Genomic DNA, 57,671 nt, shown 5'->3' with positions numbered 1-57,671 from the left:
TAGCAAATCCTTATTCTGTTTATTTTTTTCATTTCGATATTAATAATATGGAACGTGAAATTATTTGTGTTCGGTCAGATGGAAAATTAAAATGCCTTGAAAAATACAATGATTATAATTTCTTTTTTTAAGATTATACATACCATCAAAGAAAGAAGAGCCTTCAAAAATCACAAAAGTTACAGCAATGTTACAGTAGCACAAAAACAAAACCGCTACAATCATTTGATTAATAGCGGTTTACCTACTTTTAAAAGTACTCGGAGCGGGACTTGAACCCGCACAACCGTAATGGTCACAAGATTTTAAGTCTTGCGTGTCTACCATTCCACCATCCGAGCAGCCTATGAGCGAAAGACGGGATTCGAACCCGCGACCCCGACCTTGGCAAGGTCGTGCTCTACCAACTGAGCTACTTTCGCAAATCTTACTGCCAGAGAATCTATTACGGACAGCGCCCTGCCCCATTCCCTTTTAGCGAGTGCAAATGTAAAAAATGTTTTTACATCCTGCAAGGTTTAACAAGCAAAATTAGCGCGTTACATAAAAAACATCGGCTTCAGCTGTCGATACTACTCTATATCTTTGAAGATGGAGCTTAGAAGACCCATCCGTTATCCGACCATTAGACATCAAGTCATAAACTTTTCCACACTTTTCGCATGTAGCGGTGAAGTTGCCAGAACCTTTCACCCGAATGTGAGCCATCTTCTCATTAGGACAACTCAGGTCAAATGCAAATAGATCAGGCGTATTAGTGGCATATATACTATTTACAACGATTAATCCTGCATAACCCAGCGATTCACCTGCAAGTATCGGATAACTGCCTTTTACATATTCCTTATAGCTACCGGGTGTTCGCAAAACATTATCTACAACCAGATTTATCTTAAAATTAACAGGATAAACCGGAATAATATTCTCTTCCTCATCCTTTCCACAACCGCAGAAAAGCGAGACAATCAGCCCTGTCAATAATATATGTTTAAGTATTTTCATCTTATATAAAACGTAAAATCAGTATAAATATTATTCTCTATTCTGCTTCAATGCCTCTAGATTCCTTTTCAGACCACCGAATTTAGCCCTTTTTACAGCTGAGCCTTTAAATATTTGCCTGTACTCTTCTTCGGTCAGATTCTCCAGCTTATCGTAAGACAAATCGAGGAATGCCTGAGACGGATCAAATTCCTTTGTACTATGAGGGCGAGAATACCTGTTCCAAGGGCAAACCAGTTGGCAAATATCGCAGCCATAAAAGCGATTGCTCAGATAAGGAATTACTGATGCCGATAGCTCCCCTTTATTCTCTATCGTCTGATATGAAATACACTTATTCGCATCCACAACCTCCGCCTGCACAATAGCCTTCGTAGGACAGGCGTCCAAACAACGGGTACAGCGACCACACGACAAATTCAAAGGTGTATCGTACTCTAACTCCAGATTGACGATCAATTCTCCCAAAAAGAAGAATGATCCCATTTTAGGAATGATCAGCAAAGAGTTCTTCCCGATAAAACCCAACCCCGCCTTTGCCGCCCAATAACGCTCCAATACAGGGGCAGTATCTACAAACGAACGCCCTCCTGCCGATGGTTCAACCAAACGGATGTAGTCAAAGAGTTGTTGGAGTTTGACCTTTACCACATCGTGGTAGTCTTTTCCATAGGCGTAGTATGCAAACTGCGGATAACCTTCCGGCTGCTTTCTATCGGGATAGTAGTTAAGAGCTACACAAATGATTGAACGCCCCCCCTCAACCAACAGCGTAGGATCGAGCCGCTTATCGTCATTGCGAGCCATATAAACCATATCAGCCTGATAGGAAGAACCCAGCCAGTCCCGAAAACGCTGTTGATTATCCGTATCTACCGGCTCGGCTTTACAGATACCGCAGGCATCAAACCCCAGACTACGGGCATATTCTTTTATTTGCGTCGAAGTAATCAATGTATCAACAGAATCCTATTTCTGGCGTTTATCCACTCTGCTTACACCAAAATACTCGTAAGCTGTGGGGTCTGTATATATTTCTTCTTTGGTGTTCTTATTCCTGAAAACAACAAAGTCATGGTCTTTAAACCATCCGCTCTTTGCATTTTTATGCATATTATTACCAAACAGGTACAATTTTCCTTTCTTTGGCTTAGCCTCCCACTCTTTCTCCAGACCGAAACGTTTGATCAGATAATTACCTGTAGCCGCCATAAAAGCAGCATAACCTACACAATTGGCCCCACCATTTTCAAAAGCTTTCTGCGGGTCACTATCCGGATAGTCCGTTGAAAAATTAAGAGCCTTAGTTGTTATTAACTGTGATAAATCTACAATGCGGTCTATCGTTATAGTGGCATCTAAGGTCTCATCATTAGGTAGACTTTGATCGATATAAGTAGTCAGGCTACCCATCTTCAATTCATAGCTTTTCCTGCCTCCTGCATCTTCGTACTTTACGACACCTTTATAGATCGTTCCTTTCAGGAAAAAAAGCAGCACAAGGATACCTACAACGATTACTATAACTGCCGTCACATTTCCCTTCTTATCTTTCTTTGCCATAATAATCCTTTATTCGTTAAGTAAAATTTTAACTAAAATGTAACGAATGTAACGAATTTCATTGTTTTTACTTTTCATTACTTTTATTCTCCATGTCACTCTGACCATAGGGAAGAGTCTCTTCTCTCATAAGAGAAACATCTACTTTTCAGGGCTTTGCAGCTCCCTCTCCCGTTGGAGAGGGCTGGGGTGAAGTGGATTTTAACTAAAAAGTAACGAAAGTAACGGATTTGCACCATTTTTACTTTTCATTACTTTTTGTTATTAACTGAGTTTAAAGACCACTTATCATTACATGCACAACACTCCTGTGACCGTTGGTTGTTAACTGATGACTGTTAACTGAATGTATCTTATAGATAAATTTTTCTTACTTTCCTAACAAGCCCTTTGTCACATGCCATCGGAACTGGAGTAATTTCCATCCTTTTGCAGGTGATAGCATTAAAGTATAACCTACGAAAAGCACTAACGAACCCGCCCACTTCTTGCACTCCGACAAGATACGATTTTTGTATGACTTCTCCGAAACAGCTTTCGTGCGGATACGCTCACTTTTTCCTATCGAATAAGTTAACTCTATGAAGTGCGCTTCGGTCAGTTTCTTTTCGGGAATGTAGTGATGTATTCCCATCTGCGGCAGGTAATAAAATGCTTCATTACCTCGCGTAAGCCTGTCATACAGGTCTTTTTCCTCCGCACCTATCAGCCCCGTACCTTTACGCCCAAGTTCTACGTTGAATAGCCCGTATCGCTCGAATACTTCTTTCCTGAAAGCCGAATTACCCCCTCCGGGATATTTACCGTTTCGGAAAGGTTTAACTTTATCACCTTCATACAATGCTCCACCTATAAGCTGTTCGGTATAATGCGACAGCCATCGGGGTTTGTCCACTTCATATACGGGAACAATAGGTCCGCCACAAGCATTCACTTCAGGATGAGAATCGAAAAACGAAGCTATGGAAGACAAATAACGATCGAAGACCGTAGCATCATCGTCTACAAATACGAGTATATCTCCCCTACTCTCCTCTACCCCACGATTTCGGGCGTAAGACAATCCCTGATTCGTCTCCACAAAGTAGCGGAATACAACCTGCGGATAATCCGACTCAAATTGTCGGCATATACTTTCCGTACTGTCTGTACTATTATTGTTCACCAGAACTATTTCGTAGTCCTGACGGGAAAAATCCTGTTCTGCAATGCTTTTCATAGCATTATAGATGTATTTCTCTCTGTTGTAAGTACAAAATATAACGGAAAACTTCATTTACTATTTTTAGTTATGAGTTGCCACGACTTTTAAGTCGTGAATAATAGGTCGAATAGGCAAAGACTTTAGTCGAATCGTTTTGGCTAAAGCCTTTCGCTACATTTCCACTCTATCCTCCACTTAAAAGTGGAGGCAACTAATGAAACGACAACAAATCGCATATATCTACTATTCTTCTTTTTTCTTTACAAAAGGCATTATCAGCATACCTATCAGCAATAAGATGAGTATGCCCGACGATGCTGTAGCCACCATACGGCTTGTATCGTAAGCTTTCGGTTCAAACTTGAATACAATTTCGTGCTCTCCTGCCGGAACGCGCATTGCACGCAACGTCCAGTCAGCACGAAAATGCGGCGCTTCCTTTCCGTCTACATAGGCTTGCCAACCATCCGAGAAATACACTTCGGAGAGTACAGCCAATTGCTCACCCACCGCTTTCGACTTGTATTTAAGCATATTTGGCTTATATTCGGTCAGTTCTATCGTAGCTGTTGAATCGGTGGCGATTGTCAGACCGGACAACTGTCCTTCGAAACGTTTGTCTACAACTGCCGTTTGCAACGGATTCAATGTATTCAGAGCAGCCAGTTCCTCATCCGCATTATTCACCATCTTGTATTCCTGTACAAACCAGGCATTACCCATCGCAAACGGATTAGGCAATGGCGGTTGTTCAGGATGATATATTATATATTTTGTATTCAGCATGTTCAGGCCGGTAGTAGCCGCAAATGATGCCATAATAGTATCGGGATTTTGTGAAGAAAAAGTATTGATCACATGGTTGATTTCTTTATCGAGCCTGTTCTCAATCAGTTCCTGATAACGTTTCAGCTTGGCAGCATGGTATCCGCCGATCGACTTATGATAGTAAGACGTATTCGATTCCTGAAACGGATTGTTCAGATTCAGCACTCTGTACGATACATCCTTATCCTGCAAGATAGCTTTATCAGCTACCGTCTGAGGGAATGTTTCGGTCTGATAAGTACTCTTGCTCACAAAGTTGGAACTGTCCAGATAACGAGTATCTACCATCCAGAGGTCTGCTAATACAAGAACTATAACGCCGAGAACAGAGTACAAGCCTAGTTTCTTCATCTCCATAGACGAACGAAGCGAGAAGAACAGAACAGCTCCAGCCAACAGCACAAAGACTAGCGAACGCAAGGCATCAGACGACAACAGGTCTTTACGGTCGGCTATCAGCGCAGTGTAAAACCAGTCGGGCATCTGTCCGCGCCATGCGGCATCCGAATCGGCTGTAAAATTGAACATGAAGCCCGGTACAGCCCAGAAGAACAAGCATAAACCACCGGTAATTCCAAGCGAAATATATAGTGCTTTCGTCAGTTTATTTTTATCTACTTCACCCGAGAAAAACTCTTTAAGTCCCCATACGGCTACCATTACCATAGTAAGCGCAGGAATGACCAGAGCCGTAGATACGGCGCGGAATTTACTGTATAATGGGAAGTGATAGAAAAACAGGTCATTAAACCATTCCATGTTTTTACCCCACGACAGGAATATAAACAAAACAGTAACACCCAGAAGCCACCATTTCATATTGCTGCGAATAACGATCATTCCCAGCAGGAACAGGAAGCAGATGATAACCCCGAAATATACAGGGCCTGAGGTAAATGGCTGTGCACCCCAGTAAGTATATGCCTGTACGCCTTTAGGGCTGACCTGTGAGCCATAGCCTTGCTTTACCATTTCTTTGTACAGGTGTGAATCTTTATCCAGCATTCCACCCGAAGCCCCTCCATGAATATTCGGAATCATCAGCGAGAATGTCTCAGCCTTACCATAACTCCATGCAAAAGCATAATCCTTATCCAGTCCGGTCGACTGCTTGTCCGAAGCCGACTGTGTAGTCAGTTCCGATTTGCCGCGCGTACTTTCACGCGCCATTTCCAGATTGGCATATATATTCCCCATATTACAGGCGGCGGCAAGTATCAAAGCAACAACCATAACACCCGAAGCCTTCAACAGGGATTTTATATCTTTTTTCGAAATGCGCTCTACCGCATATCCGATAAACAGTATGGCACAGAATATGCCTGTATAATATGTTATCTGCAAGTGATTATTCTTTATTTGCAGAGCCAGTCCGAGCGCCATCAGCAGCCCGCCCAGCAATATCTTCTCCCTGAACAGCGCCATCACCCCCGCCACTATCAGCGGCATATAGGCCAGCGCCCATGCTTTGGTGACGTGTCCGGCCTCCAAAATGATAATATTATAAGACGACAACGAATAGGCTATTGCCCCCAATGCCGATACAACAGGGGAGAAACCCATAACGCAAAACAGGATATATGCCATCAGCATAGCGGCAAAAACAGGCCCTGCCGTATTATTCCCCAATGCTTTATATGGTTTTTCCAGATAATCGAGGAAATTAGGACTGCCTCCCCAGATACCTATCTGATAGGCAGGCATACCCGAAAACATAGATCCTGTCCATGCCGAAGATTCTCCTTCGTTTTCATAGTATTCGCGTAATTCCTGCGATGCTCCCTGAAATTGTTTCACATCGTGCTGTGATAATACTTTACCTTCGAACACCGGACTAAAGTATATCAGCGTTATCGCCAGAAAAGCAATGATTGCACACACATGCGGCAACAAGGATTTCAATAAGGATTCTTCTTTGTTGATCATTTTATTTTTGTTTTATTTCTTTTTTCTTCAGAATATATGTCAGTGAACTGCATCTCTCTTTATTACCGAGACTTTTCAGGAAGTAGATACCTCCTTTTATCAATCCGACAAGGCTTCCCAGAGTAGTTCCTTTATTTTGCTCGCTGAGCATGGATATATAGAAAGCATCGAAATACATAGGTTTGGTATCTACCACTTCAAACTGATGCCTGTTAGCCAGATGTTCGAAATCGGAGGGAGAGAAATGCCACAAATGGCGCGGCACATCGTACGCAGCCCAATATTCTTTGTAGTGGGCAGCGTCATACGAATCTTTATTCGGCAGTGCTATGATCAGTGTACCGTCATTCTTCAATATTCCCTGTATATGGTCGAGTACACTGTTCAGGTGTTCCAGATGTTCCAGTACATGCCACATGGTTATAACATCTTTCGTCTTGCATGGTATCTCGTACAAATATTCGGACGGTTGACAATCTATATCGAATTTCTGTTTTGTATATTGCCTTGCCGCATCCGATTTTTCTATACCGGTCACTATCCATTTTTGCTCCTTCATTTTGTTCAGGAAATACCCTGTACCCGAACCTATATCCAACAGCATACCTTTACGATTATCGGCATAGCTTGCCACCATTTTGGCTTTCGACTTCAATGCGACTTTACGAGCCCAATGATAAAGCGTATTAATGATTCCTTTATGGGTATCGGAATGAGACACATAAGCCGTAGCTTCGTAGTATTTTCCGATTTCTTTTTCAGACGGAAAATCCTGTGTAAATGCAAAGCCACAGACAGGACATTTACAGATATCGAAAACTTCCTGTGTGGTCAGATTATCTTTACAAGAAAGGAAAGGAGCTATTTCTTTACTTCCACAAACGGGACAAATACTTGTATGAATTTTATTGGGGGTATTCTCCATCGTTTCAGTACTTAAGTTGAGATTTGTCCACTTCGTTGAAGCTCTTTATTATCTGGCAATCAGACCAGTCAGTATAATCGTCATCATTAGAATCGACTACAATGATTTTACCGGCATCGGCATTTCGTGCAGCCTGCAATCCGGCAACTGCATCTTCAAATATAATTACCTCTTCCGGTTTTTTATTTATCACAGACATTGCTATCTGATATATCTGTGGATCGGGCTTACCCTTTATCTTGCCATTATTGTAAACTACCTTATCATATTCGAACCAGCGCGAAAGCGGTAAGTGATCAAAATAAAAATCAAGATTCTCCTTGCCCGATGCAGTAGCAATGGTAAATGGTATATGATGATCTTTCAGGTAATTGAGAAACTCCTCTGCACCGGGTGCCATCAGCATATCGGTTTGCAGGCATAGTTCCTGATATAATCCTTCTTTTTCGAGTATATATTTCTGTATCTGGGTATCGGTAAGCGATTCATCGAACAGGGAGAGAAATATATCCTTGTTATTTTTCCCGTGCATCTTGTTGAATTTATCCTCATCGGACAAGAACAGGTCATGGCGGGTCAGGAAGATGTCCCATGCCTTATTATGCAATTTTGTATCCCAGAATAATGTACCGTTAAAATCAAAAATAACACCTGAAAACAACATATAATATTTTAGTTTACTTTCTACCTAATCTGCCACAAATGTACGAAATACTTAGATATATAGATATTTGAAGACATAACTATTATTTTTTTTATACATATAATCAAAACTTTTCCACTTACTTTGTCGTTAACATATCAAACTAACAATAATTATTTAACATAAAAACTTAGCATTATGAAAAAAGATCTAAAACAGGCAATCGAGAAGCGCAGAACATATTACAGCATAAACGATAAAAGCCCTATCTCGGATAACGAAATAAAAGAAATTATTGATTTTGCAGTACTTCACGTACCGTCGGCATTCAATTCACAATCTACCAGAGTAGTTCTCCTGTTAGGGGATAATCATAAAAAACTGTGGAACATAGTGAAAGAAACATTGAGAAAGATGGTTCCGGCAGAAGCGTTTCCGGCTACTGAAGCTAAAATAGACAATGCTTTTGCAGCAGGATACGGCACAGTATTGTATTACGAAGACGAAAGTGTGGTAGAAGGTTTGCAAAACGCATTCCCTTCATACAGTGAAAATTTTCCTAAATGGTCGCAACAAACATCGGCTATGCATCAGTTCACCATATGGACACTTCTTGAAGAAGCCGGATTCGGAGCTTCGCTACAACACTACAACCCGATAATAGACGAGGAAGTGGCAAAAACATGGAACATTAGCCCGAAATGGAAACTGATCGCACAAATGCCATTCGGTACTCCTAATGGTGAAGCCGGACCAAAGGAATTCCAACCACTTGAGGACAGGGTATTAGTTTTTAAATAAACAGATAAACAGATATATATACAAACAAGAGCGAAAGATGGCAATCATCTTTCGCTCTCTTTTTTCACTTATCCAGACTGAAAGTAACTAACAGGGCTTTGTGGTCACTAGGCCAGATACCCTCCCCTACTTTGAACGGATCTTGCGTGTTATCCTTCACCCGCTGATGACGGCATACAGAGCCATCAAGTCCCCATACAACAGCATCTTGCAACTTTAGCCCTCTATGGGGTGCATAGTAAATAAAGTCGATACGTTCGCGTTCGTCAGCATCGGGTGTCCACGATAGTTTGGAGACAGCCATCAACGGATTATCTGACGGATATGTTATTCCCGGATGGGTAACCGCATTGGGGAACAATTCTCTGTATGTGTCCATGTACCCATAAGCGGCAAGCATTGTACTCACCGTCCAAGGGATGATCAAACCATTTCGATCGAACATGTGTACAGTTTCCTTTGTCCAGTCCTGAAATGAAGGCTCATTGAAGTCACCACCCAGAATAACGATACGCCCTTCACTCCTGTCCTTTTCGGCATAATCGAGAAAAGCCATTATGCCATTATCCCGCTTCGATTTCACATTATCCATCATAATAGAATCTATATCTGTCATCGGCGGACGTTTCTTCCATGTAGAGCCATCATAACCTTTCACATCATAATACGTGCAGTTACGGTAATCGAGATGGGCTGTATAGAGAGCAACCTTCTGCCCTTCCATATCGATGAGTGCACGGTAAACACTTCCGGCATCGTTCACACAGGGAAACACTGTAGTGGAATCTGTAATGGGATATCGTGACAGCAACCCTGTATCGTAGCTATAAAATGAATAGAATGTATGCCCTTTTTCTTTCAATGAACTGACAATACGGTCGCAGAAGCGTGTATTGTTATAGTTGCGAACTTCGCTCAATGTTACAAAATCAGCCTCCGAAGCGATGATCTGGTCTACAATAGCATCGTAACCACCGGGTACAATAGTACCTTCCTGCCAGACATTGAACTGAAGGACTTTAAATACCGGACTGTTTCCTTTATCAGCTTGTGCCGAAGCCAGCGCCACAGAGCACAACAAAACGATTGATAAAATACTGATTGCTTTCTTCATGGGATATTAGTATAGATTTATGACCGAACAAAGATAACCATTAGCAGCGGAAAATATAAAAGATAGCCTCCCTATTATCCACAGGACACCTTTCTTTATTTATTTTGTTATCGATTAACTAAAGAATAGGATCACACAACAGGCTATTAACGAAAAAGATAGAAATCAGAAACAATTTTCGCATAAATTAAAACTTTTGAATAGGCTTGTATGTTTTGTAATGTAGATTATCTTTGTATAAATTTTTAAAATTGATAAGAACATGAAAAATTTAGTAGAAAAATTAAATCAAAATTTTGCAGACTTTGCTAAAGATGCTGCTGCTCAGGTTGAAAACGGAAACAAAGCTGCGGGACAACGCGCAAGAAAAATTTCTCTTGAAATAGAAAAAGCTTTGAAAGATTTCCGCAAAAAATCTATCGACGCATCAAAATAAGCATGCATACAAAAGATAACGGGACTAAACTCAATGAGCTTAGTCCCGTCTTTTTTTAGCACACATATATATAATTTACACTACAACTCTTCAAATCTTCCCTGGAAGAAGCGTAAATACTTAGGCTCGTAGACCATCTTCAATCCTCTGGCTTTATCTCTGTTTTTATACATTTCTATTATACTCCATGCCGCTACATCGAAGTGTGACTGTGTATATACTCGGCGAGGAATAGTCAGACGCACTAATTCCAGTTCCGGATAGTAATGATCTCCGGTATCTTTATTACGACCTGCCGAAACAATTCCACGTTCCATACCACGTACACCGCACTCTACAAATATATCGGCTGCCAGTTTCTGAGCAGGGAACTGATCTTGCGGAATATGAGGATAGAATTTTTTAGCATCTATAAATACGCCATGCCCTCCGATAGGCAATACAATAGGAATACCGGCCTCATGCAACAGGTTACCGAAATACTCCACCTGACGCACACGCGATGCTATGGTCTCTTCCTGTACAGCTTCTATCAGCCCCTGTGCCATTGCTTCCATATCGCGTCCTGCCAGTCCGCCATAAGTAGGCATCCCTTCGTAGACAACAATAAGGCTGCGCAATTCGTCAAACAGGTCAGGATCGTTACACATTACCAATCCTCCTATATTTACATAAAGGTCTTTTTTGGCACTTACGGTCGCCGCATCGCTGTACATACAGAATTCGCGGTTTATATCTTCTACACTTCTGTGTTTATAGCCTTCTTCGCGCTGCTGTATGAAATATGCATTTTCTATATTACGTGTTGCATCCAGTACAACCTTTATACCATGTTTATGAGCTAATTCCGACAGGGCTTTCATATTAGCCATACTCACAGGCTGCCCTCCGGCCAGATTTACCGGTGCGCCAACTGTTATATAAGCTATATTCTTAGCACCCTTCTCATTTATTAATTTTTCAAACTTTTCCAGATCGATATTACCCTTGAATGGATGATCCGACTGGCTTTTATGAGCTTCGTCTATGATAACGTCTACAAAAGTACCTCCTGCAATCTCCTGATGCTGACGGGTAGTAGTGAAATACATATTTCCGGCTACATACTGCCCCGGAGTGATGGTACATTTGCTCAACAGATTTTCTGCCCCACGCCCCTGATGGGTAGGAAGAACATACTTATATCCATAGTATTTTTTACAGATTTCTTCCAGATAATAATAGCTGCGGCTACCGGCATAGGCCTCGTCCCCGATCATCATCCTCGACCATTGCTGGTCACTCATCGCATTTGTACCACTATCGGTAAGTAAATCGATATACACATCGTCGGCATGCAACAGGAATGTGTTCCATCCGGCCTCTTTCATACATTTCAGACGATGTTCGCGGGTTGTTGTTTTCAATGGTTCTACAACTTTAATACGATAGGGCTCTGCCCACGGTTTTTTAGTAAAAGCCATATTCATGATCTTTAAAGGTTAAACTTAGATAATATTATATCGTAATCTGTTTTTCCGGAAAATAAAATCATATCAATAGGTGACTCGTTATCTCAACGGACTATTTTTATGACAAAATGATTGTCACCCCAACCACTTTTCACAAATATAAGATTAATTAAACGAAACACACAAGCTTTATAGTGTTTTTTACTTTCCTTATGTCATTTTTATTTATAAAGATGATCTGGTAAAGAATGGGAATCAATAGTCAGATTAATTTATATGTTGGTTTATTTACTACTGCGCGCAATTAAAAATTGCTTGCATTCCTTTTGGCCTAAGCCCCAAAAGGAATCAAAAAGTCTTTTGCGCCCCGCTTCATAGGACGACCCGTAAAAGGGCTCAAAGGCTAAACGAAAAAACTCGCTCATAGCTTTGTGCAATACGAATCTGTTAATAAGCTCAAACACGTTTTCGTTTCACGCCTTTCTCCCCCTACGGGTACCCCGTCCATAAAGCTAACGGCGCGGGCTGACGCATGATTTGGAGACGATCACCCTACCCTGTCAGCGCATTGCGACTCTGTGCATTAGCTCCGCAAGCGGGCACCTGTCCGGTGCAGGCGGCGTAGAAGGGGATGGGGCGATAGCCCGTTTGTCCCCTTCAGCCGGCAAGCCGTTGACAGGTCGCTGAGGAGCGGAGCACTAGCCTTTTGTTTCGTTTTGGGCAATGCCAAAATGAAAAACAAGCACGGGAGTGCGCGTTAGTTCTAAGGCAGACTCAAAAAATTAAACTTGGATAAGAGTTATGTAGGTAATAAATGAACTATTTTATTAAACATATTACCATAAATAATAATCAGCTATAAATAGTGAAAATCCAATATTTATAATTACTTTTACTTTGTAAAACAAAGTGGATGTAAAATTGATTTTCAGCAACGATATGGCTAAGGCTATCTTTAAATGGTTCAGGCGGTTTGTTATATTTTTCTTCCTATTCAGCATCCTGCAGGTAGTCCTCACCAAGTTTATTCCTGTATATTATACTCCATTGATGGTATGGAACAATACCGGTCAACTATTCTCAGGTAAAACAGTAGTGTGTAAGCACAAATGGGTACCGATAGAAGATATTTCCAAGAATTTACCTTTAGCTGTGGTTGCCTCCGAAGATAATCTATTTCTCGACCATTCGGGATTCGACTTCAATCAGATAGAAAAAGCAATGGAAGAGGCTGAAAAAGGAAAACGTCAGCGGGGAGCCAGCACTATCAGCCAACAAACGGCTAAAAACATTTTCCTATGGTCGGGCAGGTCATACATCCGCAAAGGACTCGAAGCTTACTACACATTCCTTATAGAACTGATATGGGGAAAGGAACGCATCATGGAAGTGTACCTCAATTCGATAGAAATGGGAGAAAATATATACGGGGCAGAAGCTGTAGCACAAGCCCATTTCCATAAACCGGCGAAAAAACTGACAGCAGCAGAGAGCGCACTCATTGCAGCTACGCTACCCAACCCGATACGTTTCAACTCAGCAAAACCATCGGGATACATATTGAAAAGACAGGCTAAAATACTGGATTTGATGGGGAAAGTAAATCCTGTGGATTTTGACAAAGAATCTGCCCTTAAAAAAGAAAAGAAAAGTAAAAACACAAAAAAGAAATAGTTATGGAAAAGCAACTACAAGAGAAAGAACTGGTATTCAGAATCAAAGCTCTGACCGTATTTTATATATTCGCCCTTTTCTTCTGGGGAATAACAGCCTTTCCACTCGAAACCGAAATACGGATCGCATGCGATATATTGGGAATAGAGATCGGCGCATCCCCCACCAGTTACGATGGGTTGAAATTCTGGATAGCTACTGTAGCCGAAGGGGTAGTCAACACAAACAGGGATTATCCGTTTCTGGCTTACGGAACAGATTGGCTTGCATTTTCACATATCGTGATAGGTATCGCATTTCTGGGAGTATATTTCAAGCCCGTAACGAATATCTGGGTCGTGTACTTCGGCATGGTTGCCTGCATAGGAGTAGTCCCTTTGGCACTTATTTGCGGAGCTGTTAGAGGCATTCCTTTCTACTGGCAACTGATCGATTGCTCATTCTGCCTGTTTGGTATCATCCCGCTATACTTTCTGCTTGTATATATAAGAAAACTGGGAAAACTCATAAATTACATTCCCTCAAAATACTAAACTGCTACTAATCAACGGCATGGAAAGCCGAATCGAGATAATGACACACCTCCTCAGTTGACGGCAATTAGGGTAGTTGTCCTATACTATCGAGGTATGCTTCGAGTTGCACATCCGTATATTGTATCGTCTGTTCGGTAGAATCAGTAAGAGTAAGAGGCTTTGTCCCTGTAGGCTTATCTGTGTTTACTTTGTTGCCACAGGCAGACAGGAGAATGGCTGCTAATGACAATACTATCAGACGGTACATAGTGATATAAGTTAAGATACACTAAATAGTTTTACTGTATTATCTGTCGTTATTCTTCCGATCTCTTCAATGCTTACATTATATATCTCACTTAACTTTTCAGCTACTTTTACAGTATAAGACGGCTCATTCCTCTTGCCACGATAGGGCATTGGTGCCAGATAAGGCGCATCGGTCTCAATGATGATGTGTGACAGGTCGGTCTGTTTAAGTACTGTGGACAAAGTTGAATTCTTAAATGTGACAACACCATTGATACCCAATAGGAAGTTTTGCAGGTTGAGGATTTCTCTCAGTTCCTCTTCTGTCCCACCGAAGCTGTGGAATACACCTTTTAACCTTTCCACCCCTACATTTCTGATACATGCGATACATTCGGGGATGGCATCGCGGGAATGTATTGCTACCGGAAGATCGTAATCGATACTCCATCTGAGCTGTTCTTCAAATGCTTCTTTTTGTTCTTTTTCAAAGGTTTTGTCCCAGTAGAGATCTATGCCAATTTCGCCGACAGCTATGTAAGACCGTTTTGTCAACTGTTGTTTAATGACGTTGAGCTGATTGCGCCAGTCTTCACCTACACTGGTGGGATGTAGCCCCATCATAGGGATGCAATAACCCTCATAATCTCCAGCTACACGATGTAGCCTGTCTATCGATTCTATGTCGATGTTCGGCATCAGTATTCTTTCTACTCCTGCGGATTTTGCGCGAGTTATTACCTCACTTAGATCGGCATCGAATTCTTCTGCATAAATATGCGAATGAGTATCAATTATTCTCACTTTCTATTTTCTTTTTCTCTTCTTTGCGGAGGTAGTAGACCACTCCGTATTCTTTACACCGTTCCAGTCGTTCCTTACTAGGCAGGCTGGCAAATGCAGCTTCTATCTGATTCCACAACACAGTGAGTGTGGCATCTATGTCGTCTCTTTGTTCGCTAAGCGTATCCAGTTGACGGGTAGTAGTATTCTGATATGTTTTTTGTGTAAAGTACGCATCTTTAAACTGAGAGAAAGCAACATTTACGCGTGCTATTGTCGGATTATATACAGGGACACCTCCTTGTACTAAACGAGCCTGCTCCCCCTTAATAATATTTTCGCCCCAATATAGCAAAGAATCATTACTGGTGAGGTCGGGCACCGAAAAATTATCGGGATCGAGACCATAGAGCTGTTTTTGTTCTTTCTTTATTTCATTTCGGATAACACAGAAATTGAGTACCTGAATAAAATGGGAGATATACAATCTTGCGTTTTTTATCAGCTTCTGGAACTTACGATTGGCTGCGGCCTGTGTTTCAAGGCTTTCCCTGTAACGGTACTGGGCATTCTCAAAATTGCGGAGCATGAGTTCCATATTCTGTATATTGAGAGAGATAACACCTTCCCCAAATAGGGTGTTATTTTTCTCTATTGCCGTTTTCAATGCTCTTATCCTGGCATTGTCGGTGTTAGGTAGTCTTCTGTATGGCATAAATTTGTAGTGTGCGTTACTTTGCTTATTATCAGGAAATCCGTGACATCAGATTTTCTGCGAGATTATATAATTCAGTCTTTTTTTCTTTTTCTATACTTACTTTGTCAAGGCATGCTACAGCCTTGTGGTAATATTCGGCTATGAGGTTCTCCGATTTCTTTTTCAAATCCAGAGAGTCGTATATTCTGGTAACAGCAGTAATTTTTTCATTTTCGTCAAAATCGGTTTTGTCGATCCATGAGATCAATTCTGTACGTGCCTTATTGTCTGATAAGGCATTGATCAACAGAAATGTTTTCTTATTGCATAATATGTCTCCTCCGATCTTTTTGCCGAAACTTTTACTGTCACCGTAAACATCCAGCAGATCGTCTTTCAGTTGAAATCCTAGTCCTACATTTATTCCGAAATCATACAAGTTGTTTGCATCTTCTTCTGAAGCCCCGCCTACTATTGCTCCTTCTTTCAGAGCACAGCCCAGTAATACAGCTGTTTTCAGACGTATCATTTCTATATATTCGGGAATCGTTACGTCCATCCGTTTCTCAAATTCCATATCGAGCTGCTGCCCGCAACATATTTCGGTAGCGGTAACCGAAAACAGGTCGAGAACTTGTTGCAGATATCGGGAATCTGTTTTTGCTATTTCTTTATATGCTTCTATAAGCATGGCATCGCCGGATAATACAGCAACATTATCATTCCATTTGATATGGACAGCCGGTTTTCCTCTGCGCATATCAGCTTTGTCCATCAGGTCGTCGTGCAACAGTGTGAAATTGTGGAATATCTCAATGGCCAGTGCTATCGGGATGACTTTTTCTATATTTTCTTTATACAAGTTATATGACATCAGTGCCAGTGCGGGGCGTACACGTTTACCTCCTAAAGATAGGATGTATGTTATCGGCTGAAAAAGCGTTATCGGGTGATGATTGTATTCTACTTTGTTGATGTTGGTATTTACAATCTCAAGAACTTCGTCGAAAGAGTATAATGTTTTCATTATTATATAAGTATAAATGTTGCTAGTAGAGTTATTATCTGTCCTAAGGCCTGGCTTTTGCGAATATCATCATCCGCGACAACAAAGATAGTCTATTCGCACCAAAAAACAAAATAATATAAAAAGAACTATTCTTACCCCACTAAAATTAATGACCTGTACAATATCTTCTTTAGAAATAGACCTTTTAGGGGTAACTTCTTTGAGTTTGGATACATTGTAGTCTGTCTACCTTTACAACGTTATCCTTTATAGCCTTATTATAAATAGCTCTGAGGGTGCGCATCCTGTTACTGATTGTATTGCCTTTGTTAGCCTGACCCCGAAGATAAGATTCATACCTATTAAGGAAGCTGGTATTAATATCTACAAACAGAAGTTGAGATACTTTTGCAAACCGATGTAGTGAATATCGTAATGCTTCATAGTGGCTGGCATTTCCGATTCTGCCCTCTGTTTTTAATCCTGTATGACCTTCTCAAAATATTCTTTTACTGTGGTGTTCTTAGTTGGTTATTCTACAGCATTTGCTAACTGAGTTAATGAATAGTCTTTGCCTATGGATTGAAACTCTAATACCTGTTTCTGGGACTTAGATTTCCTTTCTGTAATAATATTCTCTAAATACCCATAATCAGGACAACTCGGTTTAATCTTGTTTTTTGTAGCGTCCCAGTGGTCAGGATTAACATTGACACCCAGTCTTATTATCTTCCTTTTTCTGTCCTTTGATAGCCGTAACACTATTGGTATACAACCGTTTGAGCTCTTTCTGCAAGCCTCTGCAATCACGTCAATTTTAGCATTCATTTGTAGCACAAATGCCCTTAAATCGACTGAATTTACTATAAAAACACCTTAATTTCAGATTAATTTGTCAGAATAAAAATATCCCTTATCTTTGCACCCACAATAGTTTTCAACCAGAAAAGGAGAGGTGCTCGAGTGGTTGAAGAGGCACGCCTGGAAAGCGTGTATACCCCTAAAGGGTATCGAGAGTTCGAATCTCTTCCTCTCCGCATAGATAGACAGTTATACGATGTATAGCTGTTTCTTTTTATGTTCTGCCACTGAAAAGCACTATATCATATCACTTTGTACAAGTATACAGTCCAATGAGATGTTTCATAACCATCAAATACCTTCAATAGCTCCAGCCGGTTGTTTATGTCTGTATTTATCTCTGCTGCTGAAATAATATACTCCCCTCCCATTTCTTTCAGTTGATCATAATCATATTCTAAATGCTGAATAACAGGATATTTACTTCTATACCTATTCAAATCGGCAGAGTTCATTTCCGACAAAAAAGCATAACACCACGAACCCCAATCATTAAAGAAAGAGTCCTCCTGATACGTTTTAGCTAATTCTTTCTCTATAATCTTCTTAAACTTGTGCTTGTAAGTCAAAGGATAGCTTGCCGAAAAACCATCGACAGTATAGAAACCGTTATACTGTGCTATAGCCGGATGAAGCCCGATATTGATAATACGGTAAGAATCAGGAGTGCGTCCTATATACTCCTTTATATCTTCGAACTGTTGTTCTGCATAAAACTTCTTGTAACTCGGCATACTTTTTCCTGTGTTGTACTGCTGGCTATTAAACAAAACAACTGATTGCACCACAATGAATACAATGCACACGTATTTACCCCATCTGACAAGTGTATGGATATAATATAACGAAATAGCAAGCAGAATATACCAGCAAAGCTGAAATAGCCATAATACGCGCGACAGATCAATCGGCAAAATATCATTCAATACATTTCTAATGCCGGCAAACTGATTAGAACCATAGATTATACACAGGATATATGAAAATATTATATAAAGAATAATTCCAAATAGTATTTTATTTTTGACCTTAAATTTTATTATCAAAATAATCGCAAATATGAGTAATAGCTTTATATATTTATCAAGTGTAACAACATGCATTTGAATGGTATAATTACCAGCATAGATTATACTCTTTGCATAGAACTTTATCTGATATTTTATGGTTGCACCATATGTATAAAATTCTTCTCTGTGAGAGACATAGGAATTATCTGCAATAAAGGAGTAAAATAAAGGCAAATGGCTTACAATATACATTACACTGAGAAATGCTATTGCAAAGAATAAATACCGACTATTCTCCCTGCGTTTTATAACATCCCAAAGCCATAGAAAAGACATATATAATAATAAGAAAAAACCGATCAGTACCAACGAGGAATAAAAGGCATACACAACAAGTATCAGCCAGTTTTTGATGCTTAAATCGCCCTTCCTGATATTTAAAAAGGCAAGAATTGTCATAGGTAGGCCGGCAACATGAGCCGAAAACGACCAGAATGGCAATAATGCAAAGAAAACAGCCGTTACTATGGGAATATAAACAGGTGCATCTTTAGATAATATATATTTCTTTAAAAGGAAATACATTCCGAAATATGCAAGCAGAGCTACAACATATTTACCGAAAACATACCCCCAAAACATTCCGAAAAGCTTAAACCACAAATAACTAATATCATAGGCCGGGCATAAGGAAGATAGAGGTAAACCGTCCATTATCTGATCGATTGTAGCATCTAAAGGTAAAAAAGGTCCTCCTTGTGCTAATACCATTTTAGCCCAAACAATGTTTGAATCAAGGTTGTCCCATATAGGAACATATATATTTTCACCTGATAATAAATATGGTAAGAAAGCTATAGAAATAATAAACAGTCCAAGAAACAGCAGATATTTCTCATTAGTCAAATACCTATCGACAAGCCCCTTCCCAATCATTTATATTCATTTATTAAGCTAATAATTTTTGCCTGATCGTCATCCGTCAACTCATAATAAAAAGGAAGTCTTAATAACGTATCGGCATATCTGTCACACTCAGGCAATACCCTTCCGTCATGTTTATCACTATAGTAAGGGCTGGAATGCAGACTCAGGTAATGAAATACACTCAGGACATCATTTGCCTTCAGCATATTTATTAAACCTGTACGATGCTCAAGGTCTTTACATATCAGATAAAACATATGAGCATTATTAGTAGAATATTCGGGGACAAAAGGTAGTTTTACATTATTAGTCAAAGCATAATCTTTCAGCCCTTCGTTATATATGTTCCATATATGTTTTCTTTTATCTTGAATATTCTCGAGATTTTCCAGTTGTGCCCACAGAAAAGCAGCAATAATTTCAGACGGCAGAAAAGAACTACCCATGTCTGCCCATCCATATTTATCCACTTCTCCCCTAAAGAAAGCAGAACGGTTAGTTCCCTTTTCCCAGATTATTTCCGCCCTTTTCTCAAACTTCTTATTATTCACTACAAGCATTCCTCCTTCTCCTGAGATAATATTTTTAGTCTCGTGAAAAGAGAACGCAGCAAGATCTCCTATTGAACCCAATGCTTTTTTAGTACCGTCCTTACTGATATAATAGTTGTCTATAGCCTGAGCAGCATCTTCAACCACATAGAGATTATGTTTGCGAGCAATCTCCATTATCTTATCCATATCGCATGCAAAACCTGCATAATGTACCGGAACGATAGCTTTTGTTTTCGGAGTAATCAATGCTTCTATCTTATCTGCATCTATATTTGGATTATTCGCCATAGAATCTGCAAATACAATTTTTGCCCCTCTTAAGACAAATGCATTCGCTGTACTGACGAATGTATATGATGGAATAATCACTTCATCGCCTGGCTGTATATCGACAAGGATAGCAGCCATCTCCAAAGCATCGGTACAAGATGTTGTCAAAAGGCATTTGCCAAAATTGTATTGTTCTTCAAAAAAAGCCTGGCATTTTTTAGTAAATATCCCATTTCCCGAGATTTTCCCTGAAAGTACCGCCTGATACATATAGTGAGTTTCTTTTCCTGTCAGATATGGTTTATTAAATGGTATCATTTTTAATTATTTTTTAGTTATTTTTATCGGAAGAGATTAATTTTATTATTTTACAATTTGAAGTTTCATATACTACTAAGATTTCTACTTCTGTTCCATAATGCACTTTTATACTTTTTTTCAACTTTCTACTCCATTGAGGAAGATCATTTGAATTTCTTATAAATATCATATTCCTATCGATAATATCTTTGTATGAGGTGAAATATTCACGATTGAAAGGAGTCCCTGCCATCCAACCAGAAAAAAGGATCTTAGTATCTCCCACTTTATCTGATATCTCGTATGGAGAATATTTTTCCAACTTCAAACCATCATAATAAGTAATCAGAAATTCCCCTTCGGGTATCTCAACATTGTTTAATAAGGTGTTTTGATCCATTAAATCTAATTTATCAATATTCGACCTGGTAACAACCATCTTTTGAATAAAAAAGAACAAGAATACAATAAAAAAAGAATAAGTAAAATATTCTATTTTCAATTTCTTAACGTCTCCCCCAGCAGAGAAAAGAACCCAGAACAAACCTATTAAAGCGGTTAAGAATACTCTTTCTTTCAGAAGATTGGTAAAAGAGACATAAAACAATGCTGACAGAAAGAGACAGAACGATAAAGAAAGTATTATTTTATCTGAGCTTCTGCGTGCTAAATAAATCTGACCTAAAAGAAACAGAAATAACAGAAGTATATATATCCTGTATCCATCAAAATTAGGGTACACATGGGGTATTTTTTTTTCAATACCCAATTCTCCTATTTCTTCATACATACCTTTCACTGTAGTCAGATCCCAAAAATTTTCATCTATAAAGAAGCGGTCAAACAGGTCATAATCAACATCTATAAGATTAGGATGTCCTCCCTTTATAGTATTCAGACTGGGATTATCATTCACTTTACCTCTGTAATAATTATATTCTTTATAATGAGCCCAGTCTTTATCAGCTTTGTATATTACATGATCTGTGACCTTGCAAACAACCGGTAGTATTACAATCAGTGATAAAAATAAAAGTTCGTTTCTAAGCTTGCCCTCTTTTTGTTTCAAATGAATGGGGTAATATAATACAGGACAAGAAACGACCAACACCAACATTGCTGCATCGAACCGGATGAGGGATGCAACTACAAACATAAACAAACCGATATATCTTTTATATTTATTGGCAGACATTAAGAGAGCAATACCGGCCACAGCACAAATGCCGGCAGTGGTTGTAAACTGGAAGTGCAAAATAATATAGGCAGCAATGGAATAGAATAATATAATGAAAACGATTTTATAGGCTATTCGTTTGCATTTATTTATTATCTCCCACGTTATAATAGTAAAAGATATGATATGCAATATTGAGAACATGATGGAATACCATTCCAGACCTTCAAAAAAGGTATATAGGAAAGAAACAAAAAAACCATATATATAATTAATAAATACAAGATGAGCGTCAGGAGTACCTGAATATTTACCTGATGCTATCAACAACATCACAACATCGTCGTTTGTTTCGAAATGGATGGGTATTAGAACAGCACATAATACAAAGAAAAGTGTATTTATTATTAAAACGATTCCAAATTTCAGGATGTTATTCATATCGAATGTTCAAGTTATTTTTATATATTGAGTATTATCAAGCAGATATTTCTACATTGAAATACTATAACCAAAAATGATAAATATTATTTATTGATTTCACCTTGAAGCCACATTTGTTATAAAAACGGCAGGCCGGTTCATTATCGAGCTGTGTTGCTACATCCAATTCCATAATGCCATCTTCATATAAATACCTTTTCACCTTATTTACTAATCTACGTCCATACCCGTTACCATGCATATTGGCATTTGTAGCGATAAGTCCAATTGTTCCGGCCATCGCACTCTTCTTTACAGTAACCATGCCTGCAATTAATGAGTCTCTATAAGCGACAAATACTTTATCAGCAATAGCCCCATTTATAGAGTTTTGCATCCAGGTTTTATAAAAGTGTCTAAAGTCTTTGTCTGTAAAATGATGATCAGTCTTGTATCGGGAGTAGCCCCCACTCAGATAGGCGAGTTCCAGCATTTCATTTTTCAATGCTGTCTCTTCAAAAACATGAATATCAGCTAAGTCATCGTCAGGCATTCCCTCAATATGCATCGTAAAAATTACTTTACGATCTACCAGAGAACCATCATATATGTTCAGGAGCTCGGTTTCGACAAAAAAATGTTCGTCTCCAAAACAATAAAGAAGTTCATAGTTTTGCTCTTTTGCGCAGCGTAGTAATTCAGCCAATTCTGATTTTGGCATATTACTGCTACAATATATCCGTCCTATTTTCTTTTCAAAAAAATCAGAATCCCATTGTAAATATTCAATCATTATCGTTGATCTTAGTGCGTATTTTCACCATTCACTATTTTGTCGATTATATATATCGGCCGACTCTTAACTCCCTCAAATGTTTTACCGACATATAATCCTACTATACCCAAAGTAAGTATAATAATTCCTGACAAAAACCAGATTGAAATAATAAGGCTCGTATACCCCATCACTGCAATGTTTCCTGTTATCCACATTATAAGGGTATAGAAAGCAGCCAGAATAGCCATTAATGAGATTATTAATCCAACCTTGACCGTAAGACGTACCGGTTTATCTGAATAAGCCAGAATAATGTCTAAGGCTAGATTTAAGAGTTTTTTGTAATTATAAGTAGTCTTTCCTTCAAAACGAGAGTTGTGCTCTACCGGCAACTTCGTCTGCTTGAACCCTACCCACTTTATCATAGTCGGAAAATAACGGATTGGTTCGCGCATCGAACAAACAGCCTTAATGACGGCTTTGCTGTAAATTCCAAAATTAGCTACACCTTTGTCTTGCTTTGTACCTGTAAGGTAAGACAATACTTTGTAAAAAGTAGCTGAGGTCAATCTCTTGATGAACGTATCTTGTCGTTCGTAACGCTCTGCAAGTACAACATCATATCCCTCCTGAGCTTTTTTGTACAAATTAGGAATCTCTTCCGGACGATCCTGCAAATCACAATCCATGACAACGATCCAGTCGCCCGTTGCCTTATCCAACCCTGCAGAAATTGCATAATGTTGTCCAAAATTGCGGCTTAATTTAAGACCAATTACTCTTTCGTTAGTTTGTGCGATTTGCTCTATAACTGCCCATGATTGATCGGGACCACTATCTTCAACCAGTATTATTTCGTATTCACTGGTAATAACAGAAACAGCCTGTTCTATCCGTTCTACCAAAACAGGGATTATCTTTTCAGCTCTGTAAACAGGACTTATTACTGATAATTTCATTTATAATATTTAAAGCTTAGCCTTTTATTCTTGTATATCAAATGCAAAGATAATCTTTTTGCCATATATAAATTACTTTAACTAAGCAAAACATCACAGAACCCAGCTTATATAACACATGAAAAGTATTTGAGAAATTATAAAAATAATAAAAGTAAACTTAGTTCACACATCATTTTTATACCAACAAAAAAGCCTCCGGAATAACATTTCCGAAGGCTTTACATCCCTTGTTGGATTAGATTCTTATACAACTCCCTGAGCGATCATAGCCCGGGCTACTTTCATAAATCCGGCTACATTAGCACCCTTAACATAATTGATATAGCCACTATTATCTTTACCGAATTTCAGACACTGTCCATGTATATTCTTCATTATACCATGTAGACGCTGATCGACTTCCTCTGCACCCCATTGGATATGCATTGCATTCTGACTCATTTCGAGTCCAGAAGTAGCTACCCCACCGGCATTTACAGCCTTACCCGGAGCAAATAATACCTTCTTCTCAAGGAACAGGTCTACTGCCTCAGCTGTACAGCCCATGTTAGATACCTCAGCCACACAAGTCACCCCGTTAGCAATCAAAGCTTCCGCATCTTTTGCATTCAGTTCGTTCTGAATGGCACAAGGCAAGGCAATATCCACTTTTTCTACCCAAGGCTTCTTTCCTGCATGGAATACAGCATTCGGATACTTTTCGGCATAAGGGGCAACCACGTCATTACCCGAATCGCGAAGTTCGAGCATATACTCTATCTTGTCACCACTTACTCCGTCAGGATCATACACATAACCGTCAGGGCCTGATATGGTAACCACCTTCGCCCCTAGCTCAGTTGCTTTAGAAGCAGCTCCCCAAGCAACATTCCCGAAGCCCGAAACAGCTACTGTTTTACCTTTCAGGTCTATATTTTTAGCTTTAAACATTTCATTTACGAAATAAAGAGCACCGTAGCCTGTAGCCTCAGGACGTACAAGTGAACCACCGTACTCAAGCCCTTTCCCTGTGAAAGTTCCCGTATTTTCGCGCGCCAGTTTCTTATACATTCCATACAGATAACCGATCTCGCGTGTGCCCACACCGATATCTCCTGCCGGAACGTCCGTATCAGGACCTATATTGCGCCATAGCTCAAGCATGAAAGCCTGACAAAAACGCATAATCTCAGCATTCGATTTACCTTTAGGGCTAAAATCGGCACCACCTTTACCACCACCCATAGGCAGGGTAGTCAGTGCATTTTTGAAAGTCTGCTCAAAACCCAAAAACTTGAGAGAAGACAGATTTACCGAAGCATGGAATCTCAAGCCACCTTTGTATGGCCCGATAGCATTATTAAACTGTACCCGATAGCCCAGATTTACCTGAATATCGCCTTTATCATCCACCCACGGAACTTTGAATGTGAATATTCTGTCCGGTTCTACCAGGCGTTCAATTATACGGTTCTTCTCGAATTCGGGATGCTGATTATACACATCCTCAATAGAAACAAGAACTTCTTTAACGGCTTGTAAGAATTCTGATTCTCCCGGATGTCTCGCCTCTAAATTTGCCAGAATGCTATCTATTTTCATATCTTAAACTATTAAATAGGTTAGTTAACTATACAAAAGTATCAAAAACTATAATTCACAATACAAATTGTCTAATATTTTTTAGTCCAATAAAATATGATTTAAAACATATATAAAATTAGGAGAATTCGTTTTCTCACTTATTTGTTTTTAATTCTTACATTTGTCTTCTCCAAAGTTAAAGTTATGACCAATATTTACGAAATAGCAAATAAATTGAGAGCGGAGTCAAAACACCTACCGATCAACAGAATAGAGATTGAAGATGCACTGAATACACTTATTCATCGTGTGCTATTCCCTATATGCGATCAGGAGAAATCCCGCGAAAAAAAACTCTATTATTTCTACTCCGTACTGGTAGAAAATATAACTGCCCTGCTCGACCGCAAGCAGGCCGAAGACATGGTCGATCGTTTCATCTCCAATCTTCCCCAGCTACAAGATCAGCTGTTTGAAGAAGCCGGAGTGTACTACGAAAACGACCCTGCCGCCAAGTCCATAGAAGAGGTTATACTCACCTATCCCGGCTTCTTTGCACAGGTAGTCTATCGTATCTCCCACGAATTCTATAAGATGGGAACACCTATAATACCCCGATTGTTTTCCGAATATGCTCACTCTAAGGTAGGGGTGGATATAAATCCGGGAGCGGAGATAGGACACGCCCTATATATAGACCATGGGACAGGCATCGTGATAGGCGAAACAACTGTGATAGGCAACAATGTAAAGATATATCAGGGAGTAACACTCGGAGCCTTATTTGTAACCAAAAGCCTGGCTAACGAAAAACGCCACCCGACCATAGAAGACAATGTCGTCATATATGCCGGAGCGACCATACTAGGCGGAAAAACTGTAGTAGGGCACGATTCGGTGATCGGAGGAAACGCGTGGCTTACCAAAAGCGTAGTACCTTACTCGCTTGTCCAACAAAACTCGGAGATCAGGATTCACAATACGCTCAGTCCGGACGAACATATCCTTGATTTTAATATCTGACCGAAGAAAAATAGCAGGCAAATAATATGCCGAACAATATATTTTTTTAACTTCGTAACTATAAACCAGACAAAAATAAGATGGGTGCAAACAGAGACTCTTATACGCTTATAAAAGACACTTTCCTGAAAGCAATCGATGCTTTGGCAAAGGATTACAAGGGAAGCTCGCTGACCGATATCTTTATCACTGTGGATAAGGAAAGCGGAGAGGTATCATTCTATGACGACGAAGAGAATAAGGTTGCCGAAATCGTTGTATTCGACTGGATAGATAAAGTAGACGAACTCAGCGAGAAACAGGTTATTTCTGTACTGACAGAAGTTACCGAATACCTCGACAACGAAGACAAATTCTCTTCACTGGAACTATACAAGCCATTTTCGGTGAATTATGCAGACGACAACTTCGTTGTGATAGAGGAATTGCTGCTGATAAACGATGACTCTATCGTGAAACTGGATAACGACCTGATGGAAAAATTCGACCGCGAATTCGATGAATTCCTCGATCGTCTGCTAAAGGAATAATCCTCCCACAAGATTTACTCTCTTCTGTTCTTCTTCCTGAATTCGTAGGGAGGAACAGGGTTTTTCATGCTCCATATATTGAGTCGTTCACTGCGCGCCAGCTGCTCTAATGAGTCGAGACGGAGATCAGTTACAAAGTGGCGATAATACCAAGCCAGACCGCTACGTACCATTTCTTCGTTCACATTCATATCGCCTACATACAATACGCCTAAAACGCGTCCGTATTGGTCTTCGCTATCTTTGCGTACAGTAACTGTCTTACCATAACACAAATTGTTCAGATGCTCTCGCGATTTGGTTCCGTAGTCTTGTCCTCTTTCGGGGGCATCTATACCAAGCAACCGCACTTTAACCTGCTCCGTTCCATTTACGAGCATAGTAAAAGTGTCTCCATCAGCCACGCTAACCACCTTGCCTGTGAGCGTTACCTCATCGGCAGGTCTGCATGATATGAAGACAAATAATAATACAAGAAGAATATGTCTCACAACGTTTATAGTTTTGATGCTATTGCCCTACCCTTTTCCAAATATGCAGAATCAGCCATAGACTCCACTATAAATTTTCCATCCGAATAAGTTACCTTACAGACTTCCGCGTTACTCAAAGGCTTTACAAACAGGTCATATCCACCCAGACCGAGCAACATGGCCAGAATACTCATTCCATGTGCAACTACAAGTATATTACCCTCTCCGTATTGGATTTCGTTCTCCGCTATCTCTCTCAGGCTCTCCTGTGTACGGGCTTCTACCTGAGCAAAGTCTTCGGCCATACCCATTTTATCGAGGAGTTTTACCGTATTCAGTACTTCCTTATAGCTGATCTTCTTTTCCAGAATATCTTTGAACATATCTTCGACAGACACGTAGTGCATATACAGTGCAGCATGGTACCACATCGTATGATTGAAGTCGGCCTCGAAGCTGCCGAAACAGGCTTCGCGAAGTCCGGCAAGTTCTATTACAGGTATATCGTCCTGTCCCTTTGCTCCCAGTATTATCCGGGTAGTCTGCAATGTCCGTCGCAGGTCGCTGCAATACGCTGTACGGAACTCAATATCTCCGAATCCGTACCCGAGATAACGTGCTGCATCTATTCCTTCCTTAGTAAGGGGTGAATCGCACCAACCCTGTACCCTATCGAGGGTATTCATTACTGTCTTACCATGACGGACAACGTATATTGTAATTTTTTTACTCATCATTTATTTTTGTTAACTACATACAAAAGGGAACAATCAACGATCGCCGAAGCGAAAGCAAGGCAAAGGTAACACTTTTTCAGTCAACAGTGATCAGTCAACAGTTATCAAAAACTTGACAAACTTGACACTTTTGCATATAATTTTTCTTTGCGTCTTAGCGCCTTTGACTCGCCTTCGCGTCGTCGATTTTCAATTGCGTGAGACTATTTTAACTAAAACCTTACAAAACTAACAACAAAATCAAAATTTTAGCTCCGTCGATTTTCATGTTTAAAGACCACCTTTTATTAACTGATAACTGTTAACTACCTAAATCTTATAGATAAAGCTATCCGATTTTGTTGAAGAGAAAAGGTTACTTATTTTTCCAAGTAATATAATCGGCAAAAACCTTATCGAACATATCCGGCTTGGCTACCTTGCCGTTTATCAGGCAAACTACTTCTATCACAGCACTTGCACACAAAACATTCTCAGGCACGCGGGTTATTTGTTGATGAAAGAAATAACGCAGTCCGTCACGCACTGCTGTTGCCGTACATACAAACTCCTCCGAACCGCGTAGCGAATTCCTGTAGCTTATATTTACATTGCGTACTACGGGTATAATATTCTCTTCGGTAAGATCGCGTAAGCGAAGCCCACACTTTTCCATCAGTTCGTGCCTTGTTGCTTCAAAATAATGCAGATAGATAGCATTGTTGACTACACCTTGCGAATCACACTCGTAATCGCGTACTTTCATCCTGTTTTCAAATATCAGTGCCATTATCTTTTATTCTTTATATTTTTCATCAGAAATATCGAATCTTTCTTTTCACAAAGATAAAAACTAAAGTCCTACGGACATTAACCTAGCAGCTATTTTCAAATATTCATCGGGGATTTCTATGCCCGATATTTTCTTTCTCTTTATATCTATGATCTCCGAGTGGGATATACCACCCGTCTCTCCGTTGATCAATGTATGACTCTCACCCCATGCGGAAGACCGCATACTGACTACCCCATCACTGAGACCAACTTCTTTACTGAGGAAATTATAAGTAAGTATATGAGAGAAATCATCGAATTTATGTTTCATCAAAGTATAGTAACTACTATAATAGACCGATTGATCATTCTCATTTTTCTCATTGAATTTCACCATATTCTTTGAAGTCAGGTCTTCGAGCATCCTGTGAGGGTCGGGTGACTTATCACCGTATAGTTTAGCCAAAGCATAGCTTATTTTCCCAGCTAATGCAGAATGAATGTATTTCTTATTAAAGATATAATCGACTATTTCCGACCCCAGATGAGGTGTAGATATAGTGGTCAGGCTGGCGATTTTGGGTGCATACCCCAACGTGCTTATCAAAAAGCGAGAATCTATTCCTCCTTTCGAGTGTGCTATCAGATTTACCTTGTCAGCATCACATTCTTCCAATATACCATCTATCCTATTTCTCAAGAATAGAGCATTCCTTTCTACCCCACCCCAAGAGTCCGTATTGCCAAGATATACATCTATTCCTGCACCTCGCAACTTTTCGGGGATTCTTCCCCAAAACAGTTTATTATCTTTTGCTGCAATTCCATGCACTAAGACAACAGGGTATTTCAATTTATTTCCCGGCAATTGTCCTGTCACTCTGAAGCTTTACCTACACCACATACTTACCCAATACCTTATCGAATAATTCGGGCTTACCCACTTTGCCGTTTACCATACAAGCGACTTCTACTTTTGCAGTAGAGCATACTTTATTATCTTTCCGGCGAATTATCTTCTGATGAAAGATATAACGGATGCCTTCGCGTTCTATAGCATCTACCGTACAGATGAAATCATTTGCACCTCGCAACGAATGCCGATAGCGGATATACACACTCACCACTACAGCATCGATGCCCTGTTCGTGCAGCTCATAGAAATTCAGTCCATGTTGTTCAAGGAACTCATGGCGTACTACTTCATAGTAATGCTGATAGTTGGCATTATTGACTATTCCCTGCGCATCGCATTCATAGTCGCGCACTTTCATCGGGTATTCATATAACATAATTATCAGTTATAGTCAGTTGTTTTTTCTTTCTTTTTTATCCGTGCTTCCAGCAAACGATTAGCCAGAATATACATTAGACCGAAGATGACTGCATTTACAGGAATCCAGAACCTAAGTGAAACCGGACTGGCAAAAACCGTGGCCCCATAATAGATCATCCCGGTAATCACAATTATCCAGAATATCTGTTTCTGGATAGAATCATGCCACAATAATTCTTTTCTTTTGATAAAAGAGATAATACCGAGAATAAATATAAACGCCCACAAGAACATATAAGATGAAGCCGATGCTTCAGCCACAAAATCTTCATAAATTGGATGTTTGGCCTCAATTTCAGCATCTTTGGGTATGTTATACCATTGAAATATATCGTCTACATTGATAGGATTGTAGTAACCTATAATCTCTTTGCTGTCAGTATAAAAAATACTCTTGGCATTGGGATAATAATAATAACGAAGAAATTTCAATGGATATTTCTTTATCAGGTATTGCCCATATTTTTTGTAAGTTGTACTACCCAACCGTATCCATGAAACAGAATAAGGCTGGCGTGTATGTTGCATATAAGTAAACAAGTATTGCTTGAGGGGCTGATCATTTATCCACATAAACGATGCCGAAGCTACCTGCCCTTGCCTCGTCTTTTCATATATAACGTTTTTGGAGACTACCACAAAACTATGAACACTTGCCAATTCGGGGTCAGCTATCTGTTCGGGTTTCAAATCGATATATGGAATAATATGGATCGCATTATTAGCAAGTTGCCAACCGTCGAACCCGGTAGAAAACTGGGCAAATCCAATTGTCTTACGCATATCATTTTTTACCTGATTATAGAACAAAAAGGTAACAATAACAATCCCGCAGATCCCTATCCAACGTATTTTACCTTTTATAAGAAAAAAGCAAACTATAAAAATTACAGGAAACATCATCGCCGAATATCTGATGTGTAGAGCAAAATATAATGACAAAAGGAAAATTACCAATGCTATCCAACTTTGTTTTTTCATCAGATAAAATAATGCTGCCAGCATGAAATATATCATTACAGTAAACAGCAGGTCGCTCATTATTGCATTGGACATATAAAATGCGATGGGGCTGAATACAAACATGAATAACAGGATATACCACAACCATCTATTAGCAGGGGGATATATATATTTGATAACGAATGCGAAAGCCGCAGTGGACAAAAAATATAATATTATCTGTGATATAAACAATGCATGTACACTAGAAGAAAACGAATGTATTATTTGTAAATACACAGAATAACCAAAAGGGCGGTAAAAGGTAAACATATTATTTGCAGCTGCATTCACATATGTACCCGAATCGGAAATTGTTGCAGGGTATGGATAGCAGATTTTTAAAACTATGTAACCAATCAGACAGCTCAGAAATAATATTAGCCAATCTACCCTTTGATCTTTTTCCTTCAGAAAAGAAATAAATGAAATATTATTCTCACTATTTTTCCAACCCATAATTGATGTATTATACTTATAAAATAAAGGTATAGACCTTTGTATAACCTATACCTTTACAATCTCTATTTTTCACTTTATATTCTTTACCCACTCCCTTGCATTAACAAAGGCTTCCATCCAAGGAGTGAAATCATCTTTACGGTGCTCGAAAGGATAGTAGGCACACTGCCATGTAAACAGCGAGCGTTCGAGGTGAGGCATGATAGCCAAATGACGCCCGTCTTTGGAAACAACACCTGCAATATCATAGTCCGATCCATTAGGGTTACCCGGATATTCGCTGTATATATATTTGGCTACAACATTGTACTCCGATTCGGCTTTAGGCATAGAGAAACGACCTTCGCCATGTGCAACCCAGATACCAAGCTTACTACCCGAAAGGGAACCGAACATTACCGATTCATTTTGCGGAACTTCAACAGAAATGTATGTAGATTCGAATTTATGTGAAGCATTGTGTTCCATCTTCGGTTTCACGTCATGCTCTGGGTAAACGAGCCCGAGTTCCATCATCAGCTGACAGCCGTTACAAACTCCAAGACTTAATGTATCTCCCCGCTGATAGAACTTGCGCAGTGTTTCTTTCGCTTTTTCGTTATACATAAAGCTTCCTGCCCAACCTTTCGCCGAACCTAGTACGTCCGAATTAGAGAATCCACCGCAGAATACGATCAGGTTGATATCTTCCAGCGTTTCGCGTCCCGAAGCAAGGTCAGTCATGTGTACGTCTTTCACATCGAATCCGGCGAGATACAGCGAGTAAGCCATTTCGCGCTCCCCATTCGTCCCTTTTTCGCGGATAATAGCCGCTTTGATTCCGGTCGGAGCTGTTCTGTTGGGGTCGATACTAAACTGCGAGAACCTGCCTGTAAACGATGGTTTTATATTGAATTGCAGTGGTTGATTCTTATAGTTATTGAAACGATCGAGTGCCAGTTTTTCACCGCTTTGCTTTTTATCGAGCAAGTAAGATGATTCGAACCAAACGTCGCGTAATTCATCTATACTAAATTCCTGTACAAAAGTATCTTTCTGTACGACGAATTTACGTTCTTCTATCGGACGGGCTACAATGGCAAAACCGATACCGTAATCGTCAAGAATTTTTTCTACCAAATGATGATGTTTTACCTGAAGCAGCACACCCGGATTTTCAGAGAATAGTATTTTGATCAGGTCTGCATGATGCAGCTTATCCAAACGAGCTTCCAATCCACCCTGCGGATTAGCAAAGCACATTTCGAGCATAGCCGTTACAATACCTCCCGCCGAAACGTCATGTCCGGCAAGGATAAGTCCTCTGTCTATCAGTTCCTGTACAGCATTGAAAGCATTCTTGAAATACTCGGTATCTTTTACCGTAGGCACTTCCTCTCCTACTTTACTCATTGTCTGTGCAAAAGCAGAGCCTCCGAGTTTGAATGTATCGAATGAGAAGTCTATATAATACAGATAAGTTCCTTTAATATAAGCCAATACAGGTGAAACTATCTTACGGATATTCTTCACCTCTCCGGCAGCCGATATAATAACTGTTCCCGGTGAATAGACCTTTTCGTCACCATACTTCTGGGTCATCGACAAAGAGTCTTTTCCCGTAGGAATATTTACGCCTAATTCGCATGCAAATTCCGAGCAGGCTTCTACTGCTTTGTACAGACGTGCATCTTCTCCCGGATTCTTACAAGGCCACATCCAATTTGCACTTAGTGATATACCTTTCAGTCCGTCTTCGATAGGAGCAAATACGATATTAGTCAATGATTCGGCTATTGCCAGTACCGAACCGGCAGCAGGATCTACCATAGCCGCCTGAGGCGCATGTCCTATTGATGTAGCAATACCTGCTTTTCCTTTATAATCGAGAGCTACCGCACCCAAGTCGCTCAGTGGCAACTGTATTTCTCCCTGTGTCTGCTGACGGGCTACCTTGCCTGTCACCGAACGGTCTACTTTGTTTGTCAGCCAGTCTTTACAAGCTACTGCTTCCAGTTGAAGTACATTTTTGATGTAATCTTCCAGTTTAGACAAATCGTATTCGGGGTTAGCATATGTTTCGTCAAGCGTTTCGTCACGCATGATTGTCTTCGGTGCTTTGCCGAAGAAATCTTCCAACTTGAGGTCGATAGGACGTTTCCCGTCAGCCTGTTCGAAGACAAATTTCATATCATTGGTAGTTTCACCCACAACATACATCGGCGAACGCTCACGCTCAGCTATGCGTTTGATTCTTTCTGTAGCACTATCAGGTATCAGCAAGCCCATACGCTCCTGGCTTTCGTTCCCTACTATTTCTTTTGACGATAGTGTAGGATCACCTATAGGCAGCTTGGATATATCAATCTTCCCTCCGGTAGCTTCTACCAGTTCCGACAAGCAGTTCAAGTGTCCGCCTGCCCCATGATCGTGAATAGACACAATCGGGTTATTATCGGATTCTGCCAACGCGCGGATCACATTCGCTGTACGCTTCTGCATTTCAGGGTTGGCACGTTGTACTGCATTGAGTTCTATGCCGCTCGAATACTGACCTGTATCGACAGACGAAACGGCTCCTCCACCCATACCGATACGATAGTTGTCTCCTCCTAGGATAACCACTTTCTCGCCCGGTGTCGGTTCGCCTTTCAGCGCATCACGTTTGTTTGCATAACCTACACCGCCTGCAAGCATTATTACTTTGTCGTAAGCAAATTTCTTCTGATTTTCGAGATGCTCGAATGTAAGTAATGAACCACAAATAAGTGGTTGACCAAATTTATTCCCGAAATCGGATGCTCCGTTCGATGCCTTTATCAGTATCTCTTCGGGAGTCTGGTACAACCAAGGGCGTTCCGGCATTGTTTCTTCCCATGCTCGCCCTGCTTTAGTACGCGGATAGGAAGTCATATAAACGGCTGTTCCCGCTATTGGCAAAGAGGCCTTACCTCCACCCAGACGGTCGCGTATCTCACCTCCCGATCCGGTAGCAGCGCCATTGAAAGGCTCTACTGTGGTAGGGAAATTATGTGTTTCCGCTTTCAGCGAGATTACGGATTTTATTTTTCGGGTTTCGAAGTAGCTCGGTTCTTCCCCATTTACCGGAGCGAACTGTTCTATCTCAGGCCCCTGACTAAAGGCAACATTGTCTTTGTACGCCGAAATCAGTTTATTCGGACTGGTCTGCGATGTTTTCTTTATCAGTTTAAACAACGAGCTTTCTTTTTCTTCTCCGTCAATTATAAACACCCCGTTGAATATCTTGTGACGGCAATGCTCTGAATTTACCTGCGAGAATCCGAAAACCTCACTATCTGTCAGCTTTCTGCCCAGACGGCTACTTACTTCGTTCAGGTATTCGATTTCGTCTTCGCTCAACGCCAAGCCTTCCTGCTGATTGTAAGCGGAAATATCCTCAATCTCGATTATCGGATCGGGTTGTTTATAGATCGTGAACACTTCCTGATTCAGCCCGTCATAGATACGCTGTAACATCGGGTCGTGACTTGCATCGGAGCTGTTTACTGCAAAAAATTCTTCGATGCGGACAATTCCGTCTATTCCCATATTCTGGGTTATCTCCACAGCATTGGTACTCCAAGGAGTAATCATTTCTCTGCGTGGACCAACAAAAAAGCCTGAAACTTTATCAGAATCAAGCAGGGTGGCACCACTAAAAGCCCACGAAAGGCGCTGGATAAAATCATTACTAAGACTGGAACTTGTTTGAACGGCGATAATGCTCTTTGAAAGGGTCTGAAAGAAAGAAACCATATTTTTTATTCGAGTTAATAATTGACTATTCTACAGGCACACAAAGGTAGTGAAAAGGGATTATATACAGAAGAAAAAAGATAAAATACGGTTTGAAATTATTTAAAAATCAAAACCGTTCGGACAACTTCAGAGCCTCTTCTATCACATGATCCATATTCATGTATTGATAAGTAGCCAACCGTCCGAGAAAAGTATAATTTGACAGCTTAGCTACTTTTTGTTGGTACTTTTCGAGCTTTCCCATATCCTCCGCCAATCGTTTCGGATAATAGGGAATATCGTCAGGTGTAGTTTCTTTACTGTACTCTTTGAAATACACTGTCTTATCAAAATTTTCCCATGGGGTAAAATGCTTGTGTTCGTGTACGCGTGTATAGGGAATAGCTTCATCAGCATAATTGATCACAGGATTCCCCTGATAATCTCCTTCATCTACTCCGCGCTCAAAGTAAACCGTACGATAACCCAATCGTCCGTATTTATAGTTGAAAAACGCATCTATAGCACCGGTGTAGAATATATGATCGTATTCTTTCGTGTCATATCCGGCATCGAACCGCTCATTCAGACGCACCTCGATAGCAGGATGATCCAGCATCTTTTCAAATATTGCCGTAAATCCATCTCTCGGAATACCCTGATAGATACTTCCATAGTAGTTGTCATCATAATTGAAGCGGACAGGCAGTCGTTTGAGTATAGATGCTGCTAACTCTGTAGGCTCGCATCCCCATTGCTTTTTAGTATAACCATAGAAGAATGCACGATACAGGTCTTCACCAATAAAAGATAAGGCCTGTTCTTCAAAGTTGGCAGGATTCGTTATTGTTTTATCCGCCAAACCGTCTATAAACAGACGTGCTTCTTTCGGATTCAATGCTTTACCGAAAAACTGATTAATGGTGTGCAGGTTTATCGGCATGGAATATACGTTGCCTTTGTAAACAATCTTTACCCTGTTGCGGTAATACATCATTTCGCAAAAAGAACAGACATAATCCCATACTGCTTTGTTATTTGTATTGAAGATATGAGGTCCGTATTTATGAACCGTTACACCCGTTTCTTCGTCCGTTTCGGTATAGCTATTGCCACCAAGATGCTCACGTTCATCTATGATCGTTATCATCGAATTGCCCTTGCGGGCTAACCGCTCTGCTAAAACAGCTCCGGCAAAACCGGCTCCGACTATCAGGTATTTCTTCTTCATAAGGTCAGGCTCATTATCTGTGTGAGATATCGTTTCTTAAAAGGCACAAAGTTAAGCAAAAGATGCAGACTAATACAATTCCGATGAAACAGACAATCATCATTCTCATAATCCGATACTTAATAGGCTTGTTACTTCATCCGTTTTTTGATTTATTAATTAGGCTTGTTAGAAGATTAATATTAACTTTGTACCCCGAAAAACAAACGAATACAAACATTTTTACATTAAACTTAAAGAATAAATGAAAATAGCTATTGTCGGTACGGGTTATGTAGGTCTTGTTACAGGAACCTGTTTTGCTGAAATGGGGACAGATGTTTACTGTGTAGATATTGACCAACAAAAAATAGATAACCTGAAAAACGGAATTATACCTATTTTCGAACCCGGACTGGATGAAATGGTTGAACGCAACCATAAAGCAGGACGGCTTCACTTTACTACCGATCTGAGTGCAATACTGAATGACGTAGACATCGTATTCTCTGCCGTTGGCACTCCTCCAGACGAGGACGGAAGCGCTGATCTGAAATATGTACTGGAGGTAGCACGCACTGTAGGTAAAAACCTGAATAAGTATATGGTTATCGTTACCAAGAGTACTGTGCCGGTAGGTACTGCCAAACTGGTAAAAAAAACAATACAGGAGGAGCTGGACAAAAGAGGAAAATCCGACCTACGTTTCGATGTGGCCTCCAATCCCGAATTTTTGAAAGAAGGCGCAGCTATCACCGACTTTATGCAGCCCGACCGCGTAGTTGTAGGTGTAGAATCGGAAGAAGCAAAAAAACTGATGGAAAGACTATACAAACCATTTACTCTGAACAACTATCGCATTATATACACAGACATACCATCTGCCGAGATGATAAAATATGCGGCAAATGCCATGTTGGCTACACGTATCAGTTTTATGAACGACATTGCCAATCTGTGCGAAATAGTAGGCGCCGATGTGAGCATGGTACGCAAAGGAATCGGAGCCGATGCACGTATAGGATCTAAATTCCTGTATGCCGGATGCGGATATGGAGGAAGCTGCTTTCCTAAGGATGTGAAAGCCATCATTAAAACAGCTAAAAATCTCGGTTACAATATGGAGATACTTGAGGCTGTAGAAAGAGTGAACGAATTCCAGAAGAATATCCTGTTCGATAAACTGATGAAATACTATAACGGTGACATCAAGGGAAAAACCATTGCCGTATGGGGATTAGCCTTCAAGCCGAAAACCGACGATATGCGCGAAGCTCCGGCACTCGTATTGATAGACAAGGTGATCAAAGCAGGAGCCAAAGTAAGGGTATATGATCCGGTAGCTATGGAAGAGGCAAAAAAACATCATTTGGGCGATACAGTAGTGTACGCAAAGGATATTTATGATGCTACACTGGATGCCGATGCTATATTGATGGTAACGGAATGGAACGAATTCCGCCTGCCTACATGGGAGGTGATAAAGAAAACAATGGCTAAGCCTGTTGTTTTTGACGGAAGGAATATCTATAATAAACAGGAAATGAACGATGCCGGATTCGACTATTTCGGTATCGGAATTAAATAATACAATATAACAGACAGGTTACATATAGGACATTGACTGTATGTAGCCTGCTTCTCTAATAAGAAATGCGGATGATAAAGGCAGAAGGAATAACTAAGAGTTTTGGCTCACTAATGGTACTGAAAGGAATAGACCTCCAGGTAAACAAAGGAGAAATAGTCTCTATTGTAGGTGCCAGTGGTGCAGGAAAAACCACCTTACTGCAAATTATCGGGACGCTCGACAAAGCCGATACGGGAACGGTCTTTATCAACAATGAAAATTTGAGCATCTTGAATGATTCCCGTTTGTCTGATTTCCGCAACAAAAATATAGGCTTTGTATTTCAGTTTCACCAACTGCTGCCGGAGTTTACCGCATTAGAAAATGTAATCATTCCTGCCCTGATAGGAAAGACAAAAGAATCACAGGCTAAAAGCAGAGCTAAAGAACTGCTGGATATGCTAGGCTTATCGGAGCGCCTCGAACATAAACCGAACGAGCTTTCGGGCGGAGAAAAGCAACGTGTTGCCGTAGCACGCGCCCTGATCAACAATCCGGCTGTTATTCTGGCTGACGAACCATCGGGAAGCCTCGATACGGAAAACAAGGAGGAACTTCATCAGCTTTTCTTCAAACTACGCGATACACTGGGACAGACCTTCATTATCGTTACCCACGACGAACATCTGGCATCTATTACCGACCGTACTATTCATATGAGAGACGGTCTTATTGTCGGTACTCAACCTCTGGCTGTATAAATGAGCGATACTGACAAACGGCTATATCAGATAGCCCTCACCCAGATAATGGGCGTGGGTGATATTACTGCACGCAACCTGCTACGCGTATTCGGTGATGAAGAAGAGATTTTCAAGGCGAACAGGAAAACCTTGCTGACAAAAACAGGACTTTCGGCAAAGATTGTAGATGAGATACTCAATCCTGATGTTTTCAAAAGAGCAGAAGAAGAATTAAACTTCATAGAAAAAAATAATATATCTACTTTTTTCATCAGTGATGATAACTACCCACACCGTCTGCGCGAATGTTCAGATGCCCCTGTCCTACTCTATTATAAAGGAAATACTGGTCTGAATGCGGAAAAGATAATCAGTATAGTCGGTACACGTCAGGCCACAAATTACGGGAACAGCTTTTGCGAAAATCTGTTTCAGGAACTATCATCTGCCCTACCCGATGCACTTATCGTTAGCGGACTGGCATACGGAATAGATATTCAGGCACACAGGTCGGCACTAAAAAACAACTTCCCTACCGTTGGCGTACTGGCTCATGGCCTTGACATTGTATACCCGAGTGTACACCGCCAAACTGCGATGGAAATGATTGGCAACGGTGGGCTTTTAACGGAATTTCCAAGCCGGACAGAACCCGACCGTCACAACTTTGTCAGGAGAAACCGCATTGTTGCGGGAATGGCTGATACCGTTATTGTAGTGGAATCAGACGTGAAAGGTGGTTCACTGATCACAGCCGAAATAGCCAATTCATATTGCAAAGATGTATTTGCTGTTCCGGGAAGGATGACCGACAGATATTCGAAGGGTTGTAATAAACTTATAGCTTCGCACAAAGCTGATTTATTCCTCTCTGTAGACTATTTCCTCGAACAAATGAGCTGGGACTCTCAATCGACTAAAAAGAAAAAAGCTCCACGCCAGCAAGAACTTTTTGTTGTACTTTCGGCAGAAGAGCAGGTCGTTATCGACAAACTGACCGCAAACGATTCGTTACACATCGACCAACTATCGCGGGAATTAAATATCCCTGCATATACTCTGTTCTCCACCCTACTGGAAATGGAGATGAAAGGGCTTATAAGAAATACACCCGGAAACCTTTATACTTTAGCATAATCAGAAGTCGGCTGTATTAGCCATCTCCCACAAGTTAAGAAAAGCTATTTTAGATATGGAAGTTACTTTGTCGTAATTTATTTTGTCAGCATGGTCGCCCGGCTGATGGTAATCGTCATGCAAATCGGTAAAATAGAAAACATAAGGGACTCCTTTCATGTCAAACGGTGCATGATCGCTTCCACCCGGCACATCATCAGAAAGTTTGAATTCGGGTAGCAAATTCAAGTTATGCTTCTCAATACCTGCTTCTATCCACGAACGCAATACGGGCTTGTTCGAAGAATGATATACTACGACTCTATTGATATCGGAACGTCCGATCATATCACAATTTATATATCCTTTTATTGCCTGCGGATATTGTCGGGGAATTACAAGGTTAGCAAAATGATCTTCTACAAAGTGGAACGATCCTATCAACCCGATTTCTTCCGCATCCCACAGGGCAAATATAATTGTCCGCTCGGGCTGCTGACCCGAAGTCAGAAATGCCTCTGCAACCTGCAATACGGCAGCTACACCCGAAGCATTATCATCAGCTCCATTGTAGATACTGTCATTGGTTGAATTAGGTACAACGCCGAGATGATCGTAGTGTGCGCCGATTATAACTATTTCGTCCGTATTACGTCCTTCTATATACCCCAATACATTGCGCATTTCCAACCCTTTATATGGCTCTCTCCGATGTGCATTCCAACCGTCTGCACCAGAGGAGACATCGAAGCATTGGAAATATTCCTTTTTCCACGGTTTTATACCAAGCTTTTCAAAGACTGATTTTATATATTCGGAAGCAGCTTTTCCGCCCCATCTCCCGGCTCCCCGACCTTCGAGGCTGTCACTGGCAAGAATACCTATATATTGTTCCGATTTCTCTTTATTTATTGACAACAGACCTTTCTCTATCGGTGATTGAGAAAATACGGACAAAGAGAATAAAAGACAGATTAATAAGAGATTATTTTTCATCATAGTTTCAGTAGTTTGGTAGGTTTGCCATATTCCAGAAATTAAGGTAGGCAGCTTTTGTTATATCTACAAGTTTATCCCAATTTATTTCATCAGCATGGTCGCTTGGTTGGTGATAGTCCGGGTGCCCGTCGGTATGATACCAAATCACAGGAATTCCTTTTCGTGTAAAGGAAATATTATCACTTCCTCCGGTCGATTTATCTAAAGTCTTATAATCCGGTTTTAACTTTAATCCGTAACTACGAATATCTTTTGTAAGCCATTCTTTAAAAACAGGCTTTTCTTTTGCATAAAAATATACCACTTGTTCCGGCTTCGACTCATCGTTATTCCGTCCGATCATATCAAAGTTCAGATATCCTTTTACCATCTGCAAATCGGGAAAATTAGAGGTAAAATATTCTGATCCCAAACAACCTAATTCCTCCCCGTCCCAGAAGGCAAAAATAACTGTCCGTTCGGGTTGCTGCCCACTTTCCACAAAAGCCTTTGCTATTTGCAATACAGCCGACACACCGGAGGCATTATCATCTGCCCCGTTATATATCTTATCATCAGCCAATGATTCATCTACTCCCAGATGGTCGTAGTGTGCACCGATAATTACAATTTCATTTCTATTCTTACCCTCTATATAACCCAGTATATTCCGCAAATCTAATTTCCGGTGTGCCTTATCTTTTTTATACTCTGTAATAATAGCCGGATCGATTGAATAACGGGATTTTGTCTGCCTTTCTTTAGCATATGCGGTAAATGGCTGTGTACATCCATTATTATCATCATCGAAAGGTACTATGCCAATTTCACGCAGGACAGATATTATATATTCTCCGGCTATACGACCTCCTAGTTTTCCTGCTTCGCGTCCTTCAAGAACGTCACTAGCTAAGAACTCAATATAAGCCTTTGCTTTCTGTTTATTTATACTATTCAATCCTTTTTCCTTTGCTGGCTGAGGAAAAGCTAAAGAAGGAAGGAAAACGAGTAATATGAAGAGAATCCTTTTCATAATCAATGCAGTCCTAATAGCATATTAGCTATGATAATAAATAACACGATAAGGGTAATAGTGACATACATATAGTCGCGTTCGATAAGAAATCCGACCACCGAGAACGCCACCCTAAATATAGGGGTAGCTATAAGTACGCATACACCTAACTGTATAATAGCAGCACCATCGAGGGCTAAAACACGCGGAAAGATTGTTGATAATTCACGCAAATAATACTCTACTCCGGGAAAAGTCTGTCCGTCAGGGATCGGTTTATATTGCTCCATAGACATCCCATGATGCTGATATATGTATATGGCTCCTCCCAGAAGGGTAATTCCACATGACAGCATAACACCATAACGAAGCAATTTACCGATAAAAAGCTCCATATCTCTTTCTGCCCAAAATTCCTTAGAAAATATGTTCTTCATCCCTTTTACAATTTACCTGTTATACCGTTATATATCATAGATATAGCCAAGAAGAATATTACTACGCTGAATAGCAGACGTAGCTTCTTCACATTTGTCTTCGGCAATATCTTCGATCCGAAAAAAGCACCAAGTAATACGCCTACGACGATAGGCATTGCCAATCCGGGATCTATATAACCACGTTGCAAGTATATTACAGCACTGGCAGCGGCTGTAACTCCTACCATAAAGTTACTGGTAGTAGTCGACACCTTAAACGGTATCTTCATAGCGGTATCCATAGCTAATACCTTCAACGCACCCGAACCAATTCCTAACAAGCCGGACAATACACCGGCAAGTGTCATCAGGGAGTATCCTCCTATCACATTATGGACATTATATTGTTCAATCTTTCCTTCCTTAGTAGGATAAGAACCATTCAACTTCAGCTTTACGCCTAATTTGTCACCTGGTGCAGCATAATCCGTATTATCGTCTTTTTTTGCTACAGAGCGCACAGCAGAAAAAATAAGTACACAACCGAAGATAATCGCAATATATACCTTATCGAGATGCATGGCTACGATAGCACCTATTACAGCCCCAGTAGTGGTTGCGATCTCCAGAAACATACCTATGCGTACATTTGTTATACCCTCTTTGATATAAGCTGCTGCTGCGCCGGAAGACGTAGCTATGGAAGTTACCAGTGCAGCACCGATGGCATAACGCATATCTACTCCAAACCCTAACGTAAGCAGCGGAATTACAATGACACCGCCCCCCAATCCGGTCAAAGAACCAATAAGACCGGCAAAACAAGCTCCCAAGAACAAAATAAGGGAGAAAATTTCCAAGCTTAACTCCATTTCCTTTCAACTTTTTGAGACATAAAGATAAGTCTTTGATAGCAGAAAGTGTTTATAGATTTAGAAAAATATAATTCTACCTGAATTTACTCTATCTGAAAGATATTCAGATAGTAAAAACTTTATAGTAAGATTAAGTGTTTAATAATAAACAAATAGTATATACTAACATGAAAAAATTGATTTTATCTATCATACTAGGTATGATAACTATTAGCAGTATGGCACAGAGTAATAAGAGTATTTATGACTTTAAAGTGAAAGATATCGATGGAAAAGACTTCAATTTCACTTCATTGAAAGGGAAGAAAATCCTAGTGGTAAATGTAGCGTCCAAGTGCGGTTTAACTCCTCAGTATGAGAAACTTCAACAGCTTTACGAGAAGTACAAAGACAAGAATTTTGTAATTGTAGGCTTTCCGGCAAATAACTTTAACGGACAAGAACCAGGTACGAATGAGGAAATAAAGACATTCTGTGTATTAAACTATGATGTATCGTTTCCGATGATGAGCAAAGTAGATGTTATAGGTGATAACAAAGCTCCTATATACAAATGGCTTACTGAAGAATCCGGAAATGGGAAAATAGATGCTGAAGTACAATGGAATTTCCAAAAATTCATGATTGATGAAAACGGACAGCTTTTAGGATTTGTACCTCCTCGCGAAGATCCTTTCTGTGATAAAATCATTTCATGGATCGAACAAAAATAAGAAGCTTGTAAGGTTCCCAAAAGCACAAAGCTAAACTCTCTGAGAATCGAATATTTGAACTCAAACCGGAGAGTTGTCAGGAAAAACATCAATAAGAGCGGGTTATTTCTCAATGAAATAACCCGCTCTTATTGATCCAAAGAAGGGAGATATTTGATGAACCAAGTCAAATATCTCCTCTTTATATTGTTTTATTAAAATTATCTCTTAGAGATTATTGCGTCGTCTGGATGTTGTTACTCCCCTATATATAAGATAAAGAACAAATATAGAGAAAATGATCGGCAATGTAGTATCACCTATAGGAGCCCCTACGTTACCGGGATTAGACCAGTCTGTTTCGGGAAGGAACGGGTCTTGCCATCCTTCACTTGCAGACAGGAATCCTTCTTGTTCCGAGATCATTGATATACTTTTGGTATATACAAGAGAAGTTTTTTCTTCTTGCATAAATTTCTCAGCCTCTGTCGCCTTAAAGGTAACAGGCTTTTCGCTATCTGCCGCGCTAACAACTGTCGGAACAACAGTCAAGCAAAGGGACAACATCAAAAACAGCAATATTTGTAGTTTCGTTTTCATCTATTTTATTTTAACTTAGGTCTGTGTGTATCTTAATTAGTCTGCAAATTCACAAATTTCGTTGCATAGTTTCTATTACCTGTGATCTTCAGAATATATGTACCAAGACTCAGTGGTTTCAAGTACCTCATAGAAGGAGCCTCATTTACTTTTGTTCTTGCCATCAGGCGACCTTGCATGTCATAAATAGTAACATCACTGTTCATGTCATCTTCGTTCAAGCCTTTTATATATAAAGTAGATGAATTATAATAGCATGAGATTTCTTCTGCATTATCACCTATTACATCACTATCATCCGGATAGAAACGAAGTATAAATCGATTACCTCCAACTAAGTTCTGACTATCGGTAGTGTTTGAAACAAATGAATACTCATCGCCTTGACTTACCTTCATTGTTTTGTTATCAAGCAATCTGTCGATTAGCCACACACCCTGTACAGCTTCTACATTATCCAATCCGTAGAACTTCAATGTTATTTCCTGTGTTTCCTGAGGAGCATTAAAGAATAATGGTAATTCTTTTGTCTTCTTAGGAATTGCATTTCCTAACATTGTCATATTATCACTGGATTTTGTATAAACAATAGCTCTTGCTTCTGCTCTCTTTATTTCAGACTCATAGCCGTTTGCATCTGTATATTTATGATTGTCGCTTTCATAAGCATCATTCAAACCTTTTCTTGAGTCATATGAATCTTTCGATGTAGCAAGTGCACCATCTCTGAATATAACAGTAGTACGGTCAGCTACATTATTTATATTATCCTGTGCTTCTACTACAAACCAGTCACGCATAATAGCACTTTCTGCTGATGCACTTTTTGGGGCGCGAGTCTGACCGAATGTACGCAGTTTCGGATCCATTGTAATCGTGACACCATTAGGCTGTTCTGTTTGCAAGCAGAACATCTGCATAGGAGCAATCAGATATTTAGTTGGATCTACTATACTAGAAGATTTCTCTATATTTCCACCAGATGCACCATCTCTACTGATAAAGTCATAAGACGCTCTGTATTCAAATATATTTTTTGTTGCATCGTATTTAGCCTGTGCTTGATTTATCAACCAATATTTTGGTCTCAACTGAACGCTGGCATCAGTTGTAGAGGCATAAATACCATCACCTAAAAGTTTTACTTCATACTTAACATCTGCTTCTGAATCAGGAACCGCAGGATAGCTACCTTCAACATCGCCACCATAACCATTATAAGCAATACCTAACAGACAGTTAAGACTGATCGGAGACATAAACGGATTACCTACAAAGTTCAACCCTTTAAGTAATTCTACCTGTACAGGCTCCACGTTGAATTTTTCTGTTTTCAACACTTCCACCCTGTCTCTCTTACCCCACTGGTCTGTTCCAGCTTTTACGTTAGCATCATCATATGTAAATCTTCTGAAATCAGCCTGTACACCTCCTGGTTTTGACGAATAATCTTCAAAACTCATACGGCCAAACACATATCCTCCTCTGGCACGTCTCTCGTGATAAATACCCGAATTATTACCTTCAAAATTCCATCTCTTATCAATACTGCTCATATGGTCGGCATGAGATAATTCCATTGTAATGAAATATCCACGTCCAGCCTGCATTTTAAAGAACGGATCTACTATAGGCCCCTCATACGAAGTAAAGCTAGAACCATTTGGTTTTGTCAACACATGATAGAACATATAATCTGCTCCCAGTTCTTTAAATGGAGGTGAGAATCCCATCAATCTATTCCAACCATCTGTTTGTCTAAGCGTTTTACCGAATGTAGAACCCAAAGGCAATGGTCTGGCTGATTCTGACGCATAGTCATTCTCAAATGCGCCATCGTCAATTATATTTCCGGGATCTGAATCATCATATTTATAAAAGTCAAAGTTAACCTGACTATATGTCGGCTGGCTGGTATTAGCAGACAGAGCTCTAATCAGGGCATGACCACTATTCATGCGATATACATTATTTACATCATAAGATGCTTTTACAGAAAAACGATCTGTAGCCGGCACATTCAGATAATCAACTGCTACAGCAGCAGATGAATCCACCATTACAAATCCCACCTTACGCCAATCATCGTCAGCACCGGGCAAGCCTTTCTCAACCTTTATAGTAGGAAAGTCAATCCAGTTAAAACTCTTTTGCAGCGCTCGGCTCCATGTAGCTTCGGCAACATCAACATCACCATAAATTCGCTGCAACGTCGCCTTACCATCAACCGGCTTACCTATAAAAGCAATTACACCGTCATTTTCGGTGTTGCTTTTTCCGATAAAGAGCTGATTAGCCGCTCCCTCATCTACACTTGGGTCTTTTCCGTTTACAAAGTCACCCGTTAATTCTGTACGCCCTTTCTGGGTAATAGAGGCGCCCGTTACAAACTTTGCTGATCCGTCTATATACAATGTAGTAGACTCTGTAGCCCCTTTCTGAGCTTCAGTGCCTTTATATTGTACATACATCTTACCCTTTGAGTAAAATTTCACATCAGATTGCCCTTTAACTAATAAAGGCAAAAGTAGTAATACGACTAAAAATAATCGAAGTTTCATTATTGTAGTTTTATAAAAGTCAGTCAACATCAAATAATTATCGAAAACATAGTAAGGTATCCAAGTTTCTTAAATCCCGACACATAGTCGAAATTCAAATACAAAGATAATTCTTTTTTTGTTACAAGAAACAATATAACATATTTTTTTCAATAAAAGATTATTTTTATCAGAACCGAAATAAAAAGAGCCATTTTAATAACCTGCTATAAATGACGTCCTCTCAACAAATCATTGATTGTTTTTACCGGATTGAACGTTTCGATAGGCACTTCTACAAAAACTGTATTCCAGTCCGACATCGCCCCATTCCACAAGCCAGGCAGCTCTAATGCTTTCAATTCTCTGCCACCCTTCGATTTTACAGATATAAAGCCGGTATTATAATCGACATAATCTTTCAGATTGAAGTGATAGCCTCTGTAATCTTTTATACCACAGACAATATCAACCGGATTGAAATGTGTTCCTTTCTGAAACATTTCTTTTTTCTCCGGGTCAGACATGTCTATCTGAGAACTCTCCAGTATCTGCGGCGATACCGTCCCGTCCGAATTAACTGCAAGGAACGGCCCTCCACCGGGTTCTCCAACATTCTTAACCATACCACAAACACGAATCGGGCGATCGAGCTTACGTTTCAGATACAGCACCAGTTCTGCATCCTCCAATAGTTTTGTGTCAGGATTTTTTATATTTAGCACATTTTGCATAAAATAAAGTATCTCTAACAATTCGTCGTGTGTGTATTTACCGCTATCTATAAGCTTGAGATATGCAAATACCTTAGACTGAATCTCTACAAGCACGCCTGCCTGTATTTTCTTGTATTTGGTCTCTATTTCCTTATATTTATCGGGAACGGTATTATCTATATTTTTTATAAATACAATATCGGCATCCAGATCATTCAGGTTTTCAATTAACGCCCCATGACCTCCGGGACGAAAAACGAGTTTGCCATTTTCCCTGAACGGTTCATTATTGGCATCTGCGGCAATAGTATCTGTACTGGGCTTTTGTTCGCTGTAGTCAATATTATATGTGACAGATAATTCTGTTTCAACTGCACTCTTCTTACTATCAATCAGTTTCTCAAACAAAGGTTTGTGTTCCGGAGATACTGTAAAATGAATATTTACTTCCCCTCTGTCATTTTTCGCATATAGAAAGCCTTCTTGCAAATGTTCTTCTACAGGTGTTCGTGAAAAGCCCGCGTATTTATGAAATTTCAACAACCCTTTCGGCAAACTTCCATAATTCAATCCTTCGGTACTTAATAGATTTTTTATAATAGATTTGTAATTTGCTCCCGCGAGTAGTGTAGCAATATCTTTACCTTCATTTTTCAGACAGGCAGCATCGAGGTCTTCATAAAATGCAAATTTAGACAGCCCGTCAAAAAAAGACTTCTCAAATGCAGAGGTAGGTATATTATAAGGGGCATCCAGAAACTCGAACAGATCTTTAAACATTCTGCTTGCAGCCCCTGATGCCGGCACAAATTTTACAATCTTCTTTGACGATGCCTTGTATGCATCCCAACTGTTCAAAGATTTTCTTTCATCATCAGGTGACAACACCATGATACCTCTTTCTACGGATGCTGCCGAAGACAGTCCAAGAAAAGGGAAACCGGTCTTAAAACTATCCAGCTGTTTTTGAAAGGCATCCGAAGAAATACCCTTCTCTTCTAAAGAGAGTTTATCTGATTCTGTTATCATAGTTACGAGTTGTTACAATTAGTGCCTTAGCCAGCATGCAAAACTAACAAAAATATTGCAATATCAAACCAACTGTTTAAAAATTTCCCAAACAACGACTCCTGTAGCGACCGAAACATTCAAAGAATGCTTTGTCCCAAACTGCGGTATTTCAATACAGTAGTCGCACATATCAACTATCTGTTGACTAACTCCTTTCACCTCGTTACCAAGAATTATGGCATGGTGTTTTGTGCTATCCATCCTCAGTTCATTCAACATAATACTTTTTTCGGCCTGCTCAACGGCATATATTATATCCCCCCTTTCTTTCAATACATTTACGGCATCCTCTGTATGCTCAAAATATCGCCATGCGACAGCATCCTCCGCACCCAATGCCGTTTTGTGTATCTCGGCATCAGGAGGTGTCGCCGTAATACCACATAGATATATAGCTTCGACCCGAAAGGCATCCGAAGTTCTGAAAACCGAACCTATATTATTCAGGCTCCGCACATTATCGAGAATCACAATAAGTGGAGTTTTTTCTGCAACCTTAAATTCATCTACCGAAATCCGGTTCAGGTCTGTTATCTTCTTTACTTTCATATACTGTTTAGCCTATCAGAACCACACTTGCACAATCGAGCTGCCCACCCATAGGCGGATTACGTTTCGACACTTTTATCTCCACAGTTTCCACTAACGGAAAATTACTTTTCAGATTACGTATTATTCTCCCTGCAACGTGTTCCAGTAATTTTGATGGAATCATCATTTCTTTTTTCACCTGTTCGTATATTTCCGCATAACTGACTGTATCTTCCAGATTATCTGTCCGGCTCGGCTTTTCCAGATCGATCTCCAGCTTCAGGTTTACTGTATAAAGGTTACCGACAATTGTTTCCTGCTGAAAAACACCATGATTAGCATAAAAAGTAAGATTTTCCAATAATATATAGCTCTTCATAGCTTAATTGTTATTTAAAGAAACAAAGATATACAAAAAGATAACAATCTTCTTTGTCACTTATACAGATGAAACAGCAATACATGTTATAAACTATTAAAGTGAAATTATTTTTAATTAATAAATTTAAAGTTTCGCTTATTTTTAACTAAGTTTGTTTTCTTAACACACATATAAAATAATATACAACAAAAGAACATGGCAAAAATCAAAGAATCAATGGCTGTGTCGGCCAGCACTCACAACATACTTGCTGCTGGCACACATATAAAAGGAGAGATAAATGCCGAAGAGGATTTCCGTATAGATGGTTCTATAGATGGTAACATACACTGTAAAGGAAAGATCATAGTAGGAACGAGCAGTACTATAACCGGAGAGATCAGATGTACGAATATTGAGGTTTTGGGAAAAGTGGACGGAAATATATTCTGTAGCGAAAACGTATTCCTGCGCGCCACATCTACAGTTACCGGCAATGTAAAGACCGGAACCATAGAAATAGAAATAGGCGCTGCTGTAAAAGGGGATATTAATTCTCACTACAAACAAGAGATGAATACGACAACCATTATATAATACATTAAATATTAAATAATATGAGTGTAATACATAAAAGACTGACAGCCCTGCGCCAATTCATGGAAGATAAAGGCCTCCATGCCTTTATCGTTCCCAGTACAGACTCACATCTGAGCGAATACCCTGCATTGCACTGGGCTTCGAGAGAGTGGATAAGCGGCTTTACCGGATCGGCCGGAACAGTAGTTGTTACACGCCAGAAAGCCGGATTGTGGACAGACTCGCGTTACTTTTTGCAAGCAACAAACGAATTAAACGGTACCGAAATCGAGTTATTCAAAGATGGTCTGCCGCAGACCCCTACTATGGAAGAGTGGCTGACGTCGGAACTGGGCGAAGGCGAATATGTAGGTATCGACAGTAGTGTATATGCCTCAAAAGACGCTTTCAACCTTACCCACAAACTGAATATGAAAGGACTGCATGTAATAAGTGATTACGATCCTTTCGACACAATATGGCACGACAGGCCGGCAATACCACAAAATCCGATTTTCGTACTTCCTGAAAAATATACAGGAGAAACGACACACAAAAAGATAGCCCGTATTTGCGACAATGTGGAAAAAGCAGGAGCAGAATCACTCCTTGTAGCATCGTTGGATACTATCGCATGGATTTTCAATATAAGAGGAAACGATGTTAAATGTAATCCGGTGGCTGTAAGTTATGCCTATGTATCGCGTAAAGAAACCGTATTGTTCATCGACCCTAAAAAACTTACTCCGGAAACATCAGCATATCTGAAAGGAGAAGGTGTTGTCATTGCCGAATACTCAAAGATATTCGATTATGTATCAAAGATAAAATCATCGGTTTGTCTGGATGGTAATAAAGTAACTTTCCGCCTTTACAATACGATCCCTAACGGATGCCGTATAGTAGATATGCCATCGCCTGCCGACCTGATGAAGAGCATCAAGAACGAAACCGAGATACAAGGCTTCAATACAGCTATGGAAAAAGACGGAGTGGCACTTGTCCGCTTCCTGATGTGGCTCGAAAAAACCGTTCCGACCGGAAGTGTTACAGAAATTCAGATACCGGCTAAGCTTGTAGAATACAGAAGCCAGCAAACCAACTTTGTAGGCGAAAGCTTCGATACTATTTCCGGCTACGGACCTAACGGAGCCATTGTACACTACCATGTTACAGACGAAAGTTCACTGAGCGTAAAACCTGAAGGATTCCTGCTTGTAGACTCGGGAGCTCAGTATTTTGACGGGACAACCGATATAACCCGCACTGTAGCTGTTGGCCCGCTGACCGAACAGATGAAAAAAGATTATACAATGGTGCTGAAAGGCCACATCAATCTGGCTACATCCATCTATCCACAGGGGACACGAGGCAGCCAGCTCGACATACTAGCCCGCAAAGCACTATGGGATAACGGGCTGAATTATCTGCATGGTACAGGACATGGAATAGGACATTTCCTTAATGTGCATGAAGGACCTCAAAATATCCGTATGAATGAGAATCCGACTACATTGCAGATAGGCATGGTTACCTCTAACGAACCGGGAATATACAGAGCCGGCAAATACGGCATCCGTATCGAGAACCTCATTCTGACCCAACATGAGACAACTACCGAGTTCGGCGATTTCTATTCTTTCAAAACGCTTACCCTCTGCCCGATAGACACTACACCTATTGTGAAGGAGATATTGACAGAAAAAGAAATCGAATGGTTCAACGAATACCATAAACTTGTATATGACCGCCTTTCTCCTCTGCTGAACGAGGACGAGAAGCAATGGTTAAAAGAAAAGACCAATGCGATATAATATTCTTATCATACTGAGCCTCCTCTTTTTCAACAAAGTGGAGGCTCAAAATAATATGGGCGAGAAGGACGGTTCGTTTCGTCTCGAAGTGACTATTCCTAATCAGGCAAACAAGACCCTATATCTGGGACAATACTGGATGGGAGGAACTTATGCCATCGACTCAGTGAAAGTCGGGGAAGACAGCAAAGCTATATTTGCTTACCCCGATCGAAAAATAGATCAGGGACAATACTTCCTGCATATAAAACCATCTTTTCTGATAGATTTTTTGATCGGTGACACACAGGATGATATCCGCATGTCGATCAATGAAAAAGATCCATCTAAAAATACTGTTTCGGGCAGTGAGGACACTAAGTTATTGTGGCAGCACCTTGCATACATAGCAGAAGAAGACATGAGAAAGAGTGTACTGCAAGGAAGATTCCTCAGTGCATCGGAACAGGAAAAGCCGAAACTACAGGACGAACTCGATAATTTCGATGATAAGCTAGCATTACACACACAGTCGTTCATCGAAAAGCACAGGACACAATGGGCAGGCATTTTTCTGAAAGGCATGGAGTACATTACGCTGCCTTATCCTCAGCCGAAAGACAACAAAGAGTTCTTGGCTAATAAGGAGTACGGGAAAGTACATTACTTTGACAATATAAACCTTACCGACCCCCGCTTTTGGAGGACAAACTATTTCACCAGCTATATTGACAGCTATATGCAACAGTGGACAGACCCTGTACCCGATTCGCTCGCAGCAGCAGCCAACAGACTGGTAGCAAAAACAATAAACAACGATATTTGTTTTAAAGAAATGTTGTCGAAGCTCACAAACGATGCCCTGAGCAGTGGGCGGATGGGTGACGAAAATATCTGGGCACGCCTGTATGAAAACTATATTATGAATAAGAGTATAGCATGGATAGACAGTGCGCAAATGTCGCAACTGAAACAGAAATACAGTGATATTGAATATAACCGGATAGGAATGAAAGCGCGTAACCTGATAATGGAAACACCGGATGGGAAGTCGGTGGCAACAAATGGAATAGCGACAGAATATACCTTACTGTACTTTTACAATCCCGATTGCGGCTACTGTCAGCTGGAAACGCCAAAGTTCCATGACGAGGTATATAAGAAATACAAAGAAAAAGGCTTGGAGGTAATAGCGATCAATACAGGCAATAACAAACAGGAGTGGCTCGATTTCATGAAGAAAAATAAGCTCACCGACTGGATTAACTGTGCTGACCTGAATTACAAGTCACAATACTGGCTGTACTACGATACGTCAGGCATACCGGCAACCTTTATTCTGGACAAGGATAAAACCATTATAGCAAAAAGGATAAACGAAAAGAACGTTATAAAATTTTTAGATCATCACATACAAAGCAAGAATGGCACTAATTAAAGAAGTAAGAGGATTTACACCCGAAATAGGAGACAATGCATATCTGGCCGAAAATGCCACAATTATTGGCGATGTTGTTATAGGTAAAGATTGCAGTATATGGTTCAACACTGTATTGCGTGGCGATGTTAACTCCATACGCATAGGCGACAGGGTAAATATACAGGATGGCAGCGTATTACATACATTATATCAAAAATCGGTAGTAGAAATCGGAGACGATGTATCTGTAGGACACAATGTAGTTATACACGGTGCGAAAATAGAAAACGGTGCACTCATTGGTATGGGCGCTATTGTACTCGATCATGCAGTGATAGGCGAAGGAGCCATTATAGCAGCAGGCTCTGTGGTACTGAGCGGCACACAGGTAGAACCGGGCAGTATATATGCCGGAGTTCCTGCCAAATTTGTAAAGAAAGTAGACCCCGATCAGGCAAAAGAAATGAATCAGAAAATTGCAAAAAACTATCTGATGTATTCGGGCTGGTTTAAAGAAGAAGAATAAAAGAACAATATTAAAAATAAAAAATGAATATCTCAATCAAACATCTGGCAGGGACTCTGACTCTGCTTCTTGCAACGACATTTGTAGCGTGTAACACTTCTGCAAACAAAGAAAAACAAGCAGAAACGACAGAAACAGCTTCTGTTGTAGACACAATGAAATTACAGTTCAACATAGCAGAAGTAGATACAATGTCACTTCTGTTCCCCGACAGTAACGAACAACGTATTATTTCTGAAGCCGACAGAAACAAGCTGGGTGAGGCCCTTGCCTTATCGGTAAATGATACCCTGTGGAACAATAGCGGAATAATGGTTAAAATGGTTGCTCCCGACTATACACTTATATCGCATTACAAAGGGAAAACCAGTGACCAGAACAGTTGGCTGATGATCTGGAAAGAAAATGGCAGAACCAAGTTCGACAATAAATGGTATTTCCTCGACGAAAGCAAAAAAGCTGAAATATATCAGATACTCGACAGCTATAAATAAGTGACCTGAAACGGTAACATCAAAAAAGAATAACGATATGAAAAAGGATGTTCTTAAAAAATTGACGGCAAAACCCGGAGACAAGCACAAAGTATCCGATTTCAGAACCGATTATACAGCCGGTCTGAAAAAGGATGAAGCTGAAAAACTACTGGAAGAGAATACCGAAAAACTGGCAAAATTACAAGACAAACTGTATGCTCACGATCGTTATTCCATACTTGTTATCTTTCAGGCAATGGACGCAGCAGGCAAAGACGGTACGGTAAAGCATGTAATGTCGGGCGTCAATCCGCAAGGCTGTCAGGTATATTCATTCAAAGTACCTTCGGCAGAAGACCTCGATCACGATTATCTGTGGCGGATATACAAATGCTTGCCGGAACGTGGTAGAATCGGCATTTTCAACCGTTCACATTACGAGGACGTACTGGTCGCAAAAGTTCATCCCGCCATTGTACTAAACGGCAAATTACCGAAAATAAACAAGGTGGAAGATGTAGATGATAAGTTCTGGAAAAAACGATACAGACAGATAAATGACTTTGAAAGGCATCTGACCGAAAACGGAACGATTATTCTCAAGTTCTTCCTGAACGTATCACATGATGAACAGGAAAAACGCTTCCTCGCACGATTGGAAGATGAATCGAAGAACTGGAAATTCTCGGCATCCGACCTTAAAGAACGTGCATTCTGGGACGACTATATGAAAGCCTATTCAGATATGCTCACAAATACATCGACTGATGAAGCCCCTTGGTATGTTATCCCTGCCGATAATAAGTGGTTTATGCGCTATGCCGTAGGGCAAATTATCTGCGACAGGATGGAAGAGTTAAAGCTCCACTACCCTATCCTTACGGATGCAGCCAAGCAGGAAATAGAGAATGCCAAGAAAGTATTGGCTCCGCAAGAGGAAAAAAAACCTGCAACTCCCCTTCCCAGAGCAAAGAAAGCGACTACAATAAAAGACAAGCAGGAAGAAAAAACAGCGAAAAAAGGGAAAAAGACCAAATAAACTAAAAGGACAGATCACTAAAATCTGTCCTTTTAGTTTATTTAATGCGATCGCCACAATAATCTTTCCGCTTACATTTACTGCAAAAACTCCCGATCCATACCGAATCGAACTGTGATATTGCACTTTCGAGCAATGCCGGATTTGACGTGAGAATGCCGGCTTCAAAGTTGCGGGTATCTTTACCTTTCATCCCTATGCCTGCGCCTGTTAGGTTTGCAGAACCGATATAAACCGTCTGCAAATCGAATATCATCATCTTGAAATGTACTCGTGGACATAAAGCCCGCTCTAAGCCCTGAACCAGCAACGGATATTTATCAAAATCCTTTCTGAAATTAGGACCGGGTTCTTTAGCGTGTATCAACCGTATTTCGACCCCACGTTTCACCAGATCGGAAAGTATTTTCAGGAATGGCACGCTTTGTTTTCCCTGCATAAAGTACAGGTCTTTGATATCGGCAGTTCCTATCCACAACTGCTTCTTTACAGACAGAACCTTATTTAAGACCTTTTCGTAATGATCGTAATCGGAAATATATAGCGTATCTCCTGCCATCGATTACAACCACTTCTTCTTTTTGAAGTAAAAGAGGATTACCCCGACTGCAAATACCATCAACGCAATGGAGAATATGTAACCATACTTCCATTTCAATTCAGGCATTTCACCAAAGTTCATTCCATAGATACTGGCTATAAGAGTTGGCGGCATGAATATTACCGAGATAACGGTAAACATTTTGATAATTTTATTCTGCTCGATATTTACAAAACCGAGAAACGTATCCTGTAAGTAATCGAGACGATCGAAGCTGAAACGTATATGCTCGAGCAGCGAATTGATGTCTTTTATCAGTATTGTGATACGGCTATGCATTTCTTTTGGCATCAGGTCACTTTTCAGCAGACTTGTTACCACACGCTGTTTATCTATGATATTTTCACGAAGCATCATCGTCTTTTCCTGAAGGTTCTTGATTTCCATCAACAATTCTTCGTCTGCCTCCTGTATGCTGATACTGTTACTGAGTGTTGTAATCTCCTGTGTCATATCCTCTACCATGTCGGCATCTATCTCTACGCGTGTTTCCAGTATGGCTACAAACACATGATAACCGGTAGGATATGTTTTCGGATTGGCAGATATTTTCTTTATCGTCTCGTGAAACGAAGTCAGGTCTTCGCCACGTACTGTGATAAGGATATTGTTCTTCATTATGAAAGAGACGGGCTCTTTCTCAAAGTTACCAAGCAGAAAGTTGGAATTGACCACTAGCGAATCGGCTGTTTCCATATAGCGGGACGACATCTCGATTTCGACCATTTCTTCTTCTTCCTGAATGTATATTTTCAGATAATCTTCAAGTTCATTTTCTATTTCCTCGTCCACATTGTTAAGGTCGATCCATAGAAAGTTCTTGATAGGCGTAGTTTTCAAAAACTCAATGCTACGGCTCATTCTTATAGCATTGTCTTTATGATAGAATAGTTTTACTTCTGACATGAGCTCTCTTTTTTAAGTGTGTGTACTCTTACTTCCTCTCGTTTTCCCTCTCGGGCAGATGCGCAGCGACAATATTTGTCAGCTCTTCAAAATCTGCGACCGAGAGCCGCTCGGGTCGTTCGGCAAAGATCGGATTAGTATAAGCTTCACAATCTTTTCCGAGCAGGGGCTTCATTGAGTTGCGCAGGGTCTTTC

The 57,671-nt window shown here is 40.2% G+C and carries 55 protein-coding genes, 3 tRNA genes and 1 pseudogene (2 of these 59 cut by a window edge); 18 read left to right on the top strand and 41 right to left on the bottom strand.

Annotated features, from left to right (window positions below; translation table 11 throughout):
- Positions 1-131, top strand: partial view of a hypothetical protein gene (locus M2448_RS06965; protein WP_280645190.1) — the 3' portion only. Its footprint begins 451 nt before the window's first position; 131 of the gene's 582 nt are visible here — the last part of the coding sequence; its start codon lies off the left edge, out of view; its stop codon occupies positions 129-131.
- Between the two features lie 126 nt (positions 132-257).
- On the opposite strand, the gene M2448_RS06960 is transcribed toward M2448_RS06965, so the two are convergent.
- From M2448_RS06960 to M2448_RS06920, 9 genes are all read right to left on the bottom strand, one after another.
- Positions 258-341 (bottom strand) — tRNA-Leu (locus M2448_RS06960).
- Positions 342-349: 8 nt separating this feature from the next.
- Positions 350-422 (bottom strand) — tRNA-Gly (locus tag M2448_RS06955).
- A gap of 109 nt (positions 423-531) precedes the next feature.
- Complete coding sequence (locus M2448_RS06950; protein ID WP_280645189.1) at positions 532-1,002, bottom strand: hypothetical protein; 471 nt, start codon at positions 1,000-1,002, stop codon at positions 532-534.
- A gap of 30 nt (positions 1,003-1,032) precedes the next feature.
- A complete protein-coding gene (gene queG / locus M2448_RS06945) occupies positions 1,033-1,956 on the bottom strand; it encodes a tRNA epoxyqueuosine(34) reductase QueG (protein WP_280645188.1) in 924 nt (307 codons plus the stop codon).
- 15 nt (positions 1,957-1,971) lie between these two features.
- Positions 1,972-2,565, bottom strand: coding sequence for a hypothetical protein (locus M2448_RS06940; protein WP_280645187.1), 594 nt, complete (start codon positions 2,563-2,565; stop codon positions 1,972-1,974).
- 370 nt (positions 2,566-2,935) lie between these two features.
- Positions 2,936-3,841: a glycosyltransferase family 2 protein gene (locus M2448_RS06935; RefSeq protein WP_280645186.1), complete on the bottom strand. Its 906-nt coding sequence runs from the start codon at positions 3,839-3,841 to the stop codon at positions 2,936-2,938.
- Positions 3,842-4,012: 171 nt separating this feature from the next.
- Positions 4,013-6,523, bottom strand: coding sequence for a YfhO family protein (locus M2448_RS06930; RefSeq protein ID WP_280645185.1), 2,511 nt, complete (start codon positions 6,521-6,523; stop codon positions 4,013-4,015).
- Between the two features lies 1 nt (position 6,524).
- The gene (locus M2448_RS06925) at positions 6,525-7,448 is read right to left on the bottom strand and encodes a class I SAM-dependent methyltransferase (protein WP_280645184.1); all 924 of its coding nucleotides are present in this window, start codon (positions 7,446-7,448) and stop codon (positions 6,525-6,527) included.
- A 4-nt stretch (positions 7,449-7,452) separates the two neighbouring features.
- On the bottom strand, positions 7,453-8,112 hold the full coding sequence (locus M2448_RS06920) for an HAD family phosphatase (protein WP_280645183.1): 660 nt from the start codon (positions 8,110-8,112) through the stop codon (positions 7,453-7,455).
- Positions 8,113-8,289: 177 nt separating this feature from the next.
- Between M2448_RS06920 and M2448_RS06915 the strand changes: the two genes are divergently transcribed.
- Positions 8,290-8,892: a nitroreductase family protein gene (locus M2448_RS06915; protein ID WP_280645182.1), complete on the top strand. Its 603-nt coding sequence runs from the start codon at positions 8,290-8,292 to the stop codon at positions 8,890-8,892.
- Positions 8,893-8,956: 64 nt separating this feature from the next.
- On the opposite strand, the gene M2448_RS06910 is transcribed toward M2448_RS06915, so the two are convergent.
- Positions 8,957-10,006 (bottom strand): endonuclease/exonuclease/phosphatase family protein, encoded by a 1,050-nt coding sequence (locus M2448_RS06910; protein ID WP_280645181.1) that lies wholly within the window; start codon positions 10,004-10,006, stop codon positions 8,957-8,959.
- Between the two features lie 262 nt (positions 10,007-10,268).
- On the opposite strand from M2448_RS06910, the gene M2448_RS06905 reads away from it, so the two are divergent.
- A complete protein-coding gene (locus M2448_RS06905) occupies positions 10,269-10,442 on the top strand; it encodes a histone H1 (RefSeq protein ID WP_280645180.1) in 174 nt (57 codons plus the stop codon).
- Positions 10,443-10,522: 80 nt separating this feature from the next.
- Here M2448_RS06905 and M2448_RS06900 read toward each other — a convergent pair whose 3' ends face one another.
- The gene (locus M2448_RS06900) at positions 10,523-11,905 is read right to left on the bottom strand and encodes a tyrosine phenol-lyase (protein WP_280645179.1); all 1,383 of its coding nucleotides are present in this window, start codon (positions 11,903-11,905) and stop codon (positions 10,523-10,525) included.
- A gap of 927 nt (positions 11,906-12,832) precedes the next feature.
- Between M2448_RS06900 and mtgA the strand changes: the two genes are divergently transcribed.
- Both mtgA and M2448_RS06890 read left to right on the top strand, forming a co-directional pair.
- A complete protein-coding gene (gene mtgA, locus M2448_RS06895) occupies positions 12,833-13,567 on the top strand; it encodes a monofunctional biosynthetic peptidoglycan transglycosylase (RefSeq protein ID WP_280645332.1) in 735 nt (244 codons plus the stop codon).
- Between the two features lie 2 nt (positions 13,568-13,569).
- On the top strand, positions 13,570-14,100 hold the full coding sequence (locus M2448_RS06890) for a hypothetical protein (RefSeq protein ID WP_280645178.1): 531 nt from the start codon (positions 13,570-13,572) through the stop codon (positions 14,098-14,100).
- A 67-nt stretch (positions 14,101-14,167) separates the two neighbouring features.
- Here the strand turns inward: M2448_RS06890 and M2448_RS06885 are convergent, their stop codons facing one another.
- Genes M2448_RS06885 through M2448_RS06870 form a run of 4 tightly spaced genes read right to left on the bottom strand, consistent with a single transcriptional unit; the run spans position 14,168 to position 16,838 of the window.
- Positions 14,168-14,350: a hypothetical protein gene (locus M2448_RS06885; protein WP_280645177.1), complete on the bottom strand. Its 183-nt coding sequence runs from the start codon at positions 14,348-14,350 to the stop codon at positions 14,168-14,170.
- Positions 14,351-14,361: 11 nt separating this feature from the next.
- A complete protein-coding gene (locus tag M2448_RS06880) occupies positions 14,362-15,135 on the bottom strand; it encodes a TatD family hydrolase (protein WP_280645176.1) in 774 nt (257 codons plus the stop codon).
- Entirely contained in the window at positions 15,122-15,829 is a 708-nt protein-coding gene (locus tag M2448_RS06875) for a hypothetical protein (protein ID WP_280645175.1), read from the bottom strand. The genes M2448_RS06880 and M2448_RS06875 overlap by 14 nt, the downstream gene beginning before the upstream one ends.
- A 31-nt stretch (positions 15,830-15,860) precedes the next feature.
- Positions 15,861-16,838, bottom strand: a complete 978-nt coding sequence (locus M2448_RS06870) for a polyprenyl synthetase family protein (RefSeq protein WP_280645174.1) — start codon at positions 16,836-16,838, stop codon at positions 15,861-15,863.
- Between the two features lie 931 nt (positions 16,839-17,769).
- Here M2448_RS06870 and M2448_RS06865 point away from each other — a divergent pair.
- A tRNA-Ser gene (locus M2448_RS06865) sits at positions 17,770-17,857 on the top strand.
- A 66-nt stretch (positions 17,858-17,923) separates the two neighbouring features.
- Here M2448_RS06865 and M2448_RS06860 read toward each other — a convergent pair.
- From M2448_RS06860 to gdhA, 6 genes are all read right to left on the bottom strand, one after another.
- Positions 17,924-19,627 (bottom strand): DUF6044 family protein, encoded by a 1,704-nt coding sequence (locus M2448_RS06860; protein ID WP_280645173.1) that lies wholly within the window; start codon positions 19,625-19,627, stop codon positions 17,924-17,926.
- Positions 19,624-20,760, bottom strand: coding sequence for a dTDP-4-amino-4,6-dideoxygalactose transaminase (gene rffA, locus M2448_RS06855; RefSeq protein ID WP_280645172.1), 1,137 nt, complete (start codon positions 20,758-20,760; stop codon positions 19,624-19,626). The genes M2448_RS06860 and rffA overlap by 4 nt, the downstream gene beginning before the upstream one ends.
- Before the next feature lie 13 nt (positions 20,761-20,773).
- Positions 20,774-21,898: a hypothetical protein gene (locus M2448_RS06850; protein ID WP_280645171.1), complete on the bottom strand. Its 1,125-nt coding sequence runs from the start codon at positions 21,896-21,898 to the stop codon at positions 20,774-20,776.
- A 526-nt stretch (positions 21,899-22,424) separates the two neighbouring features.
- Complete coding sequence (locus M2448_RS06845; protein ID WP_280645170.1) at positions 22,425-23,135, bottom strand: GNAT family N-acetyltransferase; 711 nt, start codon at positions 23,133-23,135, stop codon at positions 22,425-22,427.
- A gap of 11 nt (positions 23,136-23,146) precedes the next feature.
- Positions 23,147-24,079, bottom strand: a complete 933-nt coding sequence (locus tag M2448_RS06840; protein ID WP_280645169.1) for a glycosyltransferase family 2 protein — start codon at positions 24,077-24,079, stop codon at positions 23,147-23,149.
- 246 nt (positions 24,080-24,325) lie between these two features.
- Positions 24,326-25,663, bottom strand: a complete 1,338-nt coding sequence (gdhA, locus tag M2448_RS06835) for an NADP-specific glutamate dehydrogenase (protein WP_280645168.1) — start codon at positions 25,661-25,663, stop codon at positions 24,326-24,328.
- A 186-nt stretch (positions 25,664-25,849) separates the two neighbouring features.
- Here gdhA and epsC point away from each other — a divergent pair, with 186 nt between their 5' ends.
- Both epsC and M2448_RS06825 read left to right on the top strand, forming a co-directional pair.
- A complete protein-coding gene (gene epsC, locus M2448_RS06830; protein ID WP_280645167.1) occupies positions 25,850-26,668 on the top strand; it encodes a serine O-acetyltransferase EpsC in 819 nt (272 codons plus the stop codon).
- An 80-nt stretch (positions 26,669-26,748) separates the two neighbouring features.
- On the top strand, positions 26,749-27,198 hold the full coding sequence (locus M2448_RS06825) for a hypothetical protein (protein ID WP_280645166.1): 450 nt from the start codon (positions 26,749-26,751) through the stop codon (positions 27,196-27,198).
- A gap of 14 nt (positions 27,199-27,212) precedes the next feature.
- Here M2448_RS06825 and M2448_RS06820 read toward each other — a convergent pair whose 3' ends face one another.
- From M2448_RS06820 to glf, 8 genes and pseudogenes are all read right to left on the bottom strand, one after another.
- Positions 27,213-27,689, bottom strand: coding sequence for a thermonuclease family protein (locus M2448_RS06820; RefSeq protein ID WP_280645165.1), 477 nt, complete (start codon positions 27,687-27,689; stop codon positions 27,213-27,215).
- Positions 27,690-27,694: 5 nt separating this feature from the next.
- Positions 27,695-28,408, bottom strand: coding sequence for a histidine phosphatase family protein (locus tag M2448_RS06815; RefSeq protein ID WP_280648017.1), 714 nt, complete (start codon positions 28,406-28,408; stop codon positions 27,695-27,697).
- 355 nt (positions 28,409-28,763) lie between these two features.
- The gene (locus M2448_RS06810) at positions 28,764-29,177 is read right to left on the bottom strand and encodes an acyl-CoA thioesterase (RefSeq protein ID WP_280645163.1); all 414 of its coding nucleotides are present in this window, start codon (positions 29,175-29,177) and stop codon (positions 28,764-28,766) included.
- 63 nt (positions 29,178-29,240) lie between these two features.
- Positions 29,241-30,041 (bottom strand): hypothetical protein, encoded by an 801-nt coding sequence (locus M2448_RS06805; protein ID WP_280645162.1) that lies wholly within the window; start codon positions 30,039-30,041, stop codon positions 29,241-29,243.
- Positions 30,042-30,054: 13 nt separating this feature from the next.
- On the bottom strand, positions 30,055-30,453 hold the full coding sequence (locus M2448_RS06800) for an acyl-CoA thioesterase (protein ID WP_280645161.1): 399 nt from the start codon (positions 30,451-30,453) through the stop codon (positions 30,055-30,057).
- Positions 30,454-30,458: 5 nt separating this feature from the next.
- Positions 30,459-31,583, bottom strand: a complete 1,125-nt coding sequence (locus M2448_RS06795; RefSeq protein WP_280645160.1) for a hypothetical protein — start codon at positions 31,581-31,583, stop codon at positions 30,459-30,461.
- Between the two features lie 447 nt (positions 31,584-32,030).
- Positions 32,031-35,729, bottom strand: a pseudogene (gene purL, locus M2448_RS06790) (phosphoribosylformylglycinamidine synthase); the annotation flags it as partial.
- A 97-nt stretch (positions 35,730-35,826) separates the two neighbouring features.
- Entirely contained in the window at positions 35,827-36,930 is a 1,104-nt protein-coding gene (gene glf, locus M2448_RS06785) for a UDP-galactopyranose mutase (RefSeq protein ID WP_280645159.1), read from the bottom strand.
- A 244-nt stretch (positions 36,931-37,174) separates the two neighbouring features.
- On the opposite strand from glf, the gene M2448_RS06780 reads away from it, so the two are divergent.
- From M2448_RS06780 to dprA, 3 genes are all read left to right on the top strand, one after another.
- Entirely contained in the window at positions 37,175-38,497 is a 1,323-nt protein-coding gene (locus M2448_RS06780; RefSeq protein WP_280645158.1) for a UDP-glucose/GDP-mannose dehydrogenase family protein, read from the top strand.
- 71 nt (positions 38,498-38,568) lie between these two features.
- Positions 38,569-39,240, top strand: coding sequence for an ABC transporter ATP-binding protein (locus tag M2448_RS06775; protein WP_280645157.1), 672 nt, complete (start codon positions 38,569-38,571; stop codon positions 39,238-39,240).
- Complete coding sequence (gene dprA / locus M2448_RS06770) at positions 39,241-40,359, top strand: DNA-processing protein DprA (protein WP_280645156.1); 1,119 nt, start codon at positions 39,241-39,243, stop codon at positions 40,357-40,359.
- Here the strand turns inward: dprA and M2448_RS06765 are convergent, their stop codons facing one another.
- Genes M2448_RS06765 through M2448_RS06750 form a run of 4 tightly spaced genes read right to left on the bottom strand, consistent with a single transcriptional unit; the run spans position 40,360 to position 43,622 of the window.
- Positions 40,360-41,334 carry a M20/M25/M40 family metallo-hydrolase gene (locus M2448_RS06765; RefSeq protein WP_280645331.1) on the bottom strand — a complete coding sequence of 325 codons (975 nt, stop codon included), beginning with the start codon at positions 41,332-41,334 and terminating at the stop codon, positions 40,360-40,362.
- A 7-nt stretch (positions 41,335-41,341) separates the two neighbouring features.
- Positions 41,342-42,349 (bottom strand): M20/M25/M40 family metallo-hydrolase, encoded by a 1,008-nt coding sequence (locus M2448_RS06760; protein ID WP_280645155.1) that lies wholly within the window; start codon positions 42,347-42,349, stop codon positions 41,342-41,344.
- Positions 42,350-42,351: 2 nt separating this feature from the next.
- Complete coding sequence (locus M2448_RS06755) at positions 42,352-42,768, bottom strand: DUF1634 domain-containing protein (RefSeq protein ID WP_280645154.1); 417 nt, start codon at positions 42,766-42,768, stop codon at positions 42,352-42,354.
- Positions 42,769-42,773: 5 nt separating this feature from the next.
- The gene (locus M2448_RS06750) at positions 42,774-43,622 is read right to left on the bottom strand and encodes a sulfite exporter TauE/SafE family protein (RefSeq protein ID WP_280645153.1); all 849 of its coding nucleotides are present in this window, start codon (positions 43,620-43,622) and stop codon (positions 42,774-42,776) included.
- A 170-nt stretch (positions 43,623-43,792) separates the two neighbouring features.
- Between M2448_RS06750 and M2448_RS06745 the strand changes: the two genes are divergently transcribed.
- Entirely contained in the window at positions 43,793-44,338 is a 546-nt protein-coding gene (locus tag M2448_RS06745) for a glutathione peroxidase (RefSeq protein WP_280645152.1), read from the top strand.
- Between the two features lie 207 nt (positions 44,339-44,545).
- On the opposite strand, the gene M2448_RS06740 is transcribed toward M2448_RS06745, so the two are convergent.
- From M2448_RS06740 to folB, 5 genes are all read right to left on the bottom strand, one after another.
- Positions 44,546-44,917 (bottom strand): hypothetical protein, encoded by a 372-nt coding sequence (locus M2448_RS06740; RefSeq protein ID WP_280645151.1) that lies wholly within the window; start codon positions 44,915-44,917, stop codon positions 44,546-44,548.
- Between the two features lie 32 nt (positions 44,918-44,949).
- Positions 44,950-47,412: a T9SS type A sorting domain-containing protein gene (locus M2448_RS06735; protein ID WP_280645150.1), complete on the bottom strand. Its 2,463-nt coding sequence runs from the start codon at positions 47,410-47,412 to the stop codon at positions 44,950-44,952.
- Between the two features lie 272 nt (positions 47,413-47,684).
- Complete coding sequence (locus M2448_RS06730; protein ID WP_280645149.1) at positions 47,685-49,202, bottom strand: DUF4301 family protein; 1,518 nt, start codon at positions 49,200-49,202, stop codon at positions 47,685-47,687.
- 63 nt (positions 49,203-49,265) lie between these two features.
- Positions 49,266-49,793: an RNA methyltransferase gene (locus M2448_RS06725; protein WP_280645148.1), complete on the bottom strand. Its 528-nt coding sequence runs from the start codon at positions 49,791-49,793 to the stop codon at positions 49,266-49,268.
- A 7-nt stretch (positions 49,794-49,800) separates the two neighbouring features.
- On the bottom strand, positions 49,801-50,154 hold the full coding sequence (folB, locus tag M2448_RS06720) for a dihydroneopterin aldolase (RefSeq protein ID WP_280645147.1): 354 nt from the start codon (positions 50,152-50,154) through the stop codon (positions 49,801-49,803).
- A 198-nt stretch (positions 50,155-50,352) separates the two neighbouring features.
- On the opposite strand from folB, the gene M2448_RS06715 reads away from it, so the two are divergent.
- From M2448_RS06715 to M2448_RS06690, 6 genes are read left to right on the top strand one after another with little or no spacing between them, the layout of a single operon-like run.
- The gene (locus M2448_RS06715) at positions 50,353-50,733 is read left to right on the top strand and encodes a polymer-forming cytoskeletal protein (protein WP_280645146.1); all 381 of its coding nucleotides are present in this window, start codon (positions 50,353-50,355) and stop codon (positions 50,731-50,733) included.
- Between the two features lie 20 nt (positions 50,734-50,753).
- The gene (locus M2448_RS06710) at positions 50,754-52,529 is read left to right on the top strand and encodes an aminopeptidase P family protein (protein ID WP_280645145.1); all 1,776 of its coding nucleotides are present in this window, start codon (positions 50,754-50,756) and stop codon (positions 52,527-52,529) included.
- Entirely contained in the window at positions 52,519-53,946 is a 1,428-nt protein-coding gene (locus tag M2448_RS06705) for a TlpA family protein disulfide reductase (protein ID WP_280645144.1), read from the top strand. Before M2448_RS06710 ends, M2448_RS06705 begins: the two co-directional genes overlap by 11 nt.
- Positions 53,933-54,454 carry a gamma carbonic anhydrase family protein gene (locus tag M2448_RS06700; protein WP_280645143.1) on the top strand — a complete coding sequence of 174 codons (522 nt, stop codon included), beginning with the start codon at positions 53,933-53,935 and terminating at the stop codon, positions 54,452-54,454. Before M2448_RS06705 ends, M2448_RS06700 begins: the two co-directional genes overlap by 14 nt.
- Before the next feature lie 23 nt (positions 54,455-54,477).
- Positions 54,478-54,948: a hypothetical protein gene (locus M2448_RS06695; RefSeq protein WP_280645142.1), complete on the top strand. Its 471-nt coding sequence runs from the start codon at positions 54,478-54,480 to the stop codon at positions 54,946-54,948.
- Positions 54,949-54,985: 37 nt separating this feature from the next.
- Complete coding sequence (locus M2448_RS06690; RefSeq protein ID WP_280645141.1) at positions 54,986-55,969, top strand: polyphosphate kinase 2 family protein; 984 nt, start codon at positions 54,986-54,988, stop codon at positions 55,967-55,969.
- A 37-nt stretch (positions 55,970-56,006) separates the two neighbouring features.
- Here the strand turns inward: M2448_RS06690 and M2448_RS06685 are convergent, their stop codons facing one another.
- The 3 genes in view from M2448_RS06685 to rsmA are tightly spaced (at most 28 nt apart) and all read right to left on the bottom strand, a layout consistent with a single transcriptional unit that may run on beyond the window.
- Entirely contained in the window at positions 56,007-56,528 is a 522-nt protein-coding gene (locus M2448_RS06685; protein ID WP_280645140.1) for a phospholipase D-like domain-containing protein, read from the bottom strand.
- Positions 56,529-56,531: 3 nt separating this feature from the next.
- Complete coding sequence (corA, locus tag M2448_RS06680; RefSeq protein ID WP_280645139.1) at positions 56,532-57,476, bottom strand: magnesium/cobalt transporter CorA; 945 nt, start codon at positions 57,474-57,476, stop codon at positions 56,532-56,534.
- A gap of 28 nt (positions 57,477-57,504) precedes the next feature.
- A protein-coding gene (gene rsmA / locus M2448_RS06675; protein WP_280645138.1) for a 16S rRNA (adenine(1518)-N(6)/adenine(1519)-N(6))-dimethyltransferase RsmA crosses the window boundary here: on the bottom strand, positions 57,505-57,671 show its 3' end. 634 nt of this gene lie beyond the right edge of the window; only the last 167 of its 801 coding nucleotides appear in the window; the start codon falls outside the window, past its right edge; its stop codon occupies positions 57,505-57,507.

This window comes from Dysgonomonas sp. PF1-14, assembly GCF_029892965.1.
Classification (GTDB): domain Bacteria; phylum Bacteroidota; class Bacteroidia; order Bacteroidales; family Dysgonomonadaceae; genus Dysgonomonas.
The sequence above is the reverse complement of the archived record's forward strand: the minus strand, read 5'-3'. Positions and strand labels throughout refer to the sequence as shown.

What these genes read in the sequence shown, in the direction of transcription:
- glf (WP_280645159.1), bottom strand. Translation starts at nt 36,930, where the DNA reads ATGAAGAAGAAATACCTGATAGTCGGAGCCGGTTTTGCCGGAGCTGTT.
- M2448_RS06950 (WP_280645189.1), bottom strand. Translation starts at nt 1,002, where the DNA reads ATGAAAATACTTAAACATATATTATTGACAGGGCTGATTGTCTCGCTT.
- M2448_RS06890 (WP_280645178.1), top strand. Translation starts at nt 13,570, where the DNA reads ATGGAAAAGCAACTACAAGAGAAAGAACTGGTATTCAGAATCAAAGCT.
- M2448_RS06875 (WP_280645175.1), bottom strand. Translation starts at nt 15,829, where the DNA reads ATGCCATACAGAAGACTACCTAACACCGACAATGCCAGGATAAGAGCA.
- M2448_RS06715 (WP_280645146.1), top strand. Translation starts at nt 50,353, where the DNA reads ATGGCAAAAATCAAAGAATCAATGGCTGTGTCGGCCAGCACTCACAAC.
- M2448_RS06885 (WP_280645177.1), bottom strand. Translation starts at nt 14,350, where the DNA reads ATGTACCGTCTGATAGTATTGTCATTAGCAGCCATTCTCCTGTCTGCC.
- M2448_RS06815 (WP_280648017.1), bottom strand. Translation starts at nt 28,408, where the DNA reads ATGATGAGTAAAAAAATTACAATATACGTTGTCCGTCATGGTAAGACA.
- M2448_RS06750 (WP_280645153.1), bottom strand. Translation starts at nt 43,622, where the DNA reads ATGGAGTTAAGCTTGGAAATTTTCTCCCTTATTTTGTTCTTGGGAGCT.
- corA (WP_280645139.1), bottom strand. Translation starts at nt 57,476, where the DNA reads ATGTCAGAAGTAAAACTATTCTATCATAAAGACAATGCTATAAGAATG.
- M2448_RS06845 (WP_280645170.1), bottom strand. Translation starts at nt 23,135, where the DNA reads ATGATTGAATATTTACAATGGGATTCTGATTTTTTTGAAAAGAAAATA.
- M2448_RS06690 (WP_280645141.1), top strand. Translation starts at nt 54,986, where the DNA reads ATGAAAAAGGATGTTCTTAAAAAATTGACGGCAAAACCCGGAGACAAG.
- M2448_RS06915 (WP_280645182.1), top strand. Translation starts at nt 8,290, where the DNA reads ATGAAAAAAGATCTAAAACAGGCAATCGAGAAGCGCAGAACATATTAC.
- M2448_RS06850 (WP_280645171.1), bottom strand. Translation starts at nt 21,898, where the DNA reads ATGTTTGTAGTTGCATCCCTCATCCGGTTCGATGCAGCAATGTTGGTG.
- M2448_RS06910 (WP_280645181.1), bottom strand. Translation starts at nt 10,006, where the DNA reads ATGAAGAAAGCAATCAGTATTTTATCAATCGTTTTGTTGTGCTCTGTG.
- M2448_RS06685 (WP_280645140.1), bottom strand. Translation starts at nt 56,528, where the DNA reads ATGGCAGGAGATACGCTATATATTTCCGATTACGATCATTACGAAAAG.
- M2448_RS06695 (WP_280645142.1), top strand. Translation starts at nt 54,478, where the DNA reads ATGAATATCTCAATCAAACATCTGGCAGGGACTCTGACTCTGCTTCTT.
- M2448_RS06935 (WP_280645186.1), bottom strand. Translation starts at nt 3,841, where the DNA reads ATGAAGTTTTCCGTTATATTTTGTACTTACAACAGAGAGAAATACATC.
- M2448_RS06710 (WP_280645145.1), top strand. Translation starts at nt 50,754, where the DNA reads ATGAGTGTAATACATAAAAGACTGACAGCCCTGCGCCAATTCATGGAA.
- M2448_RS06905 (WP_280645180.1), top strand. Translation starts at nt 10,269, where the DNA reads ATGAAAAATTTAGTAGAAAAATTAAATCAAAATTTTGCAGACTTTGCT.
- M2448_RS06740 (WP_280645151.1), bottom strand. Translation starts at nt 44,917, where the DNA reads ATGAAAACGAAACTACAAATATTGCTGTTTTTGATGTTGTCCCTTTGC.
- M2448_RS06775 (WP_280645157.1), top strand. Translation starts at nt 38,569, where the DNA reads ATGATAAAGGCAGAAGGAATAACTAAGAGTTTTGGCTCACTAATGGTA.
- M2448_RS06700 (WP_280645143.1), top strand. Translation starts at nt 53,933, where the DNA reads ATGGCACTAATTAAAGAAGTAAGAGGATTTACACCCGAAATAGGAGAC.
- M2448_RS06840 (WP_280645169.1), bottom strand. Translation starts at nt 24,079, where the DNA reads ATGAAATTATCAGTAATAAGTCCTGTTTACAGAGCTGAAAAGATAATC.
- epsC (WP_280645167.1), top strand. Translation starts at nt 25,850, where the DNA reads ATGACCAATATTTACGAAATAGCAAATAAATTGAGAGCGGAGTCAAAA.
- gdhA (WP_280645168.1), bottom strand. Translation starts at nt 25,663, where the DNA reads ATGAAAATAGATAGCATTCTGGCAAATTTAGAGGCGAGACATCCGGGA.
- M2448_RS06745 (WP_280645152.1), top strand. Translation starts at nt 43,793, where the DNA reads ATGAAAAAATTGATTTTATCTATCATACTAGGTATGATAACTATTAGC.
- M2448_RS06730 (WP_280645149.1), bottom strand. Translation starts at nt 49,202, where the DNA reads ATGATAACAGAATCAGATAAACTCTCTTTAGAAGAGAAGGGTATTTCT.
- M2448_RS06940 (WP_280645187.1), bottom strand. Translation starts at nt 2,565, where the DNA reads ATGGCAAAGAAAGATAAGAAGGGAAATGTGACGGCAGTTATAGTAATC.
- M2448_RS06725 (WP_280645148.1), bottom strand. Translation starts at nt 49,793, where the DNA reads ATGAAAGTAAAGAAGATAACAGACCTGAACCGGATTTCGGTAGATGAA.
- M2448_RS06760 (WP_280645155.1), bottom strand. Translation starts at nt 42,349, where the DNA reads ATGAAAAGGATTCTCTTCATATTACTCGTTTTCCTTCCTTCTTTAGCT.
- M2448_RS06920 (WP_280645183.1), bottom strand. Translation starts at nt 8,112, where the DNA reads ATGTTGTTTTCAGGTGTTATTTTTGATTTTAACGGTACATTATTCTGG.
- M2448_RS06800 (WP_280645161.1), bottom strand. Translation starts at nt 30,453, where the DNA reads ATGTTATATGAATACCCGATGAAAGTGCGCGACTATGAATGCGATGCG.
- M2448_RS06930 (WP_280645185.1), bottom strand. Translation starts at nt 6,523, where the DNA reads ATGATCAACAAAGAAGAATCCTTATTGAAATCCTTGTTGCCGCATGTG.
- M2448_RS06860 (WP_280645173.1), bottom strand. Translation starts at nt 19,627, where the DNA reads ATGATTGGGAAGGGGCTTGTCGATAGGTATTTGACTAATGAGAAATAT.
- M2448_RS06705 (WP_280645144.1), top strand. Translation starts at nt 52,519, where the DNA reads ATGCGATATAATATTCTTATCATACTGAGCCTCCTCTTTTTCAACAAA.
- M2448_RS06925 (WP_280645184.1), bottom strand. Translation starts at nt 7,448, where the DNA reads ATGGAGAATACCCCCAATAAAATTCATACAAGTATTTGTCCCGTTTGT.
- M2448_RS06755 (WP_280645154.1), bottom strand. Translation starts at nt 42,768, where the DNA reads ATGAAGAACATATTTTCTAAGGAATTTTGGGCAGAAAGAGATATGGAG.
- M2448_RS06765 (WP_280645331.1), bottom strand. Translation starts at nt 41,334, where the DNA reads ATGAAAAATAATCTCTTATTAATCTGTCTTTTATTCTCTTTGTCCGTA.
- M2448_RS06825 (WP_280645166.1), top strand. Translation starts at nt 26,749, where the DNA reads ATGGGTGCAAACAGAGACTCTTATACGCTTATAAAAGACACTTTCCTG.
- M2448_RS06870 (WP_280645174.1), bottom strand. Translation starts at nt 16,838, where the DNA reads ATGAAAACATTATACTCTTTCGACGAAGTTCTTGAGATTGTAAATACC.
- dprA (WP_280645156.1), top strand. Translation starts at nt 39,241, where the DNA reads ATGAGCGATACTGACAAACGGCTATATCAGATAGCCCTCACCCAGATA.
- rffA (WP_280645172.1), bottom strand. Translation starts at nt 20,760, where the DNA reads ATGATACCATTTAATAAACCATATCTGACAGGAAAAGAAACTCACTAT.
- mtgA (WP_280645332.1), top strand. Translation starts at nt 12,833, where the DNA reads ATGGCTAAGGCTATCTTTAAATGGTTCAGGCGGTTTGTTATATTTTTC.
- folB (WP_280645147.1), bottom strand. Translation starts at nt 50,154, where the DNA reads ATGAAGAGCTATATATTATTGGAAAATCTTACTTTTTATGCTAATCAT.
- M2448_RS06810 (WP_280645163.1), bottom strand. Translation starts at nt 29,177, where the DNA reads ATGGCACTGATATTTGAAAACAGGATGAAAGTACGCGATTACGAGTGT.
- M2448_RS06795 (WP_280645160.1), bottom strand. Translation starts at nt 31,583, where the DNA reads ATGTTTGTATTCAGCCCCATCGCATTTTATATGTCCAATGCAATAATG.
- M2448_RS06780 (WP_280645158.1), top strand. Translation starts at nt 37,175, where the DNA reads ATGAAAATAGCTATTGTCGGTACGGGTTATGTAGGTCTTGTTACAGGA.
- M2448_RS06900 (WP_280645179.1), bottom strand. Translation starts at nt 11,905, where the DNA reads ATGGCTTTTACTAAAAAACCGTGGGCAGAGCCCTATCGTATTAAAGTT.